We start from the raw sequence: 57,671 nt of genomic DNA on the forward strand, positions 1-57,671 counted from the left end.
CGCCAGCTATGTGGACGCTGAAGGCGAACGTTCGGTGGACGTGTCCCATCGCGGCGGCAACACCGGCTTTGTGCGCGTCGACGGCAACGTGCTGACCATCCCGGACTTTGCCGGCAACCTGTTCTTCAACACCCTGGGCAACCTGGCAGCCAACCCGGTGGCGGGTCTGCTGTTCATCGACTTTGACTCGGGCGACGTATTGCAGATTGCCGGAAGCACCTCGCTGATCCTCAGCGGTCCCGAAGTGGCAGCGTTTGAAGGCGCGCAGCGGTTGTGGACGGTGACCGTGGAACACGTGGTAAGGCGCCCGGCGGCGTTGGCGTTGCGTTGGGAGTTTGAGCAGTTTTCGCCGTTCAGTCTGGCGATGGGGGGGTGGTAGTGCGCGTGCCGTTCTGGTCGAAGTGAACCCTGTACTAATGACCACAGGTAATAAGAAACGCGTGTTTAAACCTGTCATAAGTCACAGGTTACAACTCACGTTTATTCCACTTCAATACCGGTTGAAAGCGCGGCGACCTCACATTGATAGTGGAGCGGGAGATCAACATGTTTGAAGACATTGAACTGCATAAGTCTAATAAAGGGACGGCCACCGGTACCATGAACGGCACGGTCGTCAGCCTGAGCGATGATCAAACGTATCCCTTTAAGGCGACATGGATCTACCGTGACAACCAAAATGGGACGTTGAGTCTCCGTGGCACAGTGGATGATCTGGAAAGCCCTGGTCGGACATCGCTCATTGGACTGGCACTCACTCCTGAGAGCGCTCCCAGCGGCACCTATAGTATCGGCGCAAACCCTGTGACGCTGACGTTGCTTTACATGACTTTTATCCGAGACACCGGTGTCACCACAGATTACGAAGGGATTGAGGGTTGGGTTGAGCTGATAAGCGCCTACCCTGCAAAACCGATCAGCGGAAAGCTGTGGTTTAAAACAAGACCACGCGTGGGACGTGCGTACGAGGTCGAGCTGGACTTCAATATCCCAGACTTTTAAGACGTAGAGCTTCAGGTGCTTGTCGGTTTAATTCAGTCTGGCACTGAGGGAAGGTCAGGCCGGGTCGTACCGTAGACCACTTCCGGGAACAGCTGGTTGGTCATCTCGATGATCTTGTTCTGTGCGTCGATAAACTTGCCCATCCGCGCGCCACCTGAAGTCGAGTCGTACAGCGCCTGGCCGACCTGGCGGCCGTTCTCGAACACCTGGATCTGGGCAAAGCTCATGTACAGCGCCATGTCCCAGCTCCATTTGCCAATGTAGGTGGTCGACAACGCACAGCTGGCAGGCGGGCTCCCGGGCGGCAATTCGCGGGTGTGAAAACCCTTGGTGCGCAGTTGCGCGGTGTAGGTGGTGTTGAATCCTTCGCGCAGGCCTTCTGCGGGGATCGTGCAGATCTCCGGGGACTGGGTGGTGGACAGGGAAACTGGGGTGACGGTTTGCGTGATGCTGCAGCCGGTAAGGGCCAGGGCAAGTGCGGGAGCTGCGATCAGGCGCATAGTGACGTCCATGTGGGGAGTAATGGCTGGATGATAGCAGTGAAGTCCTGATGGCGATTACGATCTCCAGTCCTTAGCGTCGCGAGTGCACACATTGTGTTGTGGCAAGCGGGCTCTTTGGGATGAGCAGGCTTGCCCTGCGCAGCAGCCCCAAAACCCATCACTGCGGAGTGTCTGGCAAACGGCATTCCTCAGTACTGGGGCCGCTTCGCAGCCCAGCGCAGGGCAAGCCTGCTCACCACAATAAACCTGCTCACGTCCATGTGGGGAGTAGTGGCTGGATGATGGCAGTGAAGTCCTGAGGGCGATTACGATCTGCAGTACTCAGCGTCGCGAGTGCACACATTGTGTTGTGACAAGCGGGCTCTTTGTAGTGAGCAGGCTTGCCCTGCGCTGGGTTGCGCAGCAGCCCCAAAACCCATCACTGCGGACTGTCTGGCAAACGGCATTCCTCAGTACTGGGGCCGCTTTGCAGCCCAGCGCAGGGCAAGCCTGCTCACCACAATAAACCTGCTCACGTCCATGTGGGGAGTAATGGCTGGATGATCGCAGTGAAGTCCTGAGGGCGATTACGATCTGCAGTGCTCAGCGTCGCGAGTGCACACATTGTGTTGTGGCAAGCGGGCTCTTTGTAGTGAGCAGGCTTGCCCTGCGCTGGGTTGCGCAGCAGCCCCAAAACCCATCACCGCGGAGTGTCTGGCAAACGGCATTCCTCAGTACTGGGGCCGCTTCGCAGCCCGGCGCAGGGCAAGCCTGCTCACCACAAAGAGCCTGCTCATCACCACAAGCCCACTCACCATCGCGGCCACTTCTTCTTGTGTGATTGCCAGCTGTGCGCAACTGGATGGCATTGGGTGGTATTTTCATTTGCCGGGTTTTCTTTTGGAGTCATTTTCAGCGCAGCTGCTGTACGCGCTGGGTGGGGCGACGATCAGAAGAATGCGTGTCGAAAACCCGGACTTTACTCTGCTTAATCGAACGAGCGGTGTTTGTCTCATTGGCTTTGCTGCCTGGCAGATGTATCGCTTATTGAGACATGAAACTGTTTGAGTCAGCCTTACGCTCCAACTAACAACAAGGACCCGTTATGCAACGCAATGTCATCAATCCCGCAAGCGTATTCAACTCTCTGCAATATGGCTTCAGCCAGGCAATTGAGGTTCCCGTTGGCCGGCGCATTCTGCTTTCCGGCCAGGTCGGGGTGGATGCCCAGGAGTGTACGGTCGGCCCAGGCATGGCCGAGCAAATTGCTACCTCGCTGGACAATATCGAAAAGATCTTGGCCGAGGTCGGTGGTGACCTGTCCCATGTGGTGATGCTGCGGCTATATATCGTCGAGTCCGCACGTGATCAGCAGGAGCCGATAGCTGAGGCCTTGCGTGAGCGCTTTCCCCATAACCCGCCGCCTTCTTCGTGGATTATCGTCAGCGGCTTGTCGTTGCCGCAATGGTTGATCGAGGTCGAGGCGGAGGCGGTGATTACGCTGAAGTAGGGCTTCTCGATCATCGTTGTGAGCGGGCTTTCGTAGTGAGCAGGCTTGCCCTGCGCTGGGCTGCGCAGCAGCCCCAAAACCCATCACCGCGGAGTGTCTGGCAATCGGCATTCCTCAGTATTGGGGCCGCTTCGCAGCCCAGCGCAGGGCAAGCCTGCTCACCACAATAAGTCTGCTCACCGCAGTAGGCCTGCCCACCACAATAAGTCTGCTCACCACAGTAGGCCTTCTCACCACAATAAAGTCTGCTCACCACAGCAAGCCTGCTCACCACAATAAGCCTGCTCACCGCAGTAGGCCCGCTCGACAGCACTCACCCGACAGTTCCGCTAGCGCTGGCTCGTCAGCACCGCCCCATCCCCCCATGCACCGCCCAGCGCGGTATACAGGTTCACCTCCGCCACCAGCTGCGCCAGCCGGTCCACGATCAATGCCTGTTGCGCGCTGAACAGCGAGCGCTGGGCATCGAGGAAGGTCAGGTTGCTGTCCACGCCGCTGCGATAGCGGTGTTGGGCCAAGTCGTAATACGCCTGGTTGGCGGCGACGAAGTCCCGTTGCGCGTTGAGTTGGTCGGTAAAGGTCTGCCGGGCCGCGAGGCCGTCGGCGACTTCCTGGAAGGCGGTCTGGATGGACTTTTCATACTGCGCCACGCCGATGTCTTTTTGCAGCTTGGCGTAGTCGAGGCTGGCGCGCAGGCTGCCGGCGTTGAAAATCGGCAGGTTGATTTGCGGCTGGAAGGTCCAACTGCCGGAGCCGCCCTTGAACAGCCCCGACAGTTCGGTGCTGGTGCTGCCGGCGTTGGCCGTAAGGCTTACCGACGGGAAGAATGCCGCACGGGCGGCGCCGATATTGGCGTTGGCCGCGCGCAACTGGTATTCGGCCTGAAGGATATCCGGGCGGCGTTGCAACAGGTCCGACGGCAGCCCGGCGGGCACGCGGGCTACCAGGTCATCCGCCAGAGGACGGGACGGCAGGGTTTGGTCCACCGGGCCGCCCACCAGCAGGGCCAGGTTGTTGAGGTCTTGCGCAACCTGGCGCTCATACCGTGCCACGCTGGCGCGGGTGCTTTCTACGCTGGTGCGCGCCTGCACCACGTCCAGGGCCGAGGCTTTGCCCGCCGATTTGCTGCGGCTGGTCAGGTGCAGGCTGTGGTCGTTGGCCGCCAGGGTTTGCTGGGCCAGGGCCAGCAGTTCCTGGTTGGCGCGCCAGGTGAGGTAGGCATTGGCAACGTTGGCCACCAGGCTCAATTGCGCACTGCGCCGTGCCTCTTCGGTGCCCAGGTAAGTGAGCATCGCCTGTTCGCTGAGGCTGCGCACGCGGCCGAAAAAATCCAGCTCATAAGCGCTGATGCCGAGGGTGGCGGAATAGGTGGACGTAATCGCCGGTTTACCGGTGCCGTTCACAGCCCCAGGCACACGCTGACGGGTGCCGGCACCTGTGGCGGACACCGCCGGGAACAGATCGGCCCGTTGGATGCGGTACTGCGCCTGGAAGGCCTCGACGTTCAGCGCCGCCACCCGCAGGTCACGGTTATTGACCAGCGCCTCGCGGATCAGCTGTTGCAGTGCGGGGTCATGGAACAACTGCTGCCAGTCCGAGGAGGGCGTCAGCGTGCCGGCCTGTGCCAGCGCATACACACCGCTCTGGGGGTACTGGCCAGGCGTCGGTGCTTCGGGCCGCTGGTACTCGGGGATCAGCGAGCAGCCACCCAGCACGAAGACCATGCCGGTGAGGGTGAGTTTTTTCATCAAGCGCCTACCATCCATTTGGCCAAACCATGCCGGCCACTCACACCCAGCTTGGCGGCGGCGCGCTTGAGGTAGGTCTCGATTGAGCTGTTTTTAACACTGAGTTTTTCCGCCAACTGCGGCACGGTGCCGCCGGTCAACAGCCCGAGGCACACCTCCTGCTCGCGGGCCGACAGGGTGATGTCTCCGAGAGAAAGGCGCTTATAGAACTCACGCTGCAATTGCGATTGCTCAAGCAGTGTATGGCCCGGCTCGGACTGGTCGTGCGGCGCCTGGCGCAGGATCTGGGCGTGGCGTTCGATCAGCGGCAGCAGCGTGTCCGACAGGCACTTGAGAAACGACAACTCGGCCAGGGAAAACCCGCGCTGGGTCGGCGGCCGGTAGAACGAAATCACGCAGCGCCGGTTACCCTGGCGCGACACGAGGTTGCACTGGTGCGAGGTGCCGCGCGGGTGTGCGCTGTTGGGTCTGGCGTTCATCTGGATCAGCAGTGGGTCCTGCATGCTGAGCATTTGCAGCAGCAGCGGGTGGTCATCCAACTGGCACACCGCCAGGGGCGGCGGCAAGTCCTGCTTCTGGCCGGCGCTGCCGAGCAGCTTGATATCGAGCACGCGATCGCGCAGCTCGTCGAGGGTCCACTCACTGAGGTCCACCAAGTGGATCGGCACCCATTTGCTGACCAGATGCAGCATATGGTCGGCAAACGCCTCATGGCCGCTGTGTGCAATCAATTCACCCATTTCAGCGAAGAAATTCGGGCTCTGTGTGTTACCCATGCTGCGCTTCAAACTCATAGCCATCTCATCCTTGATGTCGAAAACCGTCAACGAACTCCCTGGGCCTCTGGGGGGCGATCCGTTCCTCATGAACGAGAGTCGGCACTCGAGATTTTATTTAGCCAGGGGATTCTTCCTACGTATGTAGCGGAAACGAGGGACACAAACTGCCATAAAAACCACGTCATTAATTCGACGTTTCTGAGAGCTGTTTCCGACTAAGTGAACGGCTGAATCTTTTTGAATTTAACTTAAGCTACTGATTTAAAAAGAAAATATATTTATCGAGATGAGGTTGTAAAAAATCAGTAGCGACCGCGTATAGCCAATTTCCTACAGCTCTTTAATCGTTTCAGCTGTGAACCTTCAGTCAACTGAGATCCATCCATTTGAATGTCCGGGTTTAGGGTGACAGACAGCCCCAACCCCCCATGCTCAAATCCGGCAATTTCGCCGTAATGGGGCTCCCTGCGCGGCCAGTGCCTGACACCCATGAGAAGGATCTTATGCAGCAATTTTCCAGCCTGCCGGCCAGTTTTCCCCTCACCGCGGCCCAACAGGACATCTGGCTCGACCAACTGCGGATGGGCGATTCGCCGCTGTACAACATCGGCGGTTATGTCGACTTCGAAGGTGCAGTGGTGCCTGAATTGATTCAACGAGCTGTCGAGCAGTTGGTGGCCCGGCACGATGCGCTGCGCACTCAACTGCACAGCGACGACCACGGCTTGCCTCGACAAACCTTCGCCCCCGCGTTGTTGACCGAAGTGGCGCAGTACGATTTATCCGCATTGCCCGACCCGCAGGCCGCCAGCCAGGCCTTGATGCAGGCGCACATGGCGCGGCCTTATCAGAGGGAGGGCGCGCCGCTGTTCCACTTCTTCCTGGTCAAACTCGCCGACAACCACTACCGCCTCGGCACCCAGGCCCATCACGTGATCCTTGATGGCTGGGGTTTTGGCCAGATGCTGCAATCCCTGGCGCAGCTCTACACCGGCCTTGAACAAGGTCGTTCATCGGAGTCGGCGGCACCGTCCTATATCGACTTTATCGACGCCGACCAGCGCTACCGCAACTCGTCCCGCTTCGTCCGCGACCGCGCCTACTGGCTGGACAAATACCAGGTGCTGCCGGAACCGTTGCTCACGCCCAAGCACCTCGCCAACGCGACCAGCAACACCCTGGCGCAACCCTTTTCGGTTGCTTTGCTTGACCGCATGGAACAGGTGGCCAGCCGTTATCAGGCCTCGGCGTTTCATGTGCTGTTGGCGGCGATGTATGTGTACTTCACCCGCACCGCCCAGCGCCCGGATTGGGTGGTCGGGCTGCCGATTCTCAACCGCTCCAACGCGCGTTTTCGCGCCACCGTAGGGCTGTTTGCCCAAGTCAGTGCGGTGCGTTTTCAGTTCGATGAACAACTGCCGTTCGGCGCCTTGGTACGCGGCGTGCGCGACCAGCTCAAGCAGGATTTGCGTCACCAACGGTTTCCGTTGAGCGAGATGAACCGCGAACTGGGCCTGCGCCGTGCGGATCGCGCCCAACTGTTCGACCTGTCGGTGTCCTTCGAGCAGGACGACCATGAGCTGCGCTACGGCGCCACCCAGGCCCGCGCGATCAAGGTGTCCAACCACCATGAACCGCTGCCGATTGCCATCCACCTGCGCAGCAACCGCTGCCAGGGCACCGCGACGCTGCATTGCGTGTACAACGAGGCGTACTTCCAGCACGACGAGGTGCTCGCCTTGACCCAGCGCTTTACCGGGTTGCTGGAGCAAGGGCTGGATAACACCGAGTTGCCTGTCGGTGCGTTCTCCATGGTCACGCCCGCCGAACAGGCCCGACTGCACGAGTGGAACGCCACCGCACAGCCGATTGCGCAGCCGCACACCCTGCACGCACGCATCGAAGCCCAGGCCGTGCGCACGCCGGACGCAGTGGCTGCGATCTACCAGGGCCGTCAGTTGACCTATGCCCAACTCAATCAAAAAGCCAATGGATTGGCCCATCAACTGATTGAGCTGGGCGTGCAGCCCGATGATCGCGTGGCGGTTCTGGCCCGGCGCAGTTTGGACACGCTGGTGGGCCTGCTGGGGATTCTCAAAGCCGGCGCCTGCTACGTGCCGGTCGACCCGGCCCATCCCGCTGAGCGCTTGAGCTATCTGCTGCAAGACAGCGCGCCGGTGGCGGTGCTCACCCAGCACGATTTGCGGCATCGCCTGCCTGCCCTGGCGGTGCCGGTGGTTGAGTTGGACCGACCGACGCTGCAGGTGGGTGCCAACCCGCATGTTGCGGTCAAACCGTCGAACCTCGCCTACGTGATCTACACCTCCGGCTCCACCGGCTTGCCCAAGGGCGTGATGGTCGAACACCACAGCGTCTGCAACTTGGTGGACTGGCACTGCCAGGCCTTTAATCTGCAGGCGGGCAGCCACACCGCCAGCGTCGCCGGCTTCGGTTTTGACGCGATGGCGTGGGAAGTCTGGCCGGCGTTGTGCGTGGGGGCCACGTTGCACCTGCCACCGGCCCATGACGGTGCGGAAGACATCGACGCGCTGCTCGGTTGGTGGCGCGCGCAGCCGTTGGACGTGTGCTTCCTGCCGACCCCCGTGGCCGAATACGCCTTCAGCCAGCGTTTGGAGCATCCGACCCTGCGCACCTTGCTGATCGGCGGCGATCGCCTACGCAGCTTCACACGCGCACAAACCTTTGACGTGATCAACAACTACGGCCCCACCGAGGCCACCGTGGTTGCCACCTCCGGTCGCGTCGATGCGGGCCAGCTGTTGCACATCGGTGCGCCCGTCGCCAACGCGACCGTTTACCTGTTGGATGACCAGCAGCGCCCGGTGCCCATTGGCGTGGCGGGGGAGTTGTACGTTGGCGGTAAAGGCGTGGCGCGCGGTTACCTGAACCGCCCGGAACTGAGTGCCGAACGCTTTCTCGACAACCCCTTTGCGCCGGGCCGGATGTACCGCACCGGCGATCTTGCGCGCTGGCTGGCCGACGGTCAGCTTGAATACCTGGGCCGCAATGACGACCAGGTGAAAATCCGTGGCATGCGCATCGAGCTGGGGGAGATCGAATCGGCCCTGGCCACCCACGCGGACGTCCAGGAAGCCGTGGTGCAGTCTCGCGCCGGGCAATTGCTCGCCTGGTTTATCCCATGCCAGGCCGTCGACATCGAAACCCTGCGCACCCATCTGCAAAACTCATTACCGGACTACATGCTGCCAGCGGCCTACATTCCCCTGGACGTGTGGCCCCTGACCGCCAACGGCAAACTCGACCGCAAGGCACTGCCGGCGCCGACCCAGGCGGCATTCGTCACTCGACGGTTCGAAGCGCCGCGCGCCGGTGTGGAGACCGTCCTGGCGCAGCTTTGGGCCGAGCTGTTGCAGGTGCAGCACGTGGGCCGTCACGACCATTTCTTCGAACTGGGTGGGCACTCGTTGCTCGCGGTGCAATTGGTGCAACGCATGCGCCAGGCCGGTTTGCGCGCCGATGTGCAAGTGCTATTCGGCCAGCCGACGCTGGCGGCGTTGGCGGCGGTGAGTGAAGGCAGCGAAGTGCAAGTGCCGGCCAATCGCATCCCTGCTGACTGCCGCCACATCACCTCGGATTTACTGGCGCTGGCCGAGCTGGATCAAACCAGCCTGGACGGCATCGTCGCGGCTATTCCCGGGGGCGCGGCCAACGTGCAGGAAATCTACCCCCTGGCGCCGCTGCAGGAAGGTTTGCTCTACCACCACCTCACCGATGAGCACGACCCGTACCAGCAACAGGCACTGTTCAGCTTTGAACGGCGCGAGCAACTGGACGCCTTTGCCCAAGCCTTGCAACAGGTGATCGACCGCCACGATATTTTGCGCACCAGCCTGGCCTGGGAAGCCTTGGAGCAGCCGATGCAGGTGGTGTGGCGCGCGGCGCGCTTGCGTGTTGAACCGTGGCGTGAGGGTGATAGGCCTTTGGACTTGCGCCAGGCACCGTTGATGGCGCTGGACTATGCCGAAGCGCCCGCGGGTTGGGTCGCCCGATTGCGCTTTCATCACTTGGTGAACGACGCCACGTCTACCACGATTCTGATGCAGGAAATTCGCGCCCATCTGCTCGGCCAACAAGCGCAATTGCCGACGCCGGTGCCTTATCGCACGGTGGTGGCGCAGTCTCGTTCACCGGCGCGCCAGGCGGCCCATGAGGCGTTCTTTCGTGAGCTGTTGGGGGATGTGGACGAGCCTACGTTGGCCTTCGGCCTGCAGGAGCGCCAGGCCAATCGTAGCGACACCGAAGAAGCCCAGCGTGCCCTGAGTGATGACCTCAATCTGCGCTTGCGTGCTCAGGCCCGTAGTTTGGGCGTCAGTGCAGCCAGCCTGTTCCACCTGGCCTGGGCCCAGGTGCTCAGCCGCGTAGCGGGCCGTGATGATGGCGTGTTCGGCACCGTGTTGCTCGGCCGTTTTCAGGCAGGCGAGGGCGCCGACCGGGCCTTGGGCATGTTCATCAATACCCTACCATTGCGTCTGCATCTGGCCGGGCAAAACGTGGCGGACGCATTGCGCGACACCCATCGCCAACTCAGCGCCTTGCTCGCCCATGAGCAAGCTTCGCTGGCCTTGGCCCAGCGTTGCAGCAGCGCGACGCCGCTGTTCAACAGCCTGCTCAATTACCGTCATACCGATGCCGAGCGCGACCTCGTCCTCGTGCCGGGAATCGCTTTGGTCAGCGCCGAAGATATCCTCAGCTACCCGCTGATGCTCAGCGTGGACGACACCGCCAGCGGTTTTCATCTCAAGGCCAAGGCACCGCGCAAGGTCGGCGCCGAGCGAATCCTGGACTATCTGGAAACGACGCTGATCAACCTGGCGGATGCATTGGAAAATACACCGCAAGCACCGTTGCGGGACGTGCAGGTGCTGCCCGCCCGTGAAGTGCAGACACTGCTGTTGGACTTCAACGCCACCGCAACCGACTACCCCGAAACCCTTACCGTCCAGGCGCTTTTCGAGGCCCACGCTCGCCACATTCCGCACGCGGTGGCGGTGCAGGCCGGCGAGCAGCAACTGACGTATCGCGAACTCAACGAGCGCGCCAACCGGCTGGCTTTTTACCTGCGCGAGCGTGGCGTGCAGCCGGACTCCCGCGTGGCGCTGTGCGTCGAGCGCGGCCTGGACCTGGTGGTGGGGTTGCTCGCCATCCTCAAGGCCGGTGGCGCCTATGTGCCGCTGGACCCCGGTTACCCCCGCGAACGCCTGGCCTATATGCTCCAAGACAGCCAACCGGTGGCGCTGCTGGTGCACGCGGCCACCCGCGACTTGCCGGGTGAAGTCGCCATCCCGGTGATCGACTTTGACCACTGTGCCTGGAGCCACGCGCCGGAGGGCAACCCATCGGTGCCGGGGCTGAGCGTCGCCAACCTGGCCTACGTGATGTACACCTCCGGCTCCACCGGCACGCCCAAAGGCGTGATGATCGAACATCGCGGCCTGGGCAACCTGATGCACTGGGGCTCGCAACTGTGCCCTAACGCCGAGGGCGGAGCGCTGTTGCAGCGGGCGCCGTTCAGCTTCGACGGATCGGTCTGGGAGCTGTTCTGGCCGCTGGCCAATGGCATGCGATTGGTTCTGGCGCGGCCCGATGGTCATCGTGAGCCGGCCTACCTGGCGCAAGTGATTCGCGAGCAACAGATCACCGTGATCAAATTCGTACCGGCGATGTTGCAGCAGTTCCTTGAGTTGGAAGAATCCGCCCTGTGCACCAGCCTCACCGATGTGCTGTGTGGCGGCGGCGAGCTCACCGAAGCCCTGGCCCGTGGCGTGCAGGCGCGCTTGCCCAAGGTGCGCCTGCACAACGTCTATGGCCCCACCGAAGCCACCGTAGACAGCAGCGCCTGGACCCTGGAGCCCGGCGCGCCAGTACCCGCGCTGCAATTGCCCATCGGCCGTGCGATCAACAACACGCGCCTGTACGTGCTGGATGCACACGACGCGCCGGTGCCCATGGGCGTCAGCGGCCAGTTGCATATCGGCGGTGTCGGCGTGGCCCGTGGGTATCTGGGGTTGGAGCAGATGACGGCCGAGCGCTTTATCGACAGCCCGTTTGTACAAGGGGATCGGCTGTACCGCACCGGCGACCTGGTGCGCTACCTGCCGGACGGCAACCTGGAATTCCTTGGGCGTAACGACTTCCAGGTCAAGCTGCGCGGCGTCCGTTTGGAACTGGGGGAAATCGAATCGTGCCTGTTGGCACATCCGGCGCTGCGTGAGGTGGCGGTGTTGATTCGTGATGAGCGTCTGCTTGCCTACTTCACCGTGCGCGGCCCGGCGCCGAGCCTGGAAGACTTACGCACCCATGTGCTGGCGCAGTTGCCGGAATACATGGTGCCGTCGGCTTTCGTACAGCTTGATGAACTACCGCTCAACCCCGCCGGCAAACTCGACCGCAAGGCCCTGCCAGAACCAGGGCTGGAGGCGGTGCTCAGCCGCGCCTATGAAGCGCCCCAGGGCGAAGTGGAAACCTTGATGGCCGGGATCTGGGCGCAGGTGCTCAAGCTGGAGCGGGTAGGGCGCCACGACCACTTCTTCGAACTGGGCGGGCATTCGTTATTGGCCGTGAACCTGGTGGCGCGCCTGCGCAAAGCGGGGTTGGAGGTGGATGCGCGGACGTTGTTCAGCCAGCCGACGCTGGCGCAGTTGGCTGCGTGCACGGTGGCGCAGGTGGTGAAGGTGGAGGTGCCGCAGACGGCGATTCCGCAGCTTGGTCGTCGGCGTCGGATCTGAAAAAGCCGCTTGCCCATGTTGATCCTTAGTGAGGCTCAGGGATAAACGCTACGCTGCCCTCTTCACGCCTCTGAAACAGCCGCTCGCCATTGTCCGGCTGGGTGGTGATCCGCTGATGGTCGGCACCCAGATAAGCCAGCGGCGTCGGATCATCCTTGGAAAACTGCGCGACGATGATCGTACGTTGCGGGTCAAAGGCCTGGCCGCTGGTTTTTTCCAGCCAGGCCATCAACGCGGCGCTGTCGCCCTGGCGGGGGAAGTCCTGGGTCTCGGCGATGTAGTAGAACGGCTTTCCGCCATTTTGAAGGTACATCGGCAGTTTGTTATCGACCTCTATCAGCACCATCTGCCATTGATTCCAAGGCGCGGTTTTGCGCGCTTGGGCTTGCACATCCTCGGCGAAGCGGGTCACGCCGCCGTTGCCGTTGGACCAGGGATAGGCCACGCCGAGTATCAACAGCATGAGTGCGGCCGCGATCCCCAAACCCTTCTGCCAGCGCGGCCAGCCGGCGGGCTTTTTCAGCACGCGCTCACTTACCCACCACGCCGCCAGCAACTGGGCAAATGGCACCAGCGGCAGCACGTAGTAGCTGCGCCGGCTGCCGCTGGCGGTGAAGAACACAAACAACAGGCCCAGGCCCCATACCAGCCAGCGCACGTTCGGCGGGGTATGGCGCCAGTGGCGCACCGCCAGCCACAGACCGAGCAGCCAACACGGCGTCCAGGGCAGGGTGTAGGCGGGCAGGTAGATCAGGTAGGTGTAGATCGGCCCCATATGGTCGAACGGGTCGAAGAAACGCACTACGTTTTCCCGAAACACCAACGCCAGGCCGCTCTCGCCATAGGTCGGTGCGCCGTAGAAGTGCGACAGCACGAACGGCACGGCATACACCGCTGCGGCGATCAGCACGGCCAGCACCAGGCGTAGGTTGAGGTGGCGCTTGTAGCGCTGTTCGCTGAGCAGGTGCGGCAGCAGCACCAGGCCGGGCAGTACAAAACCGATCAGGCCCTTGAGCAGCGACGTCAGGGCCAGTAACAGGAAAAACACCGTGTAGCGCCACAGGCGTGTGTCGTCGGGGCCACGCCAATACCAGGCGACTGCCGCCAGCACGCCGCACACGGTGAGCACATCCGCTGTGGCCACGCGGGCCCAGAACAGGAAGTAGAACGTGGTGGCGAGCATCCAGCCGGCGATCAGCCCCGTGCCCTTGCGGAACAGGCGTTCGCCGATCACGTACACCAGCCACACACTCAACCACGCGCCGATGACCGATGGCAGGCGCAACGACCAGGGGCCGAGGCCCCCCATCAGGTGGGCCGCACCGGTGATCAGCCAGTAGGAGGGCAGGGGTTTGTCGTAATACGGCACGCCCTTGAGATACGGATCAAAATAGTCACCGCTCTGCAGCATCTGCAAGGCGATGTTCGCCCAGCGGGTTTCCGCGCCCCACAGGTCGCGCGCGCCCAGGCCGGTGAGCAGCAGCAGGGCCGAGACGCCCAGTAACAGCAGCAGGGCGCCGCGGTCAGTCTTGAAATACCCCAGCATCATGGCGCCTGCGGGTAGAGGATAAGTTCCAGGAAGCCCTTGTGATAGCGTTTGCCTCCGGGTGGCAATTGCCCGGCCTCGCGCATTTCACTGGTGCTGTTGACCCGCAGCAGCACGCCTACGGAGCCGTGCTGGCGCGCCTCTTTGAGCCAGTCCTGAACCTGTTCCAGCTCCACTTTACGTGTTACCGAGCCGGCGTATTGCAAGCCGTAGCGCAACTCGCCTTCGGTGTCATACAGCGCCACGTCGGCGCGTTTCAAGCGCCAGGCCAATGCGCTGGCACTCCCCAGTTCATTGCTCAGCAGTGTATTGGTTTGCTGCAACTCATCCAGGTGCTCCAACACGAATTGGTCGGGCATTTCGTTATCTGCGATATAGGCTGGCATGCTCGACGGCAGCATTACCACCAGCAGGCCAATGCCCAAGGCCGGCATTGCCCACAGCGTCAGTGGCCGTATGCTTTGCAACAGGTTGGTGAGGATCCATCCCAGTAGCACGATAAACGCCAGCGACAGGCTGAACATCTCTGCATGGCTGTTGCTGTACAGCGGCCTGGCGACTTGCAGGTAGATCAGGCTGACCATCGCGGCCATGCCGATGACGAAGTTGAACAGGCCATTGAGGCGTAGTGTGCGGGTTTTGCCTTGGCTGACCAGGTCGCTCAAGGTATGCCCCATCAGCAACGCCAGGGGCAGCAGGCACGGCATGATGTAGGTCGGCAGTTTGCCGTTGCTCAGGCTGAATAAGCCCAGCGGGAGCAGCAACCACAGGGCCAGGAAGGCGATCGCCGGCTGGCGTTTTTGTTTCCAGGCCTGGTGCAGGGTGTTGGGCAGAAGCCCGGTCCACGGCAAGCAGGCCACCGCCATGATTGGCAGGAAAAACCACCATGGCCGCACATGTTGGGCGTCGTCGGCGCTGAATCGGCGGATGTGTTCATTCCAGAAAAAGAAGCGCCAGAAATCCGGTTCCTGGTTGTGGATCGCCAGCACCCAGGGCAAGCACACCAGCACGGCCACGCCGATGGCCAGCGGGCCATACCGCAGCAGCTCGCCCAGGCGCCGTTGCCAAAGCATATAGGGCAGGACGATCAGCACTGGCAGCGCCCACGCCAGGAAACCCTTGGTCATGAACCCCATGGCACACGCAAATCCCAACACGGCCCAGGCACCCAGACGGCTGCGCAGGGTGTGGCTGTCGAGGGCAAACCACAGCGCCACCAGGCTCAGGTTGACCCACAAGGTGAATTGCGGATCGAGGTTGGAGTACCCCGCTTGCCCGGCCACCAGGCCAAAACTCAGGTAGAGCAGGGCGCAGGCGAAAGACTTGCGTGGGTCGTTCCACAGGCGCCGGGCGATCAGGTACGCCAGCAGCACGCTCAATCCGGTGGTCAAGGCCGAGGCGATGCGTACACCGAACAGGTTCTGGCCAAACACCGCCTGGCCCAGGGCGATCAGCCAGTAACCGGCGGACGGTTTTTCGAAATAACGGATACCCATGAAGTGCGGCGCCACCCAGTTTCCGCTTTGAAGCATCTCCTGGCTGATCTGGGCGTAACGGGTTTCATCCGGTATCCACAAACCATGCAGGCCCAGTGGTAATAGATAAAACGCGACGAAGGCCAGTAATAAAACCGGCAGGGGTTTAAAGCGGGTCATGACAACGTCGCTCCTTGACGTCTGGTGGTGGTTTTTTCAACTAATGAAGTAAAGGCGAAAGTCGTCACAGCGTTCACTGAATAACGGGAAATAGTCATAACGACCTTAAAAAAGGGCGCAACTAAACATGCCCGAATAGGGCTGTCTTTTTGCTGAACATAAGCCGTAGTGGCAGGAAGGGAATGCGTTAGATTTGTTTGAGCGCGGCCGGCCAATCCTGGTTTTTCATGATGCCCAGGGCCTTGAACTTGCCGTTGGCCAGCACCTGCACGAATAGCGCGCTGCCGTACTCGGAAAACTTGGCGTGGGGGAAGCCCAGGGTGGTTTCGAAGTCAGCAATGCAGCCGCTGTGAGTGACGAAGACGAGGTTGCGTCCGGCCTGTTTGTGGCTTAGCAACTCTTCGCCCATGGCCTTGCCGCAGACGGCTTGTTCGCTGGCGGTCATCTCGGTTTTGCCGAACATGAAGCGCGAGGTCTGGGCGGTGCGAATGGCGGGGCTGGAGAGTACGTCGGTGCCGTCCATGCCCAGTGATTTAAAGGCTTTGCCCATGTTTTCCGCGTGCTGGCTGCCATTAATCGTCACGCCTTCCACCGGGCCCAGGCAAGGGTTGCTCGAACGGTCGCAGCGCTCTTCATGACGCACCAGCACGATCAGATCGCCGTCGCGCCACAGTGGCAGCACCTCGGACGTCAGCAGACGATTGCCTACGCCCAGATCCCGTGGCGAGGTCGGCCAGAACAGCGCGCAAGTGAGCAGCGCTCCGACCACGGCAAGCCCGAGCCAAAGCGGTTTGAGGCGCTTGAGAAAGGCCCGGCGCGAGCGTGGTTTAATCAGGGTAATGTCAACCACTTCATTCACCTTGGACGCTGTTGGCAATCTTGTATTAGTTAGGCGCAACGTGTTGGCGAATAGCCGCAGTGGAGCAGAAGGCTGTCACAGGGCTGCTGTCTTTTCGCTGAACATGCTGCGGTTAAAAGTTGCCAGGGTTGGCAACTAAGAAGTTGCCGACGAGTGACGCTTGGCCGGTAATTTAAAGTGCGGTGGGTCGGTGGCCGGTGAAAAGCATGTGAAAAATTTGCGTGGCCTCGATCCCCAACCGTTATTCTCGATGGCCACCCCTCCGATGAGTGTTCCCATGCTGCAGGCGCAAGGTGTCTTCAAAAGCTATGCCACCCCTCAAGGCCCGTTGGCGGTGTTGGCAGGTGTGGATTTGCACCTGGCCGCACGTAGCAGCCTGGCGTTGATGGGCGAGTCGGGCAGTGGCAAAAGCACCTTGTTGCACTTGGTGGCCGGGCTTGATCGGTTGGATCGCGGCAGTATTCAAGTGGGTGGGCAGCGCCTCGACCAGATGAGCGAGGCGCAACTGGCTCACTGGCGGCGCACTGAAATTGGCCTGGTGTTCCAGCAGTTCAACCTCATTGGCAGTTTGCGCGTCGACGACAACCTGGCGTTCCAGGCCCGGCTGGCGGGGCGCTTTGATCCGCTCTGGCAGGCGCAGTTGGTGGAACGCCTGGGCCTGGGCGACTTGCTCAAGCGCTATCCGGAACAGCTCTCGGGCGGCCAACAACAGCGGGTCGCGGTAGGGCGTGCCTTGGCGTCGCGGCCAGGCTTGCTGTTGGCTGACGAACCCACCGGCAACCTCGACGAAGCCACCAGCGACGAGGTGTTGCAACTGATGCTGGACCTGTTGCGCGACAGCCCCACCAGCTTGTTGATGGTCACCCACAGCCCCCGTATCGCCGCACGGCTGGACCAGCAGGTGGTGTTGCATCACGGCCGCGTCCTGCCTGCGGATGCTCGCTGAAATGGCGGTGTTTTATTGGACACTGCGCGCGTTGCTCAGCCATTGGCGGCGCCACCCGGTGCAGTTTTTCAGTGTGCTCACCGGCTTGTGGCTGGCCACCGCACTCTTGACCGGCGTGCAGGCCCTCAACAGTCAGGCGCGCGACAGCTATGCCCGCGCCAGCCAGTTGATCGGCGGCGAACCCCAAGCCAGTCTCAGTGCGCCGGACGCTGCCAGTTTCCCGCAAACGCTGTTTGCCGAACTGCGCCGCGCTGGTTGGCCGGTGTCGCCGGTGGTGCAGGGGCGGTTGCAGCTCAAGGGGCATGAGGACGTGCGACTGCAATTGATGGGCCTCGACCCGCTGTCGTTGCCCGGCAGCGGCGCGGTAGCGGGGCAGCGCTTGAGCCAGGCGCAGATGCTCGCCTTCTTTGACCCTCCGGGGCGTACCTGGATCGCGCCGCAAACCTTGCAGGCCCTGGGGCTGCACGAAGGGCAGCAACCCCTGACGCTGAACGGGCAACGCCTGCCGCCGCTGCAAGCCCAGCCGGACATGGCGCCCGGGCTGTTACTGACCGATATCGGCTTTGCTCAACCTTTGCTTGAGATGCCTGGGCAGCTGTCGCGGCTGCTGCTGGACAAGGCCTTCGCCGCCAGCCATCCCACGCCTCCCGCAGGGCTGCAACTCAGGCAGGGCGAGGATAGCAACTTGGCGCGCCTCACCGAAAGCTTCCACCTGAACCTTGATGCGCTGGGCTTCCTGTCCTTTGTGGTGGGGCTGTTTATTGTGCACGCCGCCATCGGCCTGGCCTTGGAGCAACGCCGCGGACTGCTGCGCACCTTGCGTGCCTGTGGGGTCAGTGCGCGTTTGTTGATCCTCGGGCTTGGGGTGGAATTGGGCGCGCTGTCGCTGCTGGGCGGCGTGCTCGGCGTCGCCAGCGGATACCTTCTGGCCAGCCTGCTGCTGCCGGATGTGGCTGCCAGCCTGCGCGGGTTATATGGCGCCGAAGTGCCGGGACAGTTGAGCCTGAGTCCATGGTGGTGGCTGGCGGGGTTGGGCTTGAGCCTGTTGGGTGCCTTACTGGCCGGTGCCAGCAGCGTGTGGCGGGCGGCGCGCTTGCCGTTGCTGGCGCTGGCCAACGCCCAGGCCTGGCACGAGGCCCATGGTCGCTGGTTACGGCGTCAGGGCTGGGTCGCCGGAACGGCATTGCTGATCGCGCTGTTGGCGCTTTGGCTGGGCGACAGCTTGGCGGCGGGGTTTGTATTGATGGCGACCTTACTGCTCGGCGCGGCCTTGGGCTTGCCGGTATTGCTCAACGGGCTGCTCAAGGCCGTGTTGGGGCGCAGCCGTTCAGTGCTTGGCCAGTGGTTTCTTGCCGATTGCCGCCAACAACTGCCGGCTTTGAGCCTGGCACTGATGGCGCTGCTACTGGCCCTGGCCGCGAATATCGGCGCGGGCTCCATGACCTCGGGCTTTCGCCACACCTTCAATCATTGGCTGGAACAACGCCTCACTGCCGAGCTGTACCTCAACCCGCAAACCCCGGCCCAGGCGGATCAGCTCAGCACCTGGCTGGCGCACCAACCTTTGGTGCAGAGGGTGTTGCCTACCTGGCAGATCGCCGTGCAAGTGCAGGGCTGGCCAGCGGATCTATTCGGGGTGGTCGACGATCCGACCTATCGCGAGCACTGGCCCTTGTTGGACGCTGCCGATGCACCTTGGGACCGGTTGCAGGGTGACGACACCTTGATGCTCAGCGAGCAGTTGGCGCGCAGGCTTTCAGTCAGGCTCGGAGATTCGATTGATATCCCCACGCCTCAAGGCGTCTGGTCACCCAAGGTGGTGGGGATTTACGCGGATTACGGCAATCCCAAGGGGCATATCCTGGTCAATTCCGAACACCTGCTGGCGCACTGGCCGACGCTCTCACCCGCGCGCTTCAACCTGCGCGTCGCGCCGTCTGATGTAGCGCCACTGGTGCGAGAAGTGCAGCGCGCATTTGCCCTGGACGACAGCCGCATCGTCGATCAACAGCAACTCAAGGGCTGGTCGAGCCAGGTGTTCGAACGCACCTTCGCCGCGACTGCGGCCCTCAACAGCCTGACCTTGGGCGTGGCTGGCGTAGCGCTGTTCATTAGCCTGCTGACCCAGAGCCAGAGCCGCCTCGGCCAACTCGCACCGCTGTGGGCGCTGGGCGTGACACGTCGACAATTGATGTTGCTGAACCTGGGCCAGACCTGGCTGCTGGCGGTGCTCACCCTGATGTTGGCGTTGCCGCTGGGAGTGTTGTTGGCATGGTGCCTGGACGCGGTGATCAACGTGCAGGCCTTTGGTTGGCGGCTGCCGCTGCAGGTGTTCCCGTGGCAGCTCGCACAATTGCTTGGGCTGGCGATGCTCGCCACATTGTTGGCATCGGCCTGGCCGTTGTGGCAGCTGTACCGCAGCCGTCCGGCGGATTTGCTGAGGACCTTCGCCCATGAAGATTAAGGCGTTGATGTGCGCGTTATTGCTGCTGGCGGCTTGTGACAAAGCCCCCGCGCCCCAAGAGAGCTTTGCAGGCCTGGGCAGCGATGCGGCGGACTTTGCCCAAGTGCTGCCCGGCAAGGTGTTCAGCTTTCCCGAGGACCATGGCCCCCATGACGGTTTTCGCATCGAGTGGTGGTACGTCACCGCCAATCTGAAGGACGCCCAAGGCAATGTGTTCGGCGTGCAATGGACGCTATTTCGCAACGCCTTGAAAGCCGGGCCGACCCAGGCCGGCTGGCGGGATTCGACGGTGTGGCTCGGCCATGCCGCCGTCACCTCCGCCAACCGCCACTACGCCGCCGAACGGCTGGCCCGTGGCGGCGTTGGCCAGGCCGGTGCCCAGGCAGCGCCGTTCAATGCGTGGATTGACGATTGGAACTTTGCCAGCCGTCCTGGCGCGGCCAGTGCATTGGCGGATATGCAACTCAAGGCCAGCGCAGAGCACTTCGCCTACGACTTGCGGCTGACCTCCAGCCGTCCATTGGTGTTGCAAGGTGACAACGGCTACAGCCGTAAATCCGACCAGGGCCAGGCGTCGTATTACTACAGCCAGCCGTTCTTCACCGCCAATGGCAGCGTCAGCATTGATGGCACAACCTATCAAGTCACTGGCCCGGCGTGGCTCGACCGCGAATGGAGCAGCCAACCACTGAGCGCCAGCCAGACTGGTTGGGACTGGTTCTCCCTGCACCTCGACCGGGGCGCGCAACTGATGCTGTTTCGCGTACGCCAGAAGGACGGCGGCGGTTATCTCACCGGCACCTGGATGGACGCCCAGGGACGTACAGAGACCTTGCATAACGCTGACTTCCAGCTGACACCGCTGGAAACCACGGCCATCGATGGGCGCAACCTGCCGACGCGCTGGTCGCTGAAAATACCTGGCAAACAGCTGGATATCACCACTGAAGCCGTCAACCCGAACGCCTGGATGAACCTGAGCATTCCGTATTGGGAAGGGCCGGTGAGGTTTGACGGGGGCGTGGGCTACCTGGAAATGACCGGGTATTGAGGGTACTTCCGTAAGGGCTTGTCCGCGTTGCCGTAGGTAACTTCCCAAATGTTATTCAGCCTTCCTCGGGTTGTGTCCGGGGTGTATCTGCTTGCTTATATTTCGACGCCATCTTCATTGCATCCCGGATGTAAGGCATGGCGCAGAGCTTTCTCAACGACCGCACGATGGACTATCCGAGTGTGAAATCCCGCTTGATGGGTAGTGCTCCGAGCCGGCAGCGTTCTGATCATTTTGATGTGTTGAATCGGCACCTGCGCCATGGGCTGGTGACGCCGGGTCAGATGGTGATTATTCCCGATGCCTACAGCGTGACGTGTTCGTTGGAGGAGGCCTGGTTGATGCGCCGGGCGGAAGAAATTCACCGGCAGTTGGCGCAAGACGCGTCAGTCGGAACGGCGGTGATCAATAACTATGACTTGCTGCAGAGCTTTCTCGCGTACAGCTCGATCGGGGTGGGCAGCGTGACGTCGGCGTGGTCGCGGCATCTGGACGAGGTGGCGCATACGCTGGAGGACATTGAGCGGTTGCATCAGCGCTTTCGGGACGGTGGGTTTGACCGGCAGGCATTTTTTCGCCAGCGCCAGGTGTTGTTGTCGCTGTTGGACACCCAATTGCAAGGCGCGGCGCGCTATGGCACGGGTTTGCGGGGTAATCAGGGATTGAGAAAGGTGTTGGGGATTTCCACGAAAAGCTATCTGAAGAAGGGTGAGATCGCCGGGTACGCGCAGCGGATTCGGGAGATCGCGCAGATGTCAAAGTGGTTGGGCAAAGGCACGTATGTGGGGTTGGCGCTGGACGTAGGCGTGGCGGGATTGGAGATCAAGGAGGCGTGTGTGACGGGGCGGGAGGCGCAGTGTCGGAGGGCGAAGTATGTGGAGACGGGGAGGTTGGTGGGGGCGGTTTCGGGGGCGGCTGTAGCTGCGAACTTTGGCGGGAAACTAAGTCGTCGTGCATGCAATATTTTTTTAGGTATTGCGGCTAAAGGACGTGGTGAACTGATTTGCAGCGTTATCGGAGGCGCTGCGGGTGGGTATGCAGGAGGCAACGTGCTAGGCGACGGCGGAGCGTTTCTGGGAGGAAAGATCGTAGAGGTCGATGGTGACTTGATATTCCAGCCAGAGGGGGCTTAGCCATGGATTTTTTTCTGGTCTATACCGTTGTCTGGTTTGTCGGGACGTTTGTTTTCTTAGGATTGGTACTGTTTGCCGAATATACGAAGCTCGACGAGCTGGAAAGTTACTTCAGTGAAAATGAAAAGGTTCGTAGACATAAGCGTTTTTGGAAAAGAAATCAGCGAATCGACCGGTATCATCGCATGGGGTTGATGGTCGACATTCTGTCGATGCCCAAGGCCTTCCTGAAAGCAGGCCTTGTGACTGAGGCCGAACTGGCATCTGTTCCTTTAGCGCTTAAACGTTGGGCATTGTGGCCGTATCGTCTTGGTTATGTTTGGACTATTGCCGCAGTCGTCTGGGCCGTTTGGCGAAGCTGGTGCGACATCCCGATTGACTGAATCTCAACGGGCAGCTTGACTGCATACATAGCTGTCGGCCTACGTGGTTGACCGGGCGACTTCAGATTAAAGGCAGAAGCGCGGCAGCCTTAGAGTCGATCGATTTTTTAGTGAACTCAGTCCAGATGTGCGATGGGGCCTGACCCCAGTGGCAGTGGGTCAGTCATAGATGTATCAACTGACACTCCCTCATCGCGGGCAAGCCCACTCCCACATTTGATCTTCATGCATCAGATAGACCTCCGGCTGGCTTAGGCTTGTTCTCTGCTTTTGATTTTGATCTCAGGCGCCCCGTCCGGACCAAACTGACCCTCTCTTCACTCCGGCTTTAACGCCAGTTGCAACGGCACGCGCGCCATGCTCGTGTTCGTCAGCGAGCCCAGGTACAACCAGTCGCCATACTCCCGCGCCGTGGTAATCGGTGAGTAGTTGCCCGCGCTGCCATCCTGCAAGTTGGCGATGACCTTGCCGTTGGTATCCAACCCCAACACAAAGGCTTTGCGCTCGATGGGCTTGGGCACCACCATCAGTGCGCGCACCATCACTTTGCGCAGCAGCGGGTAGCCGGCGAAGCTGTCCAGCAACGGGTTGCGCGGTGAGTAGAGCGCTACCCAGAAACGGTCCCGGCCATTGAAACTCAGTTTGTCCGGCAGGCCGGGCAGGTTGTCGATAAACAGGTCGTGGCTGCCAGCACGTTCGCCTTTGAGCCAGTAACGGCTGATGCGGTAGGCGCCAGTTTCATTCACCAGTACGTAGCTTTCGTCCGGGCCCAGGGCTACGCCGTTGGCGAATTGCAACTGGTCGAGCAACACCTCGGTGTTGCCGTTGCTGAAGTCGTAACGCAGCAGTCGCCCATCGCCGCCATGTTCGATCACCGCTTCGCCGTCTTGCCCATAACCCCAGCGGCTCGACGCATCGCTGAAATACCCATAGCGGCCGCTGGCGTCCACGATGACGTCATTGGTAAAGCCGAAGGGCAGGCCATTAGCGTTGGTGCTCAGAGAAGTGAGTTGGCGGTTCGAGTCCAGCGCGAGCAGGCCTTTCACCCCATCGGCAATGATCAAGCGCCCATCCGGGTGCATCGCCAGGCCCAGTGGGCGACCGCCCGTATTGGCCAGTACTTCCAGGCTTTGACTGTCGGGCGATGTGCGGATGATGCGCCCGTCATGCAGTCCGCTGATGAGCAAACCCTGTGCATCCAACAGCAACGCCTCCGGCCCGGCGATGTCCTGGGCGCCGATTTTCTGTACAGCCATGAGTCGCTGGTTTTCGGCGAAAGGCCCATCCTTCATCGATGGTGCTTTGGGCGGTGACCAGTTCACCGGTTGTACCTTGGTGGGCATCAGCAGCAGAAAGGCGACCACCGCCAGCAGCAACACAAACAGCAGATGGCGCAGTTTTTTTGGACGGGTACTCATGACGATTCCTGGTTGTCGTTGGGGTTCGGCTCCCAGTGCAGGGTGCCGAACAGGTAATCCATCAGGGGAAGGACGATATTGAAATTGCGCCCCTGCATCAGCTCGCGGCGATGGTGCAGGGCATGCAGCCGGTGCATCTGGCGAATCCACGGCAGGCGCGCCACCGGATGCTCCGCAGGCAGGTGCTCGCAGGCGTGGAACACTTCGTAGAACAGGTAGCCCAGGAGCATGCACCCGGCAAACAGCCCAGCAACGTTGGGGCTCAGTTGCTTGAGCAGCCACCAGGCGGGGAGCGTGATGGCCAGGCTGTGCAGCACGATCAACCAGGCCGGGAACAGGATCACCCGCCAGTCCCGTGGGCTGTCGTAAGTCATGTGGCCAGGGGTGAAGAAACTGTGGTGGTCGCCGGTATGGCGTGCGTAAAACAAGCGCGCGAAGGCGTGTTTGTGATGGCCGAGGTGGCGGTGCACGAGGTAGATGCAGAGGTTGAAGAACAGCAGGGTCAACGGCACGGTCAGCCATTGCAGCGCTGTGATGTGCTCAGTGCTGGACCAGGCCAGGGTGATGCAGGCGATGCCGTAACCCAGTACAAAAAAACCATGAAGCCAGGGGTTGTAGCGAGCGGAAACCGCGGCGCGGTAGCGGGCACGGAAAGCCTCGGTAGCGTCGGGCATGGTCGGGACTCATATTATTTTTGGGTGGTGACTGAGCTTAGTCCGCCTTCGCGATTGTGCGAGTCCATAGTCCGTTTCACATCAGCGGATCCCAGCGTTGCGACCAGTCACCTTCAGCCTTGACCACGTCGCGCAATAACTCCAGGGCCTGCTGCAACACCGCCGAGTCCCGCGCCCGCGAATACACCAGGTAGGTTGGGAAACTGAACTCCGGCGCCTTGGCCACACGCTGCATCACACCGCTGTCCAGGTAGCTTTGCACCACCCGCGTGCGGAAATACCCGGCGCCGCCGTTTTCGAGGATGTACTGCAAGGCCAAAGGCCCCAGGTTGAAGCTCACCGCAGCGCGGGCCTTGTCGGGCAGGGCCGCGTCATGTTGCTGGCGAAAGCCCGGGCCCCAGTCGATGTAAACGTACGGCGCCGGCTTGCTGACCAATTGCACCAGGATCAGCTTTTCTTCCAGCACCTGCTCCACCTGCAACCCCGGCCAGTACTGCGGCTGGAACACCAACGCAGCGTCGAGCACGCCCAGTTCCAGTTGGCGCAACAGGTATTCGCCTTCACGCACTTCGGTGCGCAATGCGTGGCCGGGAATATGCTCGCGCAGCGCCTGGGCCCAGCCGAGCATCAGCGGGTTGCACAGGCTGACCTCTCCGCCGATATGCAGCACATTGCGATAGCCATCGGGCAACGGCAGGTCGCGGCGCGCGGCTTCCCAGGTTTGCAGCAACTGGTTGGCGTACACCACGAAGGCCTCGCCGTCAGCGGTCATGCGTGCACCCGCACGGTTGCGGATGAACAGCGTACTGCCCAGTTGGCCTTCCAGGCTTTTGACCCGTGCGGTGATGGCGGTCTGGGTGACGTGCAGTTTCTCGGCCGCCGCTGCGAGGCTGCCGCAGCGGGTGATTTCGAGGAAGGTGCGTGCCAGTTCGATGTCCATGAAAACCCCTGGGGATGAATGGGGGGCATTGTAGAACTGATCACTGAAGAGGGGGGCGTGGAATGCAATTCAACGGTGGACCTGCTCCCTGGCATGCCCGTCAAGACAGCGAGTGGAGGGCGGCGGCTGTTTGCCAAGGGCCAGGAAATCGCCCACCCATCGGCTGATACACCCTCCGCCGTCCGGTTTGGCGGGCTCCCTGAGGCGCAGGTGTGTGACTTGAAAAGCGTCTGCCGTGCCCTGTTCAGCGTTGACCAGCACCATGCGTGCGACGCGTTCGGGAAACTGCACCGCGTAACGGCTGCCCAGGCGGGTTGCGTGGCCGTTACCCAAAAAATGCAATCGTGGGTCGCCCAGTTGTGCGCGTACATACTCCATGTCCTGAACTGCCTGTTCGACGTCATGGGCCTGAGTGAGTTCGCGAGGGCTGAGTTCAATCACATCGTAGCGGTTGAGCAGAGTGCGGTAGGCCTGTGTGTAGTAGGTCTCCCAACGGCTGGCGAGGTGAATGCTGAACGTACTTGCGCTGTTTTCCTGCAGTGTGTCACCGGGTTGGACGAATACCACACCTTCACGACTCAGTGGCTCACGGGCGCCGACACGGGTCAGGTACAGGCGTTGAGTGCCTTCCCCGGGGGCCGCGTGGTTACGCGGTACTGTCACGACGCCGCACTGGGTGCGCGCCAGCACCTCAGGTGCCATCTGTTCGTCTGTGGGGAGGGTGCAATCGAGCAGCCAATCGATGGCGGTGGGCTTGATCAGTGACTCTGCCTGGACAAGATGAGTGACCAGCCAGAGACAGCCGCATGCGAGGTGTTTTGCAACATTCATCAGGAGGTCCCGGGCAGCCGTGTGGAAGCGGCTTTTTACCAAGGATCCTGAGGTGACGAATGTAGGGGCGTGAGACGACTGGTGTACGAAACAAGAGTTTCGTTTATCAGATATTAGTCTTCCAACCGCCACCCAATGCCTTGTACAGCGCAATGCTGGCCTGCAGGCGTGACAGTCGCAATTGCACGTTCAAGTCCTGGGCAGCATAAAGCGTGCGCTGGGTTTCCAGTACCGTAAGCAGGTCCTCGGCGCCCGCTTGGTAGCGGCTTTCAGCAATCTGGAAGGCGGTCTGGGCCTGCTGCAATTCTTCCGTTTGCCATTGGCGCTGCTGGTCCAGGCGCGTGATGCTGCTGAGGGCTTTTTCCACATCGGCAAAACCGTTGATGATCGCACCGCGATAGGCGTACAGCAGCTCATCCTGGCGCGCTCGGGCCTTGTCGCGTTCGGCGCTTAAACGGCCGTTGTTGAAGATCGGCCCTGCCAGTCCGGCAGTCAGCGTGTAATACGGGCTGCGCAGAATGTCCACGGCCTTGTAGGCGTCGGAGCCCAGTGTGGCGCCGAGGGTCAAGGCTGGCAGCATCGCGGCGCGCGCCACGGTGACGTCCGCTTGCGCGGCGGCCAGTTGGGCCTCTGCCTTGGCAATATCGGGGCGGCGGCTGAGCAACTGGCTGGGCATGCCGGTGCCGATGGTTGGCCAGGTCAGGGCCTGGAAGGGCTCGGCGCCCAGGTCCAGGGTTTGAACCGGCTGGCCAAGCAGGGCCGCGAGGGTGATCTGGGATTCTTCGGCCAGTTGCTGAATCAATGGCAGTTGGCGTCGCTGGCTGGCGACCAGGCTTTTCTGTTGGGCCAGTTCCAGCGCCGTGGCGGAGCCCGCGTCGTAGCGGGTTTGCACCAGGTCGAGCACGTTGCGTGCATTGGCCAGGTTCAGCTCGGCGATCTGCTGGCGCTGACGTGCGGCCAGGGTTTGCGCGTAGCGGTCGGCCACGTTGCTGAGCAAGGTCAGTTCCACGGTGGCCTGATCGAACTCACTGGCCCGCAGGCCCTGCAGGGCGCTGTCTCGGGCGGCGGCGCGGCCGCCCCAGAAGTCCACTTCATAACTGGCCGTCAAGCTGGCGCCGAAATTGTCGACCGCGTCGTCGCTCTCCGAGACGTCCAGGTCTGGTCCGCCCTGGCCGTGCAGCAGCTTCTGGTGGCTGGTGGCGAGGTCGAACTTCACCTCGGGTAGCAACGGCGCCCCGGCGATCACTGCACTGGCCTGGGCCTGCCGCACACGGGCCATGGCGGCGGCCACGTCGACACTGTCACGCCGGGCCTGTTCGACCAGCCGATTCAACTGCGGGCTGCCGAATTGCGTCCACCAGTGCTGGTTGGTGCTCTGGGCCGCGTCGCGCTCGGCGAACTGCCAGGCGGCCGGCGGCGCAATACCGCTGTCCACCGCGGGTGGATCGCCGGCGCAGGCATTGAGTAGCAGGCACAGGCTGATCAGGGACAGCTGCGAGGGGATGGATCGTTTATTCACTGGTCAACGCCTTAACCGGATCGAGCCGGGCAGCTTTACGGGCCGGCATAAAGCCGAATACGACGCCGGTGACCAGCGCACAACCAAATGCGCCAAGCACCGCCACCAGGGAAAACTGCACCGCCACCTTGGCCAGCACCAATACGCCGCCCACCAGCAGGGCCAGGGCAATGCCGCACAAGCCGCCGACCACCGAGAGCATGACCGCCTCGGTAAGGAACTGGCGCAGGATGTCGCGTTGGCGCGCACCGGTGGCCATGCGGATGCCGATTTCGCGGGTCCGCTCGCGCACGGTCATCAGCATGATGTTCATCACGCCAATACCGCCCACCAGCAAGGAAATCGCGGCAATCGAGCCCAGCATCAGCGACAGGGTGTTCTGGGTACGGGCCTCGGCCTGGATCATTGCGGCGTTGTTGGTCAACTCGTAGTCGGGTTTGCCGTTGTGCAGCTTCTGCATAAGCTGGTCGATGGCCACTTCGGCTTCGTGGACCCTGCCTGCATCGGCGGCGGCAATCACCACGTATTCTGGGTCGTAGCTGCCAAACAAACGCACGCTGGCGGCGGTGTAGGGGATGGCGATACGGTCGTCGCTGTCCTTGTCACCGGAGGCGGCGCCTTTTTCCGCCAGCACGCCGATCACCTGGAAGGGCACGTTCTCGATCAGGATGTATTGTCCGATCGGATTGACCTGGCCCTTGAACAGCTTTTCGCGGATACGGTGGCCGATCACCGCGACCGTAGCCCCGCTGCGCTCGTCGGCGGTGGTGAAGTAGCTGCCCTCGACCACCGGCCAATTGAAGATATCCGGGAAGTTGGTGTCGTTGCCGCCCACGTACGCCATGTAGTCGACGTTGCCATAGCGCACGCCTGCTTTGCTGCCGTTGACCGGCATGATGCGCTTGACCTGGGGCAATGCACCCAGTGCCTCGACGTCATTGAGGGTGATGACGCCCAGTGGCGTGCGTGGGTTGGGCGATGCACCGCTCAGATAAAGAATGTTGGAGCCGAACGCGCCCATCTGCGCCATGACCTGGCGCTTGCTGCCTTCGCCGACCGCCAGCATCACCACCACCGACGCCACGCCGATGATGATCCCCAGCAGGGTCAATGCGGTGCGAAAACGGTTGATCCACATCACCCGCCAGGCGGCTTGTACCGCGTCCACCAATTCGGCTTTCCACGCGCCGTTATGCTCCGCACCGTCGACCAGGCGTTGACGCAGGTCCACGGCTTGCAACGCGCCGCTGGCGGCTGTTGGGGCGGTTTCACTGTCATCGGCCGAGTCGCTGATGATCAGGCCATCGCGAATCTCGATGATACGGTTGGCCCGCGCGGCGACTTCGCGGTCGTGGGTGATCAGGATCACTACGTGGCCCTGGCTGGCCAGTTCGTCGAGCAGGGTCATCACCTCGGCGCCGCTATGGCTGTCGAGGGCACCGGTGGGTTCGTCGGCGAGAATGATATGGCCGCCGTTCATCAGGGCGCGGGCAATGGACACCCGCTGCTGCTGACCGCCGGACAGTTGATGTGGACGGTTACCGGTACGCTCGGCCAGGCCCAGACGCGTCAGCAGGGCGTTGGCTCGGGCATGGCGTTCGGACGCGCTGATACCGGCGTAGATCGCCGGCATCTCGACGTTCTCCTGGGCCGTGCCTGAAGGAATCAGGTGGTAGCCCTGGAACACAAAACCAAAGGCCTCGCGGCGTAGCCAGGCCAATTCATCACTGTCCAGGTGGGCGACGTTTTCCCCGGCGAACAGGTAGTCCCCGACGGTGGGGCGATCGAGGCAGCCGAGGATGTTCATCAGCGTGGACTTGCCGGAGCCGGACGCGCCGACGATGGCGACGAATTCCCCGGCATGGATCGACAGGTCGATGCCGCGCAACACGTCCACCTGTGGGCTGTCGCCACCGCCGTAGGACTTGCGGATGTTCTTGAGTTCGATCAGAGGCGTGGTCAACTCAACCCCCGCTGCCAGCAGCCGGGCCGATCAACAGGTGGTCGCCTTCATTCAGTCCACCGAGTACCTGCACCCGCAGGCGATCACTGATGCCCAGTTGCACCTCGCGCTCCTCGATGCGGCCGTTCTCCGTGACAACACGGGCGATCTGTTTGTCGGCGCTGTGGCTGCCCAGCAGGGCAGCGACCGGCGCGGTCAGGGCATCCTTGACCTGGCTGGCGACAAAAAACACTTGGGTGGTCATTTCGGCCATCAACGCGTTATCGCCGTTGTCCACATCCAGCAGCACGGTGTACAGCACCACGCGGCCGGTGCCGCTTTTTCCGGAGCTATTAGGGCTGCCGCTGCCCTGGGTTTCGTTCAAGGGCTGGGGTGGAATTGGCAAGATCTGCCGCACGGTGCTGGTCCAGCGCCGGTTGCCGCCGCTCAGGGTGGTGAAGTACGCCGTCATGCCGGGTTTTACATGGCCGATGTCGGCCTCCGAGACTTCGGCCCACACGGTCATCGGCGACAACTTGGCGATGCGCAGGATCAACGGCGTCTGCTGCTGGGCATTGAGGGTCTGGCCGACCCGCGCGTCCACGGCAACCACCGTGCCGGTCATTGGCGCGTAGATGCGCGTATAGCCCAGCTCCGCTTCATCGCTGCGCAGGCTGGCCTGAGCCTGGAGGATCTGCGCCTGGAACATGTTGACCCGGGCCTGGGTGGCGCTCAGTTCCGCCTTGGCGGTCTGGACATCCTCTTCGCGGGTGGCGTTGCCGGCGACCAGACGCTGCTGGCGCTGGTACTTCTGCCGCGCCAGTTCGTGCTGGGCCTTCTGCTCCTGCAGCTGGGCCTTGAGGTTTTCGATGGCGTAGCGGCTGGCATCGAGCTTGGCTTTTTGCGTCGAGGGGTCGATCTCTACCAGCAATTGGCCTTCCTGCACCTGGTCGCCGGCTTCAACGTGGATCTTGCGAATCTGCCCGGACGCCTGGGCGCCCACGTCCACGTAACGACGTGGTTGCAGGGTGCCCAAAGCGGTCACGCTGTTTTCGATATCGCCGCGGGTCACGGTGACGGTGGTCAGCGTGTCGCGGCCGGTCGGCAGTACTTGCCAGGCGGCGACCGCGATGACGGGAATCAGGCACGCCACAACTAGCAGGGCGCGTCGGGCAGGGCGAGGGCGTTTCATGCTTAAGTTCCAGCCAGGAAAGTTCGGAGCGCAGTTGCGCAGAGCTGACAGTTAAACGAGAGAAACGCGTGAGGATTTAGGCTGTTACACACTGTGTAACGGGTCGTTTGCGTAAAAAAAAACGACCGGTGGCGCAAGACTTGTTTAAAAGTAGATGAGAATTACTATAAATTGCACGCACCCAAACTGCCATTACGCTATGGGTTGTCATTTTCAGGTACTCAAGGAACGGATATCGCCTTTCTGTGGCGGTCGGGAGTCATGTTGGAAAACTACTATCGCGAGCTGGTGTGTTTCCTCAACGCCAAGCTGGGCAACCGTCAGGTGGCCGAAGATGTGGTGCATGACGCCTACGTTCGGGTACTTGAGCGTTCCAGCGCTGTCCCCATCGACCAGCCCCGCGCGTTTTTATACCGCACGGCGCTGAACCTGGTGATCGACGGGCATCGGCGCAACGTACTGCGCCAGCACGAGCCGCTGGAAATACTCGACAGCGAAGAACGTTTTTCCCCCAGTTCCCCCCACGCCAGCCACGACCAAGGCCAACGCCTGGAGCTGCTTGATCGTGCCCTGGCCGAGTTGCCGAAAGCCTGCCGCGACAGCTTCCTGCTGCGCAAACTCGACGGGCTGACCCACCTGCAGATTGCCGAGCGCCTGGGTATTTCCCGCGCCCTGGTGGAAAAACATATCGTCAACGCCATGAAGCACTGTCGGGTGCGGATGCGTGAGTGGGAAGGGCACTGATCGCTGATCAGGTAAATTTTATTTCACTGTCCTCGTTTCCTATCAACACATGACCTGTTGTGCAGGTCTTGAAGGTATTCCTGCCCCATCGCCAAGGGGCTTATCCAGAGGACACTGGAATGACACAGGCAATTGCTTCGCCCGCGGTTCACGACCTTATCGGTATCGGTTTCGGCCCATCGAACCTGGCGCTGGCCATCGCTCTGCAGGAACGAGAGAAAACCCAGGGCAAGCTGGACGCGCTGTTTCTCGACAAGCAGGCCGACTACCGCTGGCATGGCAATACCCTGGTGACCCAGAGCGAACTGCAGATTTCGTTCCTCAAGGACCTGGTGACCCTGCGCAACCCCACCAGCCCGTACTCCTTCGTCAATTACCTGAAAGCCCACGACCGCCTGGTGGACTTCATCAACCTGGGCACCTTTTACCCGTGCCGCATGGAGTACAACGACTACCTGCGCTGGGTCGCAGCGCAATTCCAGAACCAGGGCCGTTATGGCGAGGAAGTACTGGCCATCGAGCCGATCCTGCATCAGCAGCAGGTCGAGGCACTGCGCGTGATTTCCCGCGATGCCCACGGTGAGCAGCACGTGCGCACGACGCGCTCGGTGGTGGTCAGCGCCGGTGGCACGCCACGGGTGCCTGCGGCGTTCAAAGGGCTCAAGGATGACAACCGCGTATTTCATCACTCCCAGTACCTGGCCCGCGTGGCGCAGCAACCCTGTGTGGACGGCAAGGCGATGCGTATCGCGATCATTGGCGGTGGCCAGAGCGCGGCTGAAGCCTTCATCGACCTCAATGACAGCTATCCGTCGGTGCAGGTCGACATGATCCTGCGCGGTTCGGCGCTAAAGCCGGCCGATGACAGCCCGTTCGTCAATGAGGTGTTCTCGCCGGCCTTCACCGACCTGGTGTTCCAACAAGTGGGGGCCGAGCGCGAGCGTTTGGTCGCGGAGTACCAGAACACCAACTATTCGGTGGTCGATCTGGACCTGATCGAGCGTATCTACGGGATTCTCTACCGCCAGAAAGTCTCCGGCATCGCCCGTCACGCGTTCCGCACCATGACCGTGGTGGAAAAAGCGGTGGCCGGCCCGATGGGTATTGAGTTGACCCTGCGCAACAATGCCAACGGTGACATCACCGTCAATCATTACGATGCGGTGGTGCTGGCGACCGGCTACGAGCGTCAGATGCACCGCGAACTGCTGGCGCCTCTGGAAGCGTATATGGGTGATTTCGAAGTGGCTCGTGACTACCGCATCGTGACCGACGATCGCTGTAAGGCGGGTATCTATATCCAGGGCTTCAGCCAGGCCAGCCATGGTTTGAGCGACACATTGCTGTCGATTCTGCCGATTCGCGCGGATGAAATTGCCGCGTCGTTGTATGAATACGACCGCAGCCGAGGCAAGGCGCGTTCGGTACAGGACCTGCTGTTGGCCACCGCCAGCTGACAGACTGCACTTGTGAGCCAGAGGGCTGCCTGATACTGTACAAAAAACCAGTATCGGTAGCCTTCCATGCAGTTGATCGAAAAACTCAGCATCCTCGCCGACGCCGCCAAGTACGACGCTTCGTGTGCCAGCAGTGGCGCACCCAAGCGCAGTTCGGAGGGCAAGGCAGGGCTGGGTTCAACCGATGGCATGGGCATCTGCCACAGCTATACGCCCGACGGCCGTTGCGTGTCGTTGCTCAAGGTGCTGCTTACCAACTTCTGTCTCTACGACTGCCAATACTGCGTCAACCGCCGCTCCAGCGACGTGCCCCGCGCGCGTTTCAGCCCGGAGGAGGTGGTCACCCTGACCCTCGATTTCTACAAGCGCAACTGCGTCAGCGGGCTGTTTCTCAGCTCCGGCATCATTCGTTCGGCCGACTACACCATGGAGCAGTTGGTACGGGTGGCGAAGCTATTGCGTGAAGAGCATGACTTCCGCGGCTATATCCACCTCAAGACCATTCCCGACGCCGACCCTGCGCTTATCGCCGAAGCCGGGCGCTACGCCGACCGGCTGAGCGTGAACATCGAACTGCCCACCGAGGCCAGCCTGAACACCCTGGCGCCGGAAAAACAAATCGTCACCATCAAGCAGGCCATGCAGACCATCTACACCGGCGAACAGACCGTGTTCAACGAACCTCGCGCCCCGCGTTTCGCCCCGGCTGGGCAGAGCACGCAGATGATCGTCGGCGCCGACGATACCGATGACAGCACCATCCTGCACGGCGCCGAGGCGCTGTATGGCAACTTCAAGCTGCGCCGCGTGTATTACTCGGCGTTCAGCCCCATCCCCAACAGCCCGAAAAGCGTTCCCCTGGCCGCGCCGCCTTTGATGCGTGAGCACCGTCTGTACCAGGCGGATTTCCTGCTGCGCAGCTATGGCTTCAGCGCCAATGAATTGTTCGAAGGCCCCGGCCATCTGGCGTTGGATATCGACCCCAAGCTGGCTTGGGCCCTGGAGCATCGTGAGGTGTTTCCCCTTGATCTGAACCGCGCCGAACCCACGCTTATTGCGCGCATCCCAGGTATCGGCCTGCGCACCACCCAACGCCTGGTGGACCTGCGCCGTGAACGCAAGATTCGCTTCGAAGACCTGGCCCGCATGCGCTGCGTGCTGGCCAAGGCCAAGCCGTTTTTCATCACCAGCGACTACCACCCGCAACAGGCTGACAGCACCAGCGTGCTGCTGCGCGAACAACTGCGCGATCGTCCGCAACCGCAACAGATGGGGTTGTGGGGATGATCAGCCTGGAATGCGACAACCTGTTCAGCACCTGGCGCGAACAGGCGCGCTGGTTGCTCAGCCATCAGGTCGACCCCAGCCAGGTGAGCTGGGGTGAGGCCGAAGTGGCGGATTTGTTCGCCACTGACGAGGCGATTCCTGAAGGTCTCGGTCCGTTTCAGGCGCGTATTCCCAAGGCGCTGATCGAGCTGCTGGAGTCTGCGGCCTGCTATCACGGCGACCAGCGTTGGAGCCTGCTGTATGAGGTGCTGTGGCGGGTCAGCCATGGCGACCGCACGGCGATGCTGGCGGGGGACAAGCTGGGCAGCGAATTGCAGCGGCGCATCAAACAGGTCAGCCGTGAAGCCCATCACCTGCATGCGTTTGTGCGGTTCATCGCGTTACCGGCAGAGGCGGGGCCTGAACTGCCGGAGTATGTGGCCTGGCATGAGCCGGCCCATGACATCTTGAAATCGGCCAGCCAGCACTTTGTCGGGCGTATGGGGCGTCATCGTTGGATGATCGCTACGCCGTTGGATGGGGTGTATTACGACGGTGAACAGCTGATTCATCAGCGCGAGTGCCCCGAGGCGTGGCAGCAATTGGCGCAGAATGTCGAAGACCCGCACAGCGCTATGTGGCTGACTTACTACAGCCATATTTTCAATCCGGCGCGGTTGAATCCCAAGGTAATGGAAGGGCACTTGCCCAGCCGGTTCTGGAAGAATCTGCCGGAGGGCAAGTTGATACCGGGGTTGATCAGCGAGGCGCGCACGGGCAAGCAAAAGGATGGGCAGGCGAAGCTGGTGGCGGCGCGCCAAGGTAAGAAAATCTTAAGCGGGCATGGTTAAAAATGTGGGAGGGTCGGTGCGACGATTCGACTTGCCCCTCCCACATTCGATCCTCATTGGCTTGGCGAGTGGGGCTCAGGCCAGTTCGATGGCGGTATTTTTCACCACCGCCAACTCCGGATGCGCCACCAACTTATCAATGTGCAACTCATCATTGTTCAGCCAGATCTCCGATACCACCCGGTAGTGCTCCATGTCCCGACAGCGCATGCGCAGACTGTAGTCAAACGGCCCGCTGATCAACTGGCATTCGAACACCTGGGGGCAGGCTTTGATGCAAGCTTCGAAGGCCTTTTGCGCCGAGCGCCCGCTTTGGTTGGACAAGGCCACCAGCACCAGCAACGACAGCCCTGGCGAGACCATCTGCACGTCGATGATCGCCCCATACCCACGGATCACTCCACGGCGCTCCAGCTTGCGCACCCGCTCCAGGCAAGGCCTGGGAGTGAGGTGCACCAGTGACGAGAGCTTTTCATAGGTGATCCGCCCCTGATGGCGCAGTACTTCGATGATTGCCTCATCGATGCGATCCAGTGCGGGGGAGGTATGGGGTCCGTTGGCCTTGGTATCCATGGGTTTCACTTCAAACGGTTGGAAAGAAATTGCTGCAAGCGCTCGCTTTTGGGGTGGTCGAGGATCTCGGCGCTGCCTTGTTCCTCGACCCGTCCCTGGTGCAAGAACAGTACTTGGCTGGACACCTGGCGGGCAAAGCCCATCTCGTGGGTGACCATCAGCATGGTACGACCTTCCTCGGCCAACGTCTGTATGACTTTGAGGACTTCTCCTACAAGTTCTGGGTCCAGTGCGGACGTTGGCTCATCGAACAGAATGATTTCCGGCTCCATCGCCAAGGCCCGTGCAATCGCCACGCGCTGTTGCTGGCCGCCGGACAGGAACGCCGGGTATTGATCTGCCACGCGGCCTGGCAGGCCGACTTTGTCCAGGTACATCCGTGCGCGTTTTTCCGCCTCCGCCGCACTTACGCCCAGCACCCGGCGCGGCGCCATGGTGATGTTTTCCAGCACGGTCATGTGGCTCCACAGGTTGAAGTGCTGGAACACCATGGCCAGGCGCGTGCGCAGGTTCTGCAATTGCGCCTGATCCGGGGCACGGGTGCCGGCACGCCCTTGCTGCATTTCTATGCTGATGCCGTCCAGGGTGATGACTCCAGCGTCGGGCTGCTCCAGAAAGTTGATGCAACGCAGCATGGTGCTTTTGCCGGAGCCGCTGGCGCCGATCAGGCTGATCACATCGCCTTGGCGCGCGTTAAGGGAAACACCCTTGAGCACTTCGTGCTCGCCGTAGCGTTTATGAATGCCTTCGACTTGCAGCTTGATGGCAGCAGTTGCAGCCTTGGTAGCGGGTACATCGACAGGATAAGTGGCCAGGGACTGCGCGGACTGATTCATGGGTTAGCCTCGGGTAGGAACAAGAAAACGCATCCAGCGACGTTCGGCCAGTCGAAACAGGCCCACCAGTGCAAAGGACAGCAACATGTACAGCAGGGCAGCGATGCCAAAGGCCTGGAACGTCAGGAACGTCTCGGCATTGGCGTCGCGGGCCACTTTGAGGATATCGGCGACGGTGGCGGTGAACGCCAGCGAGGTGGCGTGCAACATCAGGATCATTTCATTGCTGTAGGCCGGCAACGCGCGGCGCAGGGCGGCGGGCACCACCACAAACAGATTCAAGCGCCAGCCGTGCAGACCGTACGCGCGGGCGGCTTCGATCTCGCCATGGGGGATATTGCGAATCGCCCCGGCGAAGATCTCCACGGTGTAGGCGCAGGTGTTCAAAACAAACGCCAGCAGGGTGCAGTTCAGCGCATTGCGGAAAAACTGGTTGAGCAGGGCGTTGTCCTGTACCACTTCAAGGCTGTAGAGCCCGGTGTAGCAAATCAGCAGTTGGATATACAGCGGCGTGCCGCGAAACAAGTAGGTGTAGACCTCCACCGGCCAGCGCAGCCAGAAGTGCTCCGAGACCCGCGCCAGTGCCAGGGGAATCGACAGAATGAAGCCCAGCACCACCGAGATGATGAACAGCCACAGGGTCATGGCCACGCCGGAAAGGCCCGAGCCATCACTGAACAGGTAGGCCAGGCCGTATTGCTGGAACAATTCGATCATCGCGCCATCCCCTTGATGCCGAGGTTATAGCGCCGCTCGAGGCGCTTGAAGATGCGGTTGGAGAGGGTGGTGATCACCAGGTAGACCAGGCCGGCAAGGATCAGGAAGTACAGCGGCTCGTTGGTGGTCTTGCCGGCGTTTTGCGCGGCTTTGACCAGGTCCGACAGGCCGATGATCGACACCAGCGCCGTGGACTTGAGCAGTACCAGCCAGTTATTGCCCAGGCCCGGCAAAGCGAAGCGCATCAACTGCGGAAACAGCACCAGATGAAACCGCTGCCAGCGACTCAGGCCATAGGCGGTGGCAGCTTCCAGTTGGCCGACCGGCACACTGAGGATTGCGCCACGGAAGTTCTCGGTGAAATACGCGCCGTAGATAAACCCCAGTGTGATCACGCCGGCGGTAAACGGGTCGATTTCAAAATAATCCCAGCCGACGCGTTCGGTCAGGTCGTTGAGCCACAGTTGCAGGCTGTAGAAAATCAGCAGGATCAGCACCAGGTCCGGCACGCTACGGATTAACGTGGTGTACAGCGTGGCCGGCACCCGCAGCCATTTGGCGCTGGACAGCTTGGCGCCCGCGGCGAGCAGGCCGAGGGTGAGGCTCAAGGCGAGCGCGAGGAACGCCAGCTTGAGCGTCATCCAGGCACCCTGGGCCAGCATGGGGCCGTAGCCTTGCAGGTTGAGGAGTTCGTTCATGGGGGGAATCTCTAAAGGGCGCAGAGATACCCCTGTGGGGGGGGCTTTTGTGGGAGGGGGCTTGCTCCCGATGAGGGTGTGTCAGTTGATGCAGTTGTGACTGACCCACCGCTATCGGGAGCAAGCCCCCTCCCACACAAATCTTTTCCCACAGGGATTGTGTTGGCTTATTCGTTGTAGATGTCCTGATCGCCGAAGTACTTCTTCTGGATCTGCGCGTAGGTGCCATCGGCCTGGACGGCGGCGATGCCCTTGTTGATCAGTGCACGCAATTCCTGGTCGTTCTTGCGCAACCCCATGGCGATATCCAGCGGCAGGGTCGGGTCCTTGAAGGCCGGGCCGGTCTTGAAGTCGGCGCCTTCAGGTTTGGACAGGAAGTTGAGCTGGGCTTCGAGTTTGTCGGTGAGGGTGGCGTCGAGGCGGCCGTTTTGCAGGTCGGCGTAGTTCTGTTCCTGGGACTGGTAGGCCTTGACCTGAGCCCCGAGCTTAGCCAGGTGCGCACGGGCATAGGCTTCCTGCAACGAGCCTTGCAGTACGCCGACCTGCTTGCCTTTCAACGATTCAGGCGTGTCGCCGAAGTCGGCGCTTTTGCGGGTGATCACGGAGGTTGGGCTGAGGAACAGCCGGTCGCTGAAGTCGATGACTTTTTCACGGGCCGGCGTCACGGCCATGGACGACATGATGGCGTCGAATTTGCGCGCGCGCAGCGCCGGGATCATGCCGTCGAATTCGTTGTGCACCCAGGTGCATTTGACTTCGAGCTTGGCGCAGATGGCATTGCCCAATTCGATATCGAAGCCTTGCAGGCTGCCGTCAGCGGCCACGGATTCAAAGGGTGGGTATTCGGGGAATACGCCGAAGCGGATTTCTTTCCAGTCCTGGGCGTGGGCGGCGCTGGCGCACAGTGGCAACAGCAACGCAGCGAAAAGTGATCGCAGTGGAATCATGTGTCAGTCCCTATATTTTGTAATTGATGTCAGGGCAGTAAAAAGGGTGCGGCTTGCATTCATTCGGTGACTCTTCGGTCGGGCTCAGAATGCTTGATGGTGATGCTTTTTTTGTGTCGTTTACCCGGTGCTCAAAGCGCAAATTGCGCTGTTAAAACAAGCATTGCAGCGGAATCGGCTGTTGCACACGCTGAATCGGCTTTTCAGCTGTGTAAGTCGGGCCTGCCCTCGGCGCAAAGGGGCAGGCCAGAGCGGTCTCAGGCGCGCTTTTTGTGCTGTGCGCGTGGCTGCTGGGCCAGGCGTGCGAACAGGTCTTTCGGGTCGGCCAGGTCCGGCACCAACTCCAACTCGCTGCCCACATCCAGAGCCTTGGCCACGTCGAGCACGTAGCGCAGGGCCGAGTAGTCTTCGATGGCAAAACCTACCGAGTCGAACAGGGTGATCTGGCGCTCATTCTCGCGGCCGGCTACCTGGCCGTTGATCACCTGCCACAGCTCGGTCACTGGCGAGTCTTTCGGCATGTGCTGGATCTCACCTTCGATACGGCTTTGCGGCTCGTACTCGACGATGACCCGGGCGCGCTCGACGATGCGTTGGTCCAGTTCGGTCTTGCCTGGGCAGTCGCCGCCCACGGCATTGAGGTGCATGCCTGGTTCGATCATCTCGTCAGTAAGGATGGTGGCGTAGGCCTTGTCCGCGGTCACGGTGGTGACGATATCCGCGCCCTTGACCGCTTCCGCCACGCTGCTGGCCAGGATCACCCTGATCGCCGGGAAGGCCTTGAGGTTGGCTGCCAGTTTGGCGGTGGCCTTGGCGTCGATATCGAACAGGCGGATTTCGTTGATGCCGAGCATGGCGTGGAAGGCCAGGGCCTGAAACTCGCTCTGCGAGCCGTTGCCGATCAACGCCATGCTGCGGCTGTTGTCTCGGGCCAGGTAACGCGCGACCAGCGCCGAGGTGGCGGCGGTGCGAATGGCGGTAGTCAGGGTCATTTCTGCCAGCAGCACTGGTTTGCCGGTGTCCACGTCGCCCAACGCACCGAACGCCATGACGGTGAGCATTCCGGCGAGGGTGTTTTTTGGGTGGCCGTTGACGTACTTGAAGGCGTACAGCGACGCGTCTGACACCGGCATCAACTCGATCACGCCATCCGGCGAGTGGTTGGCCAGGCGCGCGCACTTTTCAAAATCCTGCCAGCGCAGGTAGTCCGCGCGAATGTACTCGGCCATCTCGGTGATGCAGGTTTGCAGGCCTTTTTGCGAGACCAGGTAGCTGAGGTCGTTGACGTCGATATAGCGGGTCATGGCAAGACTCCTTATTGAAATGAGGGGCGGGCGGGCAGGTGCACTTCCGCGAGCATGCAGCGGGCACTGCCGCCGCCGATGCGTTCGATGTTGTCGATATTCACCACCACAGGCCGCGTATGGCGTTCCACATGCTGGCGCTGGGCCGGTTGCAGTGCGCCCCAGGCGCTGGCAGACATCACCAGCAGCGGCTGGCCGTCACGGTCGTGGACTTCAAGCATGTTGCCGGCGAAGGCTTCCAATTGGTCGAAGTCGAGGGCGAGGATGTCCTTGCCGGTGTCGCGCAGGGAGCGTTCCAGGGCCAGGCGTTCGTTTTGGTCGGGCAGGGCTTGCAGGCACACCACCGACAGGTCGCGGCCGACGCTCATCATCACGTTGCTGTGGTAGATCGGCGCGTGGTGGCGGTCTACCGCATGGAATACGCAGAGCCGGTAGTCGAGGCGTTCGGCGAATTCGCGCAGCGCATCCTGATGGGTGCGCCCGGAGTGGCAGGCGTAGCTGATGCGGTGTTGGCGGTCGAGCACCATGCTGCCGGTGCCTTCGAGGAATATGTTCTGTTGTTCGAGATGGCTGAGGTCGATGGTGCTGTTGATCGCAAAACGTTGCTCCAGCACTTGCAACACACCCTTGTTGCGCTCCAGTCGTCGGTTCTGGCCTTCCATCGGGTACAGCACCAGGCTGCCGTCGGCGTGGCTGCTCCACCAGTTGTTGGGGAAGATTGAGTCGGGAGTGTGGGGCGCCGGAGTGTCCTGCACCACCAGCACTTCCACGCCGTGCTGGCGCAGGGTGTCGACATAACCGTCGAACTCTTCCAGCGCTTTCTGCTGTGCGCTGAGCGGGTCAAGGGGCGGGCGTTGAAAGCGGTTGTTGATCGCAGTGTCCGGGTTGAAGGCAAAGCGCGCCGGGCGAATCATCAAGACGGTGTTGGTGGTTTGCATGGGTGCACGGATCCATGAGTAAGGCGGTGAACAAAGATGCAGTGGGGCTATTTTGTGGCTTGTGCGGGATGAATCCCGGCTGAAACCCAGGGGCGGCTCAGCCGGGAAAGCTGAAAAGGGGGGTAGGCCAGCCGAATCGGCTGCGAGAGGTGGAATGCGGTCAAAATGTGGGAGGGGCAAGCCACCTCCCACATTGGTACAGTGGCGCCTGTTATAGCGCCGTCAGCCAGGAGGAATCATGTCTACCGCCGTTCGTCTCGCCCAACCCACCGATGCCGAAGGGATCAGCCAGGTCATCCTGGCGGCCCTGCACAGCAGCAATGCGCGGGATTACCCGGCGGACGTGATTGCCCGTGTGGCGAGCAACTTCACGCCGGACGCGGTGTTGGCCTTGCTCAAGCGCCGTGTCGTGCTGGTGGCGATTGAGGATCAGAGGGTGGTCGCCACGGCGGCACTTGATGCCAATGTGGTGCGCTCGGTGTTCGTCAACCCGACCTTGCAAGGGCAGGGCATTGGCCGGTTGCTGATGATGGAAATCGAACTACGCGCCCGCGAAGCAGGAGTCACCGTATTAAGTGTGCCGTCTTCGCTGACCGCCGAGCCGTTCTACACCAAGCTGGGGTTTCACACGGTGCGCGATGTTTACCATGGCAACGAGCGCACGCTGGTGATGGAAAAGACGTTGTCATCGCGCTACCCCATCGGGCCATATCGCGATCGTCCGCATCGCGCGCAGGTGATTGAGCTATGGCAGGCGGCGTTTGGTTATGACACGGCCCATAACCTGCCGAGCCTGGCGATCGATAAGAAGCTGGCGGTCAATGACGGGTTGTTCTTCGTGGCGACGGATAAAAAAACCGTGATCGGCACCATTCTCGCCGGGTACGACGGGCATCGTGGTTGGCTGTATTCGGTGGCGGTGCACACGGACTACCGGCGTCATGGCCTGGGTTCTTCGCTGGTGCGGCATGCGGAACAGGCGTTGACGGCGCTGGGCTGCATGAAGATCAACCTGCAGATCACCAGTGGCAATGAGGCGGTGGCGGGGTTTTACGAGGCGCTGGGGTATGGGGTGGAGGCGAGGGTCAGCATGGGGAAGAAGATTGCCGAGAATATCCCGAAAGAGTCTTGAATACGCCGGAGAGCAAATGTGGGAGGGGGCTTGCTCCCGATGGCGGTGTATCAGTCAACAGATTCATTGACTGACCCACTGCTATCGGGGGCAAGCCCCCTCCCACATGGGATATGCGTTGAGGCTGTTAGACCTTCACGATCCAACCCGCTGGCGCTTCGACGTCGCCGGTCTGCACACCGGTCAGCTCTTTGTAGAGCTTCTGGGTGATCGGGCCGACTTCGGTTTCGCTGTGGAACACATGCAGGTTGCCGTTGTACTGGATGCCGCCGATCGGCGAGATCACCGCAGCAGTACCGCAGGCGCCGGCTTCCTTGAAGTCAGCCAGCTTGTCGATGAACACTTCACCTTCGACCACTTCCAGGCCCAGGCGGGTCTTGGCCAGTTCGATCAGCGACAGGCGGGTGATGCCTGGCAGCACCGAAGGCGACTTCGGCGTGATGAACGTGTTGTCGTGGGTGATCCCGAAGAAGTTGGCCGAGCCGACTTCTTCGATCTTCGAGTGAGTCATCGGATCCAGGTAGATCGCATCGGCGAAACCGGATTTTTTCGCTTCAGAGCCCGGCATCAAGCTGGCCGCGTAGTTGCCGCCCACTTTCGCAGCACCGGTGCCTTGTGGCGCGGCGCGGTCGAAGGTGGAGATCTGGAAGTTGTGTGGCACCAGGCCGCCCTTGAAGTAGGCACCGACCGGAATGCAGAACACCGAGAAGATGAACTCCGGCGCGGTACGCACGCCGATGTTGTCACCGGTACCGATCACGAACGGGCGCAGGTACAGCGCGCCGCCACTGCCGTACGGCGGGATGAAACGCTCGTTGGCCTTGACCACCTGTTTGCAGGCGTCGATGAACACGTCGGTCGGCACATGGGGCATCAGCAGGCGGGCGCAGCTGCGTTGCATGCGCGCGGCATTCTGGTCCGGACGGAACAGGTTGATCGAGCCATCCTTGCAGCGGTAGGCCTTGAGGCCTTCAAAGCACTGCTGGCCATAGTGCAGAGCGGTGGAGCCCTCACTGATGTGCAGCACGTTGTCGTCAGTCAGGGAGCCTGCTTGCCACTCGCCGTCTTTAAAGTTCTGGATATACCGTTTGTCGGTCTTGATGTAGTCAAAACCCAGCTTGTCCCAATTGATGCTTTCGTTACCCATGACACCCTCTATCTTTGGTCAAGTCGGTTTTTTTCTGAATGGGCGCAACAATACTTCATTCTTGGCTTGTGTGGGAGCCACTGGGTGGACGCCTTCAGCCTCTGTATTGACCGATCCACCGCTATCGGGGGGCAAGCCCCGTCCCACATGTGGAATGCATTCCCCTGTGGGAGGGGCGGTGCGACGATTCGACTTGCCCCCGATGGCCTCACCACGGTTTTACAGATGCAACGCGTGGCCCAATGCGCGCAGCGCAGCTTCCTGCACCGCCTCGCCGAGCGTCGGGTGAGCGTGGATGGTGCCGGCTACATCCTCCAGGCGCGAACCCATTTCCAGGCTCAGGCCGAACGCAGTGGACAGCTCAGATACACCCACACCCACGGCCTGCCAGCCGACAATCAGATGATTGTCACGCCGCGCCACCACCCGCACGAAGCCGGTTTTTGATTCCAGGGTCATCGCCCGGCCGTTGGCTGCGAAGGGGAAACTCGACACGATGCAGTCCAGGCCAGCGGCCTTGGCTTCATCGGGCGTCTTGCCGACCACCACCAGTTCCGGGTCGGTAAAGCACACCGCCGGGATTGCCGCCGGGTTGAATTCGCGGTGTTGACCGCTGATCAGTTCGGCAACCATTTCGCCCTGGGCCATGGCGCGGTGGGCGAGCATCGGCTCGCCGCTCAAGTCGCCGATGGCGTACACATTGCGCATGCTGGTCTGGCAACGGCTGTCGATCTTGATTGCGGCGCCATTCATCGCCAGGTTCAGCGCTTCAAGGTTCCAGCCTTGGGTGTTGGGTTTGCGACCCACGGCCACCAGGACCTGATCGGTCTTCAGCGACACCGTATCGCCGTTCGGATCACGCACTTGCAGGCAGTTGTCGGCAAACCCGGTGACGCTGTGCTTGAGGTACAGCTTCACCCCCAGTTGCTTGAGAGATTCGTTCACCGGCTGGGTCAGCTCGGCGTCGTAAGCCGGCAGGATGCGATCCTGGGCCTCGACCACACTCACCTCAGCACCCAGCTTGCGATAGGCAATCCCCAACTCAAGGCCAATGTAGCCGCCGCCCACCACAATCAGGCGTTTGGGCACCCGGGTCGGCGCCAAGGCTTCGGTGGAGGAGATGATCGGCCCGCCAATCGGCAGCATCGGCAGGTTTACGCTTTTCGAACCGGTGGCCAGCAGCAGGTGTTCGCACTGGATGCGCTGGTCGCCAACATCGACGGTCTTGCCGTCCACCACCTTGGCCCAGCCGTGGATCACCTGCACTTTGTGCTTTTTAAGCAGTGCGGCGACGCCAGTGGTCAGGCGGTCGACGATGCCGTTTTTCCATTCAACGCTTTTGCGGATGTCCAGGGTCGGCACATCCACTTCGATACCCAGTTGCGAACCCTGGCTATGGTGGATGGTTTGCTGAAACTGCTCGGCCACATGAATCAAGGCCTTGGACGGAATGCAGCCGATGTTCAGGCAGGTGCCGCCCAACGCCTGGCCTTCCACCAGGATGGTCGGGATGCCCAGTTGGCCGGCACGAATGGCGGCCACATAACCGCCAGGGCCGCCGCCGATAATCAGCAGCGTGGTATGCAATGTCTGAGTCATGCCCTTACTCCAGGAACAGGCTGGCGGGTTGTTCGAGCAGGCCGCGAATGGCCTGGATGAATTGCGCCGCGTCCATGCCATCGACCACGCGGTGATCGAAGGAGCTGGAGAGGTTCATCATTTTGCGAATCACGATCTGGCCCTTGATCACCATCGGCCGCTCAACGATACGGTTGACGCCAACGATAGCCACCTCCGGCAAGTTCAGCACCGGGGTGCTGACGATGCCGCCCAAGGCGCCCAGGCTGGTCAAGGTAATGGTCGAACCCGACAACTCGTCACGACTGGCCTTGCCATTGCGCGCGGCCGTGGCCAAACGCGCGATCTCCTCGGCATTGCCCCACAGGCTTCGGGCTTCGGCGTGACGCACCACCGGCACCATCAGGCCCACGTCGCTTTGTGTGGCGACGCCCACATGCACCGCGCCGAGGCGGGTGATGACCTGGGCTTCGTCGTCATAACGCGCGTTGATTTGCGGGAAATCCCGCAGCGCCACGACCATGGCGCGCACGATAAACGGCAGTAACGTCAGCTTGCCGCGCGTGGCGCCATGCTTCTCGTTGAGGTGCACGCGCAGCTCGTCGAGGGCGGTGACGTCGATCTCTTCCACATAGCTGAAATGCGCGGCACGGCGGGTGGCGTCCTGCATGCGCTGGGCAATCTTGCGGCGCATGCCGATCACCGGGATCTGTTCTTCGGTGTTGCGTTCGGCGTAAGGGTTGGCTGCCGTCGAAGCGTTTGACGCCCCTTGTTGCAGGTAGGCGTCGAGGTCTTCGTGCAGGATCCGCCCGGCGGGGCCGGAGCCCTGGACCAGCCGCAGTTGAATTCCGGCATCCAGCGCATGCTTGCGCACGGCGGGGGAGGCCAGGGGGCGTTCATCGGCATCGCGGGCCACAGGGGCCTGTGCGGTCACGACGGGCGCGGGCTTGCTTTCAACCACTGGTGCAGGTTTGGCCTCGACAACGGGAGCAGCTTTCACCGGCTCCGCCACCACGGGCGCCTCCTTGGCGTTGCCCGCACCTTCTACTTCAATGCTGATCAGAATACTGCCCACGGCCATCACTTCACCCGGCTCGCCGCCAAGGGAAATCACTTTGCCGTGCACCGGCGAGGGAATATCCACCATCGCCTTGTCGGTCATCACATCCGCCAGCACCTGGTCTTCGACGACCATGTCGCCGACCTTCACATGCCAGACCGACAGTTCAACTTCCGCGATGCCTTCGCCAATGTCCGGCATCTTGATAACGTGCGTGCCCATTCAGACCTCCATGACCCGTTTCAACGCCGCGCCCACTCGGGACGGGCCTGGGAAATACGCCCACTCCTGCGCGTGCGGGTATGGGGTGTCCCAGCCGGTGACGCGTTCGATCGGCGCTTCCAGGTGGTGGAAGCAATGCTCTTGCACCAGCGCCACCAATTCGGCACCAAAACCGCAGGTGCGGGTGGCTTCGTGCACCACCACGCAACGGCCGGTCTTCTTCACGGATTTGACGATGGTCTCCAGGTCCAGCGGCCACAGGCTGCGCAGGTCGATGACTTCGGCGTCGATGCCGGTTTCTTCGGCAGCGACTTGGGACACATACACGGTGGTGCCGTAGGTCAGCACGGTGACTGCCGAACCCGGACGCACAATGGCGGCCACGTCCAGCGGCACGGTGTAGTAACCGTCCGGCACTTGCGCTTGCGGGTGTTTCGACCACGGGGTTACCGGGCGGTCGTGGTGGCCATCGAACGGGCCGTTGTACAGGCGTTTAGGCTCAAGGAAGATCACTGGGTCATCGTTTTCGATGGACGCAATCAGCAGGCCTTTAGCGTCGTAGGGGTTGGACGGCATCACCGTGCGCAGGCCGCAGACCTGGGTGAACACCGCTTCGATACTCTGGCTGTGAGTCTGGCCGCCGTAGATGCCGCCGCCGCAGGGCATGCGCATGGTCAGCGGTGCAGTGAACTGGCCGGCCGAGCGATAACGCAGGCGCGCCGCTTCGGAGATGATCTGGTCGGTGGCGGGGTACACATAGTCGGCAAACTGAATCTCAGCCACCGGGCGCAGGCCATAGGCACCCATGCCCACGGCCACGCCGATAATGCCGCTTTCCGAGATCGGTGCGTCGAACACCCGCGAGCTGCCGTATTTGGTCTGCAAGCCTTCGGTGCAACGGAACACACCGCCGAAGTAACCCACGTCCTGGCCGAACACCACCACGTTGTCATCACGTTCAAGCATCACATCCATGGCCGAGCGCAGGGCCTGGATCATGGTCATGGTGGTGGTGGTCATGGCGGTTTCCAATTCGATGCTGTTGTTGTGATCGTTCATGTCAGACCCCCAACTCTTGACGCTGGCGCTTCAAGTGCTCCGGCATCTCTTTATAGACGTCTTCGAACATGGTCGCGGCGCTTGGGATCTGGCCACCGGCCAGGGTGCCGTACTGTTCGGCCTGTTTCTGCGCGGCGATCACCTCGGCTTCAAGTTCAGCACTGACCGCCGCGTGTTCCTCTTCGGACCACTGGCCAATCTTGATCAGGTGCTGTTTGAGACGAGCAATCGGATCGCCTAACGGGAAGTGGCTCCAGTCATCGGCGGGGCGGTATTTGGACGGATCATCGGACGTGGAGTGCGGGCCGGCACGGTAGGTGACCCACTCGATCAGGCTCGGGCCGAGGTTGCGCCGCGCACGTTCAGCGGCCCAGGCGGAGGCAGCGTACACGGCGATAAAGTCGTTGCCGTCCACGCGCAGGGAAGCGATGCCACAGCCGACGCCGCGTCCGGCGAAAGTGGTGGCTTCACCGCCGGCGATGGCCTGGAAGGTGGAGATAGCCCATTGGTTGTTGACCACGTTGAGAATCACCGGCGCGCGGTACACGTGGGCAAAGGTGAGGGCGGTGTGGAAGTCGGATTCGGCGGTGGCGCCGTCGCCGATCCAGGCCGAGGCGATTTTGGTATCGCCCTTGATCGCCGAGGCCATGCCCCAGCCCACGCCCTGAACGAATTGGGTGGCGAGGTTGCCGGAAATGGTGAAGAAGCCGGCGTCTTTCACCGAATACATGATCGGCAACTGGCGACCCTTGAGCGGGTCGCGCTCGTTGGACAGCAGCTGGCAGATCAGGTCCACCAGTGGCACTTCGCGGGCCATCAGGATGCTTTGCTGGCGGTAGGTGGGGAAGCACATGTCGTCGATGTTCAAGGCCAGGGCCTGGGCGCTGCCGATGGCTTCTTCGCCGAGGCTTTGCATGTAGAACGACATTTTTTTCTGACGCTGGGCGACCACCATGCGGTTGTCGAAGATGCGCGTCTTGAGCATCGCACGCATGCCTTTGCGCATGATGTCAGTGGAGACGCCTTCGGCCCACGGTCCCAAGGCTTGGCCCTGGTCGTCGAGTACGCGGATCAGGCCCTTGGCCAGGTCGGCGGTGTCGGCGGGTTCTACGTCGATGGCGGGTTTGCGCACCAGGCCGGCGTCGGTCAGGCGCAGGTAGGTGAAGTCGGTCTTGCAGCCTGGTCGGCCCGAGGGTTCAGGGACGTGCAGGCGCAGTGGTTCGTACTGCTGGGTCATGGCTTCTACGCTCGATCTTGTGAGTTTCTTGTAGTGGGCGCGCTAGCTGACAGTCAGTCTTCGGGTAGAAGAAATCTTGTCCTACAACAATCATAGGCGTGGCGTAGAAGAATATTTATCTCTGTTTCGTTGCGCCTGGGATCAATTGCGGATAAAAAACCTGCATAAACATAATAAACAGGTGATTTTGTCTCATGCGCAAACTGGACCGTACCGATATCGGCATTCTCAACGCTCTGCAGGAGAATGCCCGCATCACCAACGCCGACCTGGCCCGCTCGGTCAACCTGTCGCCCACGCCGTGTTTCAATCGGGTCAAGGCGATGGAGGAATTGGGCCTGATTCGCGAGCAGGTCACGCTGCTCGACGCCGATTTACTGGGGCTGCACGTCAACGTGTTTATCCATGTGAGCCTTGAAAAGCAGAACGAACTGGCGTTGCAGCAGTTCGAAGGCGCGATTTCCGACCGGCCCGAGGTGATGGAGTGCTATTTGATGGCCGGTGATCCGGACTATTTGATTCGGGTGTTGGTGCCGACGATCCAGTCGCTGGAGCGGTTCATGATGGACTTTCTGACCAAGGTACCGGGGGTGGCGAATATCCGCTCCAGTTTTGCCCTCAAACAAGTGCGTTACAAAACAGCATTGCCGCTGCCAAGAGATGGACTGATGGTCTAATAAAGTGGCGCGGTTTCCCTTGGCACGTTAATAGTTAGCTAGACAACTAAACTCGCTATTTAAATATTTAGGGTTGCCAATAAAAAAATACCTAATTAGTCACGTATTTTTCACGTCTGGTTTAACACATTAATCCCCATCAGGCCGTGAAGTTCGCGGCCCAGGAAAGGGGTGCGCCGCGATGTCCATGAGAGCCTTGAAGCTGAACTTCCGTACCACACTTTGTTTTGGTGTGGTGTGTCTTTTGCTGTTGATCCAAGGAGCAATGACGCTGATAAAAGTCGATAAAGTCTATTCATCGACGGTTGAAATCGAATCTAACTGGCTTCCCAGTATTCGTTCGGCAGGTGAGATAGATTCGGCTTTTTACAAACTTCGTCTTGATCTACGCCGTTATGCCATGGATATCGGGCGCCAGGATCCGACCTCCCTTGAGAAGCTCAAAGCGACGCGCAAGGAAGCCCTTGATATTGCAGAGCGTTATGCGCCGTTAGTCTCAAGCCCCGAAGAACAAGCCAAGTACAACGACGCATTGACCGGCATAAAGAACTACAGCCAGAAGATGGATGAGTTCCTCGCGCAAGCCTCGACGTTGTCTGCTGAACAGATGTCGACTTATTTGCGTGACGTCAATGGGCCGATTGCCCTTGATGTACAGCGTTCCATCAGCGAGTTGATCGCGTTGAATTCCGGTGGCTCCAATACGGCGGTTCAGGTGGCTTCCAGCGAATATGACGCGGCGCGTCTGTTCACTTGGATATTGATGGGCACCTCCTTGATGGTCACCGTCGTGGTTGCAAGCCTGTTTACCCGCAGCATCATTACTCCGGTCCGTGAACTGTTGGTATCAACCGGCAAGATTGCTGACGGCGATCTGCGCGTGGCGATTGCCATCAATGGCAACGACGAGTTGACCGAGTTGCAACGATCTACCGCGTCTATGCAAATGAACCTGAAAAGCACCTTGCAGCATATCTCGGAAGCGTCCGGGCAATTGGCGGCGGCGGCGGAGGAGATGAGCGCCATTACCCGCGAGTCCAGCGCCGGTATTGAACGCCAAAGCATGGAAACCGATCAGGCCGCGACGGCGGTTAACGAAATGACGGTGGCCGTGGAAGAAGTGGCGCGCAATGCGGTGTCGGCTTCCCAGTCAACACAGGATTCCCAGCGTTCGGCCAAAGTCGGCCAGGAGCGTGTGAAGCAAACCATCGCCTCCATCGAGAAGCTCAGCGCCACGGTGCAGCAGACCGGCGTCGAAGTCGAAGGGCTGGCCAAGCAGGCCCAGGATATTGCCCGAGTGGTTGAAGTGATCCGTTCAATTGCCGAGCAAACCAACCTGCTGGCCTTGAACGCTGCCATTGAGGCGGCCAGGGCAGGGGAGCAGGGCCGAGGCTTTGCGGTCGTCGCCGACGAAGTACGGGCATTGGCCCATAGAACCCAGACCTCGACCCAGGAAATCGAGCAGATGATCGCGAAAATCCAAACATGCTCCAGCGAAGCGGTGTCTTCCATGGCCCTTAACCGCAACGAAGCAGTGGATTCATTGAAGATCGCCCATGAAGCGGGCGCCGCGATTACTCAGATCACCGACGCCATTACCGACATCAATGACCGCAACCTGTTGATCGCCACGGCCTCTGAAGAACAGGCCCATGTGGCCCGCTCGGTGGACCAGAACCTAATCAGCATCCGTGATCTTTCCATCCAGAGTTCTTCGGCGGCCGGTCAGACGTCGATTGCCAGCCAAGAGCTGTCGCGGCTGGCGGTGGACCTCAAGCAGATCGTGTCGAAATTTGCCGTAGCCTGATCACACCTGCGTAACACCCTCGGAACATTCAATGGCATGGACGCCATGCGGGGCGGCTTTAGAGCTGGTTCAACGGAATCTTCAAGTAAACCACCCCGTTTGCCTCCGCTGGCGGCATATGACCGGCCCGCACATTCACTTGGATCGCCGGCAACAACAGCGTGGGCATCCCCAGCCCAGTATCGCGTTGGGTGCGCATCGCCACAAACGTCGCTTCATCCACTCCGTCATGCACATGAATATTGCCCGCTCGCTGCTGCGCCACGGTCGTCAGGCATTTTGCCTCGCGACCCTCGGGCGGGTAGTCATGGCACACGTACAGCTGCGTGTCGGGAGCGAAGGCCAACAGCTTGCGCATTGACGCATACAGCTGCCGCGCATCGCCGCCAGGGAAGTCGCAGCGGGCCGTGCCGACATCGGGCATGAACAGGGTGTCGCCGACCAGGATCAATCGATCCTCGATCAGATAAGCCATGTCCGCCGGGGTGTGGCCGGGCACGTGCAGCGCCTGGGCCTTGAGGTTGCCGATGTGAAAGATTTCATCCGGCGCAAACAGGTGGTCGAACTGCGAGCCGTCGACGCGAAATTCCGGCTCCAGGTTGAACAGGTTCTTGAACACGCCCTGCACCTTGCTGATCGACTGACCAATGGCGATCTTGCCGCCCACTGTCCGGCGCAGGTACGGCGCGGCGGACAGGTGGTCGGCATGGGCGTGTGTCTCCAACAGCCACTGCACTTGCAAGCTGTGCTCACGCACAAAGGCAATAACCTTGTCGGCCTGGGCGGTGTCAGTACGCCCGGAAGCCGGGTCGTAGTTGAGGACCGAATCGACGATGGCACAGGGGCCGCCGTCCGTTTCATAGACGACGTAGGTGTAGGTCGACGACGTCTCGTCCAGAAAGGAATGAATCAACGCTGACATGACGGCTGCCCCTGATGCTGAAAAAAGTGATTACAATCACTTTACATTTACACATAATGTTTTGAGCTTAAGTGAGGCAAAGGACCCGAGGCAAATGGAATCTACTCTGAGTGAAGGCGAAGTCGCCCAGTTGCGCGCGTCGGCGTCCAAGGCCTGTGCGTTGCTCAAGGCCCTGGCCAATGAGGATCGCCTGTTGATCCTGTGCCAGTTGACCCAGGGCGAGCGCAACGTCGGCGAGCTGGAAACCATGACCGGCGTGCGCCAGCCCACCCTGTCACAACAGTTGGGCATCTTGCGCGACGAAGGGTTGGTCGCCACCCGTCGGGAAGGCAAGTACATCTTCTACGGGCTGGCCAGCCACGAAGTGATCCAAGTGATGAAAACCCTGTCCGGGCTGTACTGCGGCGCGGTCATAAAAAGCTGGGCGTGACGCCATACGGCAACGACCCTTGTGTGCATTGACGATAAAAGGCATCAGACCATGACCGAACAACACTGGGGCCCAACCATCAGTGGCGATATCGTTGTCATCGGCGGCGGTTCGGCAGGCATCGGCCTGCTGACCAGCCTGCTCAAGCGCGACCCCGACCTGAACATCACCCTCATCGAACCCAACGACCACCATTGCTACCAGCCGGCCTGGACCCTCGTGGGCGGCGGCGCCTATGACCTGAAAAAGACCCGCCGCCCGTTGGCCGACGTGCTGCCCAATGGCGTCACCTGGATACAGGCAGCGGTCAGCGAGGTGCTGCCGAACGAGCAAACCCTCTTACTCGACAGCGGCCAGCGTGTGAGTTGGCAGCATCTCATCGTGTGTCCCGGCCTGCGCCTGGCCTGGGAGGCTATCGAGGGCTTGCAAGACACCCTCGGTCAGCACGGTGTCACGTCCAACTACAGCTACGAATACGCCGCCTACACCTGGCAGTTGGTGCAGCAGTTGAAGGGCGGCAAGGCGATCTTCACCCAGCCGGCCATGCCGATCAAATGCGCCGGCGCGCCGCAGAAAGCCATGTACCTGTCCTGCGATCACTGGCTCAAGCAGGGCCGTCTCAAGCACATTGATGTGGAATTCAACCTGGCCGGCGCGGCGCTGTTCGGGGTGGCGACCTTTGTGCCGCCGTTGATGAAGTACGTTGAAAAATACAACGCGCGCCTGGCGTTTAATTCCAATCTGGTGAAAGTTGACGGTCCGGCACGCAAGGCCTGGTTTGCAGTGAAAGACGCCGAGGGCAATACAACGGTTGAAGAGAAATCCTTCGACCTGCTGCACGTCGTCCCGCCGCAAGTCGCCCCGGACTTTATCCGCCAAAGCCCGCTGGCCGACGCCGCCGGTTGGTGTGAAGTGCACCCCCATACCCTGCAACACCTGCACTACCCGCACATCTTCGGCCTGGGCGATGTGTGCGGCACCACCAACGCCAAGACCGCCGCCGCCGTGCGCAAGCAGATCGTGGTGGTTGCCGAAAACCTGCTGGCCCTGCGTAAGCAAGCAACCTTGCCGCTCAAGTACGACGGCTACGGGTCCTGCCCGCTGACGGTGGAGAAGGGCAAGGTGGTGCTTGCCGAGTTCGGCTACGGCGGCAAGTTGCTGCCGACTTTCGCCCTCGATCCGACCAAGGCGCGCCGTTCGATGTGGTTCCTCAAGGCTACGCTGCTGCCTTGGTTCTACTGGAACGGCATGCTCAAGGGCCACGAGTGGCTGACCCGTCTGAGCAAGGTGGACTGAATGCTGCTGGCCAGTGTGTTGGGTGTGTTGATGGGCCTGGTCATGGGCCTGACCGGTGCGGGCGGCGGCATCCTTGGGGTGCCGGCGTTGGTGCTGGGATTGGGCTTGAGCATGACCCAGGCCGCGCCGGTGTCTTTGCTGGCGGTGGGCGCGGCGGCGGCTGTCGGTGCGATTGATGGCTTGCGCCACGGCCTGGTGCGTTACCGCGCCGCGCTGCTGATCGCCTTGCTCGGCGCGCTGTTTTCGCCGCTGGGGGTGTTTCTTGCTCACCAAATGACGGAACCGGTGCTGATGGGCTTGTTCAGTGCGCTGATGGTGCTGGTGGCCTGGCGCATGTTGCAGCGTGAAAAGGTCGAGGCCGGGCCGAGTGATCACGGCGCCGCCTCCTGGGGCCAGAAGAACTGCATGCTCAATCAACAGACCGGACGCCTGGCCTGGACCGCCAAATGCAGCGCCACCCTGGCCGCGCTCGGCGCCGTGACCGGTGCGGTCTCCGGTTTGCTCGGCGTGGGCGGAGGCTTCCTGATCGTGCCGGCGTTCAAACAACTCACCGACGTGCAGATGCGCGGCATCGTCGCCACCTCGTTGATGGTGATCAGCCTGATCTCGCTGATCGGCGTGGCCGGTGCGTTGCATGCCGGTGTGAGCATCGAACCGGTGGGCTGGGTGTTTATCGCCGCCAGTATCGTCGGCATGCTGGTCGGCCGGCGCCTGTGTTCCGTGATCCCCGCGCGCACCTTGCAGGTGGGGTTTGCCAGTCTGTGTGTACTGGTGGCTGTGGGCATGTTGGCCAAGGCCGGTCTTACGCACTAAGTGCCGGGCCTGTGACCGGGCCCGTCTTACACCAGAGTTGCCGGGCACCCGCTGCCCGTCCAAAGCACCCTGAAACCACGGCCAAGGCAGCGTAGGCCGTGGCCTGGCGCTTTTCGATAATCGCCTCCGACATCAAGTCCCCGTTGCGGAGCGCGCCATGCATAACAATAAAAATCTCCCCCTGCGTCTGTTACCTGCTTTTATCGTCGGCCTTAGCCTCAGCCCATTCGCTGACGCCGAAATCATGCTGTACGACAAGGACGAAACCACCTTTTCCACCGACGGCTACATCAACGCTTTCTACGTCAACAGTGACGTGGACCGCGCCGGCGACCAATACGACCGCCGCCAATCCCGGGTGAAGATGGGTTTTCTGCCCAACTACTTGGGCTTCAACATGGGCAAGCAGGTCGACGACCTCAAGCTCGGCGCCCGCGCCTCGTTTTGGGTGACGATCAACGACAGCGAAACCAACGGCACCGACACCGCCATCGATGTGCGCCAGTTTTACGGCACCGTGGCGAACCCAGAGTGGGGCGAAGTGCTGATCGGCAAGGACTTCGGCCTGTTCGCCCGCTCCAATATCCTGCTCGATGAACTGCTCGCCGGTTACGGCCAGGTCAGCGACAGCCTTGGCCTGGTGGACGGCGGCGGTGTGTCGTTCGGCAATATCGGCAGCGGCTACCCGTACCCGTTCCCCACCTCGCAGATTACCTACCGCACCCCAATGATGGACGGCCTGCGCGTGGCTGTAGGCATCATGGACCCGGTGGACACCAACGACAGCAGCGCACTGGGCAAGGCCTACCAGAAGAACCCGCGCACCGAGAGCGAGATCACCTACCAGTTCGACCTGGGCGGGGCGAAGATCTACAGCTGGCTCAATGGCAGCTACCAGACTTCGGACAACACCGACTCCACCGTCGAATCGGTGACGTCCAAAGGCCTGGGCTATGGCGTACAGGCGAAAATCGGCGGCTTGTCGCTGACCGGTTCGGGCTTCCAGGCCAAGGGCATCAACCCGTTCTTCACCAACAATGCCGGGGAAGCCACCCTGCGCAATGTGGACAGCAACGGTTACCTGGTGCAAGGCTCGTACAAAGTGGGCAAGAACCGTCTGGCGCTGTCCTACGGCAAGACAGAGGACGACGGCAACGGCGTGGTGGGCAGCGGGGCGGATTATGAGACGCGCGGGATTGCGTTGTTTCATGACGTGAACGACAACCTGAAGCTGGTGGCGGAGTACAACCAATTCCAGATCAAGGGGCATGACACCCGTGCGCAGAATGAAGACACCGATACCTTTGCGGTAGGTGCAGTCCTGACGTGGTAAGCCATTCAAAAATGGGGCAGGGGCGGTGCGACGATTCGATTTGCCCTCCACAGGCAGAGGTATCTACACCTCTTTGGTGAAAACATATTCTGGGAAAATAGTGCTTTCGTGGTGAGCGGGGCAAGCCCGCTCACCAAAGCGTTATGCGTCGGCTTTTAGGCAAGGTGTAGATACCTATGCCCCGATGGGTGGATCGGTCAGTGGAGAGACTCATCCCATCGCATCCCCCCACCCAGTACCCAAGTAGCATAGGTCCCACCCCTCGCCCTTCGTACACTCATGCCTCAGAGGGGGAACCAACGATGCATAACAGTGAAGGCGTAATCAGCGCCATGTCCCAGGCCACCGACGCCGGGCAGGCGGCTGAGGAGTTGGCCCGTCAACTGCTGCACCCCTACCTGGGGTTTGTGCTGTTTTTCTGTTCGGCCTCCTACGATTTGCAGGCGTTGGGCCAGGCCCTGCAACAGTGCTTCGGTAACGTGCGCGTGGTGGGTTGCACCAGCGCCGGCGAGATCACGCCCCAGGGCTACGGCCGCAATTGCGTGACGGCGATGGGCTTTAACCACGCGCACTTTTCCATCGCCACCGAGCTGATCGATCAGGTGGAACACTTCAGCCTGATCGACGCCCAGCAGATGGTCGAACGTCTGGTCGGCGGTTGCCGCAGCAATACCCTGGCGCCGATCAAGGGCAACACGTTCGCCCTGACCCTGCTCGATGGCCTGTCCAGCCGTGAAGAGGTGGTGCTCGCGGCCCTCAGCGCCGCGCTTGGCGACATCCCGCATTTTGGCGGTTCGGCCGGCGACGACAACTTCCTCACCCACACCCACGTGTACTTTAACGGCGCCTTCCACAGCGGCGCGGCGGTGGTGGTGTTGGTCAATACCTGGCTGGACTTCGAGGTGTTTACCACCCACCACATTCTGCCGCGCAGTGAAAAGCTGGTGGTGACCGGCGCCGACAGCCCGTCGCGCCGGGTCTTCGAGCTCAACGCCGAACCTGCCGCCGAAGAGTACGCGCGGCATATCGGCGTGGCCGTGGCCGATCTCGATCACCGCGTGTTCGCGGCGCACCCGCTGGCGGTGCGCATCCACGATCAGTATTACGTACGCGCGATCCAGCAAGTGCACGACGACTTGAGCCTGAGTTTCTACTGCGCCGTGGAAAACGGCATCGTCCTCACCGTGATGAAGCCCGGGCCGATCCTGCCGAACCTGCAAACGCTGTTCGACGGCCTGCAAGCGCGCCTTGGCGACCTGCTGTTGACCATCGGCTGCGACTGCTTCCTGCGCCGCCTTGAGCTGGAAGACAGTGACAATCTGGAACAGATCGGCGGCTTCCTGCGTGACCAGCGGGTGATGGGGTTCAACACCTACGGAGAACAGTTCAATGGCATGCATATCAACCAGACCTTCACCGGGGTCGCCATTGCCCGAGGCCGGCGCTGAACTGCTCGCCCAGGTTGCCCAACTGCAACAGGACAACCACAAGCTGGCGCGGATCAACGCCGCGCTGATCGAGCGCATCGAGTCCGGCGTGACCCAGGGCAACAACCCCTACACCACCTTCCAGCATTCGGTGGTACTGGCCGAGCAAGTGCGTGAACGCACCGACGCGCTGAACCAGGCGATGGCCGAACTCAAGGCCAGCAACCACTTGCTGATCAACGCCCGGTTGCGTGCCGAAACCCTGCGCGGCGAACAGGTGGCGGCGCAGAAAGCCCAGGAAAGCGAGCGCTGGATTCGCTTGATCACCGACCACGTTCCGGCCCTCATCGGCTACCTGA

At 61.3% G+C, this 57,671-nt stretch carries 49 protein-coding genes (2 of these 49 running past the window's edge); 23 read left to right on the forward strand and 26 right to left on the reverse strand.

What is annotated here, in order from left to right; genetic code table 11:
- A protein-coding gene (locus AOA61_RS00970) for a pyridoxamine 5'-phosphate oxidase family protein (RefSeq protein ID WP_099600919.1) crosses the window boundary here: on the forward strand, positions 1-379 show its final stretch. The gene continues 554 nt to the left of window position 1, outside the view; 379 of the gene's 933 nt are visible here — the last part of the coding sequence; the start codon falls outside the window, past its left edge; its stop codon occupies positions 377-379.
- 167 nt (positions 380-546) lie between these two features.
- Positions 547-1,002: a hypothetical protein gene (locus AOA61_RS00975; protein ID WP_099600920.1), complete on the forward strand. Its 456-nt coding sequence runs from the start codon at positions 547-549 to the stop codon at positions 1,000-1,002.
- A 32-nt stretch (positions 1,003-1,034) separates the two neighbouring features.
- Here the strand turns inward: AOA61_RS00975 and AOA61_RS00980 are convergent, their stop codons facing one another.
- Positions 1,035-1,502, reverse strand: a complete 468-nt coding sequence (locus tag AOA61_RS00980; RefSeq protein ID WP_099600921.1) for an Sbal_3080 family lipoprotein — start codon at positions 1,500-1,502, stop codon at positions 1,035-1,037.
- 597 nt (positions 1,503-2,099) lie between these two features.
- On the opposite strand from AOA61_RS00980, the gene AOA61_RS30805 reads away from it, so the two are divergent.
- Together AOA61_RS30805 and AOA61_RS00985 are read left to right on the forward strand one after the other, a co-directional pair.
- Entirely contained in the window at positions 2,100-2,552 is a 453-nt protein-coding gene (locus AOA61_RS30805) for a hypothetical protein (RefSeq protein ID WP_143521160.1), read from the forward strand.
- 37 nt (positions 2,553-2,589) lie between these two features.
- Complete coding sequence (locus AOA61_RS00985) at positions 2,590-2,994, forward strand: RidA family protein (protein WP_099600922.1); 405 nt, start codon at positions 2,590-2,592, stop codon at positions 2,992-2,994.
- Positions 2,995-3,323: 329 nt separating this feature from the next.
- Here the strand turns inward: AOA61_RS00985 and adeC are convergent, their stop codons facing one another.
- Positions 3,324-4,742, reverse strand: coding sequence for an AdeC/AdeK/OprM family multidrug efflux complex outer membrane factor (adeC, locus tag AOA61_RS00990; RefSeq protein ID WP_143521161.1), 1,419 nt, complete (start codon positions 4,740-4,742; stop codon positions 3,324-3,326).
- Positions 4,742-5,536, reverse strand: a complete 795-nt coding sequence (locus AOA61_RS00995; RefSeq protein WP_032887288.1) for a helix-turn-helix transcriptional regulator — start codon at positions 5,534-5,536, stop codon at positions 4,742-4,744. Before AOA61_RS00995 ends, adeC begins: the two co-directional genes overlap by 1 nt.
- Positions 5,537-6,024: 488 nt before the next feature.
- On the opposite strand from AOA61_RS00995, the gene AOA61_RS01000 reads away from it, so the two are divergent.
- Positions 6,025-12,288 carry a non-ribosomal peptide synthetase gene (locus AOA61_RS01000; protein ID WP_099600924.1) on the forward strand — a complete coding sequence of 2,088 codons (6,264 nt, stop codon included), beginning with the start codon at positions 6,025-6,027 and terminating at the stop codon, positions 12,286-12,288.
- Positions 12,289-12,313: 25 nt separating this feature from the next.
- Here the strand turns inward: AOA61_RS01000 and AOA61_RS01005 are convergent, their stop codons facing one another.
- The 3 genes from AOA61_RS01005 to AOA61_RS01015 form a co-directional block, all read right to left on the reverse strand.
- A complete protein-coding gene (locus AOA61_RS01005; RefSeq protein ID WP_099600945.1) occupies positions 12,314-13,831 on the reverse strand; it encodes a glycosyltransferase family 39 protein in 1,518 nt (505 codons plus the stop codon).
- A 2-nt stretch (positions 13,832-13,833) separates the two neighbouring features.
- Positions 13,834-15,489: a lipid IV(A) 4-amino-4-deoxy-L-arabinosyltransferase gene (gene arnT, locus AOA61_RS01010; RefSeq protein ID WP_099600925.1), complete on the reverse strand. Its 1,656-nt coding sequence runs from the start codon at positions 15,487-15,489 to the stop codon at positions 13,834-13,836.
- Between the two features lie 187 nt (positions 15,490-15,676).
- Positions 15,677-16,348 carry a histidine phosphatase family protein gene (locus AOA61_RS01015; RefSeq protein WP_241150126.1) on the reverse strand — a complete coding sequence of 224 codons (672 nt, stop codon included), beginning with the start codon at positions 16,346-16,348 and terminating at the stop codon, positions 15,677-15,679.
- Between the two features lie 277 nt (positions 16,349-16,625).
- Between AOA61_RS01015 and AOA61_RS01020 the strand changes: the two genes are divergently transcribed.
- The 5 genes from AOA61_RS01020 to AOA61_RS01040 all read left to right on the forward strand — a co-directional run bounded on the left by AOA61_RS01020 (position 16,626) and on the right by AOA61_RS01040 (position 22,325).
- On the forward strand, positions 16,626-17,294 hold the full coding sequence (locus AOA61_RS01020) for an ABC transporter ATP-binding protein (RefSeq protein WP_099600927.1): 669 nt from the start codon (positions 16,626-16,628) through the stop codon (positions 17,292-17,294).
- Between the two features lies 1 nt (position 17,295).
- Positions 17,296-19,758 (forward strand): FtsX-like permease family protein, encoded by a 2,463-nt coding sequence (locus tag AOA61_RS01025; protein WP_099600946.1) that lies wholly within the window; start codon positions 17,296-17,298, stop codon positions 19,756-19,758.
- Entirely contained in the window at positions 19,748-20,809 is a 1,062-nt protein-coding gene (locus AOA61_RS01030; protein ID WP_099600928.1) for a lipocalin-like domain-containing protein, read from the forward strand. Before AOA61_RS01025 ends, AOA61_RS01030 begins: the two co-directional genes overlap by 11 nt.
- Positions 20,810-20,946: 137 nt before the next feature.
- Positions 20,947-21,942: a hypothetical protein gene (locus AOA61_RS01035; RefSeq protein ID WP_099600929.1), complete on the forward strand. Its 996-nt coding sequence runs from the start codon at positions 20,947-20,949 to the stop codon at positions 21,940-21,942.
- Positions 21,943-21,944: 2 nt separating this feature from the next.
- Positions 21,945-22,325 carry a hypothetical protein gene (locus AOA61_RS01040; protein WP_032888179.1) on the forward strand — a complete coding sequence of 127 codons (381 nt, stop codon included), beginning with the start codon at positions 21,945-21,947 and terminating at the stop codon, positions 22,323-22,325.
- Between the two features lie 317 nt (positions 22,326-22,642).
- On the opposite strand, the gene AOA61_RS01045 is transcribed toward AOA61_RS01040, so the two are convergent.
- From AOA61_RS01045 to AOA61_RS01075, 7 genes are all read right to left on the reverse strand, one after another.
- A complete protein-coding gene (locus tag AOA61_RS01045) occupies positions 22,643-23,743 on the reverse strand; it encodes an SMP-30/gluconolactonase/LRE family protein (protein WP_099600930.1) in 1,101 nt (366 codons plus the stop codon).
- Positions 23,740-24,417, reverse strand: coding sequence for a sterol desaturase family protein (locus AOA61_RS01050; protein ID WP_032888176.1), 678 nt, complete (start codon positions 24,415-24,417; stop codon positions 23,740-23,742). The genes AOA61_RS01045 and AOA61_RS01050 overlap by 4 nt, the downstream gene beginning before the upstream one ends.
- Positions 24,418-24,493: 76 nt before the next feature.
- Positions 24,494-25,357 (reverse strand): LysR family transcriptional regulator, encoded by an 864-nt coding sequence (locus AOA61_RS01055; RefSeq protein ID WP_099600931.1) that lies wholly within the window; start codon positions 25,355-25,357, stop codon positions 24,494-24,496.
- A 69-nt stretch (positions 25,358-25,426) separates the two neighbouring features.
- Entirely contained in the window at positions 25,427-26,188 is a 762-nt protein-coding gene (locus tag AOA61_RS01060) for an alpha/beta fold hydrolase (RefSeq protein ID WP_099600932.1), read from the reverse strand.
- Between the two features lie 106 nt (positions 26,189-26,294).
- Positions 26,295-27,707, reverse strand: coding sequence for an efflux transporter outer membrane subunit (locus AOA61_RS01065; RefSeq protein WP_099600933.1), 1,413 nt, complete (start codon positions 27,705-27,707; stop codon positions 26,295-26,297).
- A complete protein-coding gene (locus tag AOA61_RS01070) occupies positions 27,700-29,670 on the reverse strand; it encodes a MacB family efflux pump subunit (RefSeq protein ID WP_099600934.1) in 1,971 nt (656 codons plus the stop codon). Before AOA61_RS01070 ends, AOA61_RS01065 begins: the two co-directional genes overlap by 8 nt.
- A gap of 1 nt (position 29,671) precedes the next feature.
- The gene (locus tag AOA61_RS01075) at positions 29,672-30,841 is read right to left on the reverse strand and encodes an efflux RND transporter periplasmic adaptor subunit (protein ID WP_032888167.1); all 1,170 of its coding nucleotides are present in this window, start codon (positions 30,839-30,841) and stop codon (positions 29,672-29,674) included.
- A 261-nt stretch (positions 30,842-31,102) separates the two neighbouring features.
- Between AOA61_RS01075 and AOA61_RS01080 the strand changes: the two genes are divergently transcribed.
- From AOA61_RS01080 to AOA61_RS01095, 4 genes are all read left to right on the forward strand, one after another.
- Positions 31,103-31,585: a sigma-70 family RNA polymerase sigma factor gene (locus tag AOA61_RS01080; RefSeq protein WP_099600935.1), complete on the forward strand. Its 483-nt coding sequence runs from the start codon at positions 31,103-31,105 to the stop codon at positions 31,583-31,585.
- A 119-nt stretch (positions 31,586-31,704) separates the two neighbouring features.
- Positions 31,705-33,042: a lysine N(6)-hydroxylase/L-ornithine N(5)-oxygenase family protein gene (locus tag AOA61_RS01085; RefSeq protein ID WP_032888163.1), complete on the forward strand. Its 1,338-nt coding sequence runs from the start codon at positions 31,705-31,707 to the stop codon at positions 33,040-33,042.
- 66 nt (positions 33,043-33,108) lie between these two features.
- A complete protein-coding gene (locus AOA61_RS01090; protein WP_032888160.1) occupies positions 33,109-34,329 on the forward strand; it encodes a putative DNA modification/repair radical SAM protein in 1,221 nt (406 codons plus the stop codon).
- Positions 34,326-35,159 carry a TIGR03915 family putative DNA repair protein gene (locus AOA61_RS01095; protein ID WP_032888158.1) on the forward strand — a complete coding sequence of 278 codons (834 nt, stop codon included), beginning with the start codon at positions 34,326-34,328 and terminating at the stop codon, positions 35,157-35,159. The genes AOA61_RS01090 and AOA61_RS01095 overlap by 4 nt, the downstream gene beginning before the upstream one ends.
- Before the next feature lie 75 nt (positions 35,160-35,234).
- Here the strand turns inward: AOA61_RS01095 and AOA61_RS01100 are convergent, their stop codons facing one another.
- From AOA61_RS01100 to ctlX, 7 genes are all read right to left on the reverse strand, one after another.
- A complete protein-coding gene (locus AOA61_RS01100; RefSeq protein WP_032888155.1) occupies positions 35,235-35,732 on the reverse strand; it encodes an Lrp/AsnC family transcriptional regulator in 498 nt (165 codons plus the stop codon).
- 5 nt (positions 35,733-35,737) lie between these two features.
- The gene (locus tag AOA61_RS01105) at positions 35,738-36,568 is read right to left on the reverse strand and encodes an ABC transporter ATP-binding protein (protein WP_241150127.1); all 831 of its coding nucleotides are present in this window, start codon (positions 36,566-36,568) and stop codon (positions 35,738-35,740) included.
- A gap of 3 nt (positions 36,569-36,571) precedes the next feature.
- The gene (locus tag AOA61_RS01110) at positions 36,572-37,285 is read right to left on the reverse strand and encodes an ABC transporter permease (protein WP_032888153.1); all 714 of its coding nucleotides are present in this window, start codon (positions 37,283-37,285) and stop codon (positions 36,572-36,574) included.
- The gene (locus AOA61_RS01115) at positions 37,282-37,983 is read right to left on the reverse strand and encodes an ABC transporter permease (protein ID WP_032888150.1); all 702 of its coding nucleotides are present in this window, start codon (positions 37,981-37,983) and stop codon (positions 37,282-37,284) included. The genes AOA61_RS01110 and AOA61_RS01115 overlap by 4 nt, the downstream gene beginning before the upstream one ends.
- A 167-nt stretch (positions 37,984-38,150) precedes the next feature.
- On the reverse strand, positions 38,151-38,930 hold the full coding sequence (locus tag AOA61_RS01120; RefSeq protein WP_032888149.1) for an ABC transporter substrate-binding protein: 780 nt from the start codon (positions 38,928-38,930) through the stop codon (positions 38,151-38,153).
- Between the two features lie 257 nt (positions 38,931-39,187).
- Positions 39,188-40,234: an ornithine cyclodeaminase gene (locus AOA61_RS01125; protein WP_099600936.1), complete on the reverse strand. Its 1,047-nt coding sequence runs from the start codon at positions 40,232-40,234 to the stop codon at positions 39,188-39,190.
- 11 nt (positions 40,235-40,245) lie between these two features.
- The gene (ctlX, locus tag AOA61_RS01130) at positions 40,246-41,172 is read right to left on the reverse strand and encodes a citrulline utilization hydrolase CtlX (protein ID WP_099600937.1); all 927 of its coding nucleotides are present in this window, start codon (positions 41,170-41,172) and stop codon (positions 40,246-40,248) included.
- 238 nt (positions 41,173-41,410) lie between these two features.
- Here ctlX and AOA61_RS01135 point away from each other — a divergent pair, with 238 nt between their 5' ends.
- Positions 41,411-42,304: a GNAT family acetyltransferase gene (locus AOA61_RS01135; protein ID WP_099600938.1), complete on the forward strand. Its 894-nt coding sequence runs from the start codon at positions 41,411-41,413 to the stop codon at positions 42,302-42,304.
- 127 nt (positions 42,305-42,431) lie between these two features.
- On the opposite strand, the gene AOA61_RS01140 is transcribed toward AOA61_RS01135, so the two are convergent.
- The 5 genes from AOA61_RS01140 to AOA61_RS01160 all read right to left on the reverse strand — a co-directional run bounded on the left by AOA61_RS01140 (position 42,432) and on the right by AOA61_RS01160 (position 48,607).
- On the reverse strand, positions 42,432-43,451 hold the full coding sequence (locus tag AOA61_RS01140; RefSeq protein ID WP_099600939.1) for a branched-chain amino acid aminotransferase: 1,020 nt from the start codon (positions 43,449-43,451) through the stop codon (positions 42,432-42,434).
- A 219-nt stretch (positions 43,452-43,670) separates the two neighbouring features.
- Positions 43,671-45,050 carry a dihydrolipoyl dehydrogenase gene (lpdA, locus tag AOA61_RS01145; protein WP_095184356.1) on the reverse strand — a complete coding sequence of 460 codons (1,380 nt, stop codon included), beginning with the start codon at positions 45,048-45,050 and terminating at the stop codon, positions 43,671-43,673.
- A gap of 4 nt (positions 45,051-45,054) precedes the next feature.
- Entirely contained in the window at positions 45,055-46,311 is a 1,257-nt protein-coding gene (locus tag AOA61_RS01150; RefSeq protein ID WP_032888137.1) for a dihydrolipoamide acetyltransferase family protein, read from the reverse strand.
- Positions 46,312-47,370 (reverse strand): alpha-ketoacid dehydrogenase subunit beta, encoded by a 1,059-nt coding sequence (locus AOA61_RS01155; protein WP_032888135.1) that lies wholly within the window; start codon positions 47,368-47,370, stop codon positions 46,312-46,314.
- Position 47,371: 1 nt separating this feature from the next.
- Positions 47,372-48,607, reverse strand: a complete 1,236-nt coding sequence (locus AOA61_RS01160) for a 3-methyl-2-oxobutanoate dehydrogenase (2-methylpropanoyl-transferring) subunit alpha (protein WP_032888133.1) — start codon at positions 48,605-48,607, stop codon at positions 47,372-47,374.
- 194 nt (positions 48,608-48,801) lie between these two features.
- Between AOA61_RS01160 and AOA61_RS01165 the strand changes: the two genes are divergently transcribed.
- The gene (locus AOA61_RS01165; protein WP_015884756.1) at positions 48,802-49,284 is read left to right on the forward strand and encodes an Lrp/AsnC family transcriptional regulator; all 483 of its coding nucleotides are present in this window, start codon (positions 48,802-48,804) and stop codon (positions 49,282-49,284) included.
- A gap of 181 nt (positions 49,285-49,465) precedes the next feature.
- Complete coding sequence (locus AOA61_RS01170) at positions 49,466-51,091, forward strand: methyl-accepting chemotaxis protein (protein ID WP_099600940.1); 1,626 nt, start codon at positions 49,466-49,468, stop codon at positions 51,089-51,091.
- A gap of 58 nt (positions 51,092-51,149) precedes the next feature.
- On the opposite strand, the gene AOA61_RS01175 is transcribed toward AOA61_RS01170, so the two are convergent.
- Positions 51,150-52,013, reverse strand: coding sequence for an MBL fold metallo-hydrolase (locus tag AOA61_RS01175; RefSeq protein ID WP_099600941.1), 864 nt, complete (start codon positions 52,011-52,013; stop codon positions 51,150-51,152).
- Positions 52,014-52,107: 94 nt separating this feature from the next.
- Here AOA61_RS01175 and AOA61_RS01180 point away from each other — a divergent pair, with 94 nt between their 5' ends.
- The 6 genes from AOA61_RS01180 to AOA61_RS01205 form a co-directional block, all read left to right on the forward strand.
- Positions 52,108-52,443, forward strand: a complete 336-nt coding sequence (locus AOA61_RS01180; RefSeq protein WP_017527038.1) for a helix-turn-helix transcriptional regulator — start codon at positions 52,108-52,110, stop codon at positions 52,441-52,443.
- Between the two features lie 51 nt (positions 52,444-52,494).
- A complete protein-coding gene (locus AOA61_RS01185; protein WP_099600942.1) occupies positions 52,495-53,739 on the forward strand; it encodes an FAD/NAD(P)-binding oxidoreductase in 1,245 nt (414 codons plus the stop codon).
- The gene (locus AOA61_RS01190) at positions 53,740-54,552 is read left to right on the forward strand and encodes a sulfite exporter TauE/SafE family protein (protein WP_095184360.1); all 813 of its coding nucleotides are present in this window, start codon (positions 53,740-53,742) and stop codon (positions 54,550-54,552) included.
- A 157-nt stretch (positions 54,553-54,709) separates the two neighbouring features.
- On the forward strand, positions 54,710-55,885 hold the full coding sequence (locus AOA61_RS01195) for a porin (protein WP_032888121.1): 1,176 nt from the start codon (positions 54,710-54,712) through the stop codon (positions 55,883-55,885).
- A gap of 302 nt (positions 55,886-56,187) precedes the next feature.
- A complete protein-coding gene (gene nosP / locus AOA61_RS01200; RefSeq protein ID WP_032888119.1) occupies positions 56,188-57,333 on the forward strand; it encodes a nitric oxide-sensing protein NosP in 1,146 nt (381 codons plus the stop codon).
- On the forward strand, positions 57,314-57,671 hold the 5' portion of the coding sequence (locus tag AOA61_RS01205; protein WP_032888117.1) for a PAS domain-containing hybrid sensor histidine kinase/response regulator. It continues 1,547 nt past the right edge of the window; 358 of the gene's 1,905 nt are visible here — the first part of the coding sequence; its start codon is at positions 57,314-57,316; the stop codon falls past the right edge of the window. The genes nosP and AOA61_RS01205 overlap by 20 nt, the downstream gene beginning before the upstream one ends.

It is taken from the genome of Pseudomonas sp. 2995-1 (assembly GCF_002742505.1).
In the GTDB taxonomy this organism is placed as follows: Bacteria; Pseudomonadota; Gammaproteobacteria; order Pseudomonadales; family Pseudomonadaceae; genus Aquipseudomonas; species Aquipseudomonas sivasensis.

Coding starts and splice junctions, on each gene's coding strand:
- AOA61_RS00985 (WP_099600922.1), top strand. CDS start 2,590: ATGCAACGCAATGTCATCAATCCCGCAAGCGTATTCAACTCTCTGCAA.
- AOA61_RS01155 (WP_032888135.1), bottom strand. CDS start 47,370: ATGAACGATCACAACAACAGCATCGAATTGGAAACCGCCATGACCACC.
- adeC (WP_143521161.1), bottom strand. CDS start 4,742: ATGAAAAAACTCACCCTCACCGGCATGGTCTTCGTGCTGGGTGGCTGC.
- AOA61_RS01125 (WP_099600936.1), bottom strand. CDS start 40,234: ATGACCCGCTATATCGACGTCAACGACCTCAGCTACCTGGTCTCGCAA.
- AOA61_RS01050 (WP_032888176.1), bottom strand. CDS start 24,417: ATGCCCGACGCTACCGAGGCTTTCCGTGCCCGCTACCGCGCCGCGGTT.
- nosP (WP_032888119.1), top strand. CDS start 56,188: ATGCATAACAGTGAAGGCGTAATCAGCGCCATGTCCCAGGCCACCGAC.
- AOA61_RS01150 (WP_032888137.1), bottom strand. CDS start 46,311: ATGGGCACGCACGTTATCAAGATGCCGGACATTGGCGAAGGCATCGCG.
- AOA61_RS01100 (WP_032888155.1), bottom strand. CDS start 35,732: ATGGATACCAAGGCCAACGGACCCCATACCTCCCCCGCACTGGATCGC.
- AOA61_RS01075 (WP_032888167.1), bottom strand. CDS start 30,841: ATGAAACGCCCTCGCCCTGCCCGACGCGCCCTGCTAGTTGTGGCGTGC.
- AOA61_RS01090 (WP_032888160.1), top strand. CDS start 33,109: ATGCAGTTGATCGAAAAACTCAGCATCCTCGCCGACGCCGCCAAGTAC.
- AOA61_RS01060 (WP_099600932.1), bottom strand. CDS start 26,188: ATGAATGTTGCAAAACACCTCGCATGCGGCTGTCTCTGGCTGGTCACT.
- ctlX (WP_099600937.1), bottom strand. CDS start 41,172: ATGCAAACCACCAACACCGTCTTGATGATTCGCCCGGCGCGCTTTGCC.
- AOA61_RS01195 (WP_032888121.1), top strand. CDS start 54,710: ATGCATAACAATAAAAATCTCCCCCTGCGTCTGTTACCTGCTTTTATC.
- AOA61_RS01105 (WP_241150127.1), bottom strand. CDS start 36,568: ATGAATCAGTCCGCGCAGTCCCTGGCCACTTATCCTGTCGATGTACCC.
- AOA61_RS01030 (WP_099600928.1), top strand. CDS start 19,748: ATGAAGATTAAGGCGTTGATGTGCGCGTTATTGCTGCTGGCGGCTTGT.
- arnT (WP_099600925.1), bottom strand. CDS start 15,489: ATGACCCGCTTTAAACCCCTGCCGGTTTTATTACTGGCCTTCGTCGCG.
- AOA61_RS01190 (WP_095184360.1), top strand. CDS start 53,740: ATGCTGCTGGCCAGTGTGTTGGGTGTGTTGATGGGCCTGGTCATGGGC.
- AOA61_RS01085 (WP_032888163.1), top strand. CDS start 31,705: ATGACACAGGCAATTGCTTCGCCCGCGGTTCACGACCTTATCGGTATC.
- lpdA (WP_095184356.1), bottom strand. CDS start 45,050: ATGACTCAGACATTGCATACCACGCTGCTGATTATCGGCGGCGGCCCT.
- AOA61_RS01165 (WP_015884756.1), top strand. CDS start 48,802: ATGCGCAAACTGGACCGTACCGATATCGGCATTCTCAACGCTCTGCAG.
- AOA61_RS01120 (WP_032888149.1), bottom strand. CDS start 38,930: ATGATTCCACTGCGATCACTTTTCGCTGCGTTGCTGTTGCCACTGTGC.
- AOA61_RS01025 (WP_099600946.1), top strand. CDS start 17,296: ATGGCGGTGTTTTATTGGACACTGCGCGCGTTGCTCAGCCATTGGCGG.
- AOA61_RS01045 (WP_099600930.1), bottom strand. CDS start 23,743: ATGAGTACCCGTCCAAAAAAACTGCGCCATCTGCTGTTTGTGTTGCTG.
- AOA61_RS01180 (WP_017527038.1), top strand. CDS start 52,108: ATGGAATCTACTCTGAGTGAAGGCGAAGTCGCCCAGTTGCGCGCGTCG.
- AOA61_RS01080 (WP_099600935.1), top strand. CDS start 31,103: ATGTTGGAAAACTACTATCGCGAGCTGGTGTGTTTCCTCAACGCCAAG.
- AOA61_RS01135 (WP_099600938.1), top strand. CDS start 41,411: ATGTCTACCGCCGTTCGTCTCGCCCAACCCACCGATGCCGAAGGGATC.
- AOA61_RS01140 (WP_099600939.1), bottom strand. CDS start 43,451: ATGGGTAACGAAAGCATCAATTGGGACAAGCTGGGTTTTGACTACATC.
- AOA61_RS00995 (WP_032887288.1), bottom strand. CDS start 5,536: ATGAGTTTGAAGCGCAGCATGGGTAACACACAGAGCCCGAATTTCTTC.
- AOA61_RS00975 (WP_099600920.1), top strand. CDS start 547: ATGTTTGAAGACATTGAACTGCATAAGTCTAATAAAGGGACGGCCACC.
- AOA61_RS01185 (WP_099600942.1), top strand. CDS start 52,495: ATGACCGAACAACACTGGGGCCCAACCATCAGTGGCGATATCGTTGTC.
- AOA61_RS01000 (WP_099600924.1), top strand. CDS start 6,025: ATGCAGCAATTTTCCAGCCTGCCGGCCAGTTTTCCCCTCACCGCGGCC.
- AOA61_RS01095 (WP_032888158.1), top strand. CDS start 34,326: ATGATCAGCCTGGAATGCGACAACCTGTTCAGCACCTGGCGCGAACAG.
- AOA61_RS01170 (WP_099600940.1), top strand. CDS start 49,466: ATGTCCATGAGAGCCTTGAAGCTGAACTTCCGTACCACACTTTGTTTT.
- AOA61_RS01160 (WP_032888133.1), bottom strand. CDS start 48,607: ATGACCCAGCAGTACGAACCACTGCGCCTGCACGTCCCTGAACCCTCG.
- AOA61_RS01175 (WP_099600941.1), bottom strand. CDS start 52,013: ATGTCAGCGTTGATTCATTCCTTTCTGGACGAGACGTCGTCGACCTAC.
- AOA61_RS01035 (WP_099600929.1), top strand. CDS start 20,947: ATGGCGCAGAGCTTTCTCAACGACCGCACGATGGACTATCCGAGTGTG.
- AOA61_RS01040 (WP_032888179.1), top strand. CDS start 21,945: ATGGATTTTTTTCTGGTCTATACCGTTGTCTGGTTTGTCGGGACGTTT.
- AOA61_RS01115 (WP_032888150.1), bottom strand. CDS start 37,983: ATGAACGAACTCCTCAACCTGCAAGGCTACGGCCCCATGCTGGCCCAG.
- AOA61_RS00980 (WP_099600921.1), bottom strand. CDS start 1,502: ATGCGCCTGATCGCAGCTCCCGCACTTGCCCTGGCCCTTACCGGCTGC.
- AOA61_RS01055 (WP_099600931.1), bottom strand. CDS start 25,357: ATGGACATCGAACTGGCACGCACCTTCCTCGAAATCACCCGCTGCGGC.
- AOA61_RS01020 (WP_099600927.1), top strand. CDS start 16,626: ATGCTGCAGGCGCAAGGTGTCTTCAAAAGCTATGCCACCCCTCAAGGC.
- AOA61_RS01110 (WP_032888153.1), bottom strand. CDS start 37,285: ATGATCGAATTGTTCCAGCAATACGGCCTGGCCTACCTGTTCAGTGAT.